This window comes from Methylotenera versatilis 79, from assembly GCF_000384375.1.
Classification (GTDB): Bacteria; Pseudomonadota; Gammaproteobacteria; order Burkholderiales; family Methylophilaceae; genus Methylotenera_A; species Methylotenera_A versatilis_B.
Genome location: NZ_ARVX01000001.1, coordinates 2,477,032 through 2,534,702, shown reverse-complemented (window position 1 = coordinate 2,534,702; position 57,671 = coordinate 2,477,032). Strand labels below are relative to the sequence as shown.

Here is a 57,671-nt window from a genome sequence, read left to right as displayed (position 1 = left end):
ACGCAAACTTTGAATAGAAGCGTTGGACAATGTTTCATCTGCCAGCACCATTTTCAAACCATTGTAGTCAGGCGGATTATGGCTACCAGTGACCATCACACCACAATGCGTGTTGAGATGATAAGCTGCAAAATACACCATTGGCGTGGCGACCATGCCAAGATTAACTACATTAATACCAGATTTTCGGATGCCGACCGCCAACGCTTCGGCTAATTCTGGGCCAGATAATCGGCCATCGAAACCAATACAGATCTCGGTTTGCCCACGCTGTTTGGCTTCGCTACCTAATGCATGTCCAATGGATTCTACGATGCTGGGCGTAAGCGTTTTGCCCACAATGCCGCGAATATCGTAGGCTTTAAAGATTTCTTTTGGGATCGCGATGGGATTAGATGTTTGCATAATTTTGGTCAGTAATAAAATAGATGGTTTTTAAATGCGTTGTTAATATTGCTTGATTCTTAAGATTAATTACTATGGTTTATTACCACTTTCAAACTAAGCTTGAATGTGCACAGCCGTGAATTTTAATCTAGCTAGCTTCGTCAATCCAAGCCAATTGAATGGCTTCTAATATCTTTTCGCCGCAACGTTCTGGTTCATCATCAAAACCGTCCAAATCCAGTACCCATTGCATCAAATCGGTAAAGCGAATGGTTTTTGGGTCAACGTCAGGGTGTTTATCGACTAATTCTTCCGCTATTCTTAAGCTATCTGTCCATTTCATTGGCTGTATTCCATATATAAAATTTCACACATAAAAAACTTATTATAGCGCGGCTTGTTTAGTCGATTGTTAAATTCTAATTACAGTGAAATGGTTAAATTGCTATTCCAGCATAGTTAACACTTAAATTAACCTGAAAAATAAGCATGAAATTAAATACAAATACGTGCATAAAAAAAGCCCAGCATCTGATACGTGAAGAGGCTGGGCTAAGAAGCGCTTTGGAGATAGAGCTACATTTATATTCATGCAATACTTATGCCCAATATTTTTATTAATAAAAACAATTACTTATTTTTTTAAGCATTGGTTGCAAGGTTGTAATGCTGCATTTTGTGGTTGTATGTAACCAATTATTACAACCAATTGTATTTTTCACACACTAATCATCGGTCTGGTTATTATGCATAGTTTAAGATGCAGCTACAGCGTGATAAAATAGCCAACTATTTTGTAATACCTTTTCACTTCTTAAATTAGTAGAAAGTTTTAAAGTCATGTTTAGTTATTCCAACAAGCTTGCGATTGCTGATCCAGCACTTGCCACCATGATCGATGCAGAAGTTGTGCGCCAGCATGATCACATTGAGTTAATCGCCTCTGAAAACTACACCAGCCCAGCAGTAATGGAAGCACAAGGCTCACAATTAACCAATAAATATGCAGAAGGTTATCCAGGCAAACGTTTTTACGGCGGTTGCGAGTTTGTGGACCAAGTGGAGCAATTAGCGATTGACCGCTTAAAAGCGTTGTATGGCGCAGAATATGCCAACGTGCAACCGCATTCTGGTTCGCAAGCTAACCAAGCGGTGTATTTTTCTATTCTAAAACCAGGCGATACCGTGATGGGTATGAACTTGGGCCACGGCGGACACTTAACACATGGCTCACCTGCAAATCTATCCGGCAAACTATTCAATATCGTGCCCTACGGTTTGAATGACAAAGAAGAAATCGATTACGACGAGATGGAGCGTATCGCGATTGAATGTAAACCAAAACTATTGATTGGCGGTGCTTCAGCTTACGCCTTACGTTTTGATTGGGCGCGTATGGCTGAAATAGCCAAAAAAGTCGGCGCTTATTTCATGGTCGATATGGCGCATTATTCTGGCTTGATCGCGGCTGGCGTTTATCCAAACCCAGTGCCACATGCCGATTTTGTAACGTCAACCACACATAAAACCTTACGCGGCCCACGCGGCGGTATTATTTTGGCTAAAGCGGAATTTGAAAAATCGATTAATTCAAACGTATTCCCCAGCTTGCAAGGCGGCCCGTTGATGCACGTGATTGCTGCAAAAGCGACTGCTTTCCTTGAAGCCGCGCAACCAGAATTTAAAACCTATCAAGCGCAAGTGATCAAAAATGCGCAAGCGATGGCAGAAACCTTGATAGCGCGTGGCTTGCGTGTAGTGTCTGGCCGCACAGAATCGCACATGTTTATGGTTGATCTCCGTCCAAAAGGTTTAACAGGTAAAGCTGCGGATGCAGCTTTAGGTTTGGCGCATATCACCGTGAATAAAAACGCGATTCCAAACGATCCGGAAAGTCCATTCGTGACTTCAGGTATTCGCATCGGTGCGCCAGCCATCACCACGCGCGGTTTTAAAGAAGAGGAAGCCAGAATCGTGGCGAACCTGATTGCGGACGTGTTGGATAATCCAACAAATGAAGCGTTGATTGCGGCGACTAAAGCGAAAGTGCATGCGTTAACTGCTAACTTTCCCGTTTATGGCGCATAAGTAATCACATCAATGTCTAAACTGAACCGAGTTGGAGTTATTTTTTGCATAATTTATGCGTTAATTATTCTTGCTTGTTTAGCCATGGCATATTCAGCTGGTGAAGATAATAAAGGCGTGTTTGTTTTTTTACAGTTACCGATTGTTTTTCAAATGGCAGCTATACATGAGTTGGGGCTAAGCGTTTTTTTGCGTGAGATTTCTTGGGCTGGTGCATATCTTCTAATTGGGATACCTACTTTTTTATTGCTATATTTTGTTGGATTTTTTATTAATCTTAGCTATTTAAGACTTAAGCGGAGTGTTAATTAATGAAGTGTCCATTTTGTGGCACGGATGATACCCAAGTCATTGATTCTAGAGTCAATGACGAAGGGGATTCTATTCGCCGTCGCCGCAAATGTGGGGCTTGCGATAAACGCTTTACTACTTATGAAACGGCTGAATTACATATGCCGCAAGTGGTGAAACAAAATGGTACGCGCGAAGAATTTAATCGTGAAAAACTGCGCTTATCGTTTACGCGTGCTTTGCATAAACGCCCTGTGCCAACGGAATATGTAGACCGCGCGCTAGATCATATTGTGCAAAAAATGTTGGGCTTGGGCGAGCGAGAAGTCCCCGCGCGCGATTTGGGCGAGAGTGTGATGCAAGAGCTAAAACTAATGGATAAAGTCGCTTATATCCGCTTTGCATCGGTGTATCGAAGTTTTTCAGATGTGGATGACTTTAACAATGTGATTCGCGACTTGTAGCTTAACCTAAATAAATTACCAATAAACGCATCTCAGTTCAATCATCAATCGCAAGTTAACTAATTGAAAGTAATCATTTAATACTATGAAATTTATCAATATTTCTTCTATTGCTTTAGCAGTTTTTACCGTGTTGTTGACGATTGTTTTTTTTACTTGGTGGGCATTTAAAGACAAAGTGGTTTTTGGCTCTGAAAAATTTGATCAGACCAAGTGGATTCAATACGCAACCACTACTGAGCAAGAATGCAAACGCGGGGATATGGCGTTTGATTTACAACAGAATATTTTAATCAAAGGCGCGCCAAAAGAAGCGGTGATGGCATTGTTAGGTCGCCCGAGCTTAGAAGAATCGTTCACTGCAAAAAATAGTGCCATTGAATATGATTTGGGCAAATGTATGCATGTTTATCATGGCCTGCTGATATTTTTTGATGCCAATAATAAGTTAACGCAAAGCCGCATTTCGTCGCATTAGTGATACTTTTAAGTATGAAGTACCTTATGTGCATTAATATGTTTAGGGGACCTCTATAAATTCAAGTTTCTAAGTCAAACAAGGCGCGATATAAAAATAATGACGCCGCATATGTTTGATATGTAAGGAATTATTTTTTATGAGTAACGCTGTGTGACAACGAAAATTGAATTTGTAGAGGTACCCTTTACTGCCAGCGACCATGTTTGGATGACACGTGCGCTAAGGCTGGCAGAGCAGGGTTTGTACACGACCATGCCGAACCCACGCGTGGGTTGTGTGATTGTAAAAGATGGCGTCGTCGTTGGTGAAGGCGCACATTTAAAAGCTGGCGAGCCGCATGCAGAAGTATTTGCCTTGCGTCAGGCAGGCGATATTGCCAAAGGTGCAACAGCTTATGTGACTTTAGAGCCTTGTAGCCACACTGGCCGCACGCCGCCTTGTGCAGAAGCATTAGTAAAAGCAGGTGTAGCAAAAGTGATTGCGGCAATGGTTGACCCTAACCCAATCGTTGCAGGTAGTGGTTTAGCTTATTTACAGGCACACAATATTCAAGTCGCCAGTGGTTTAATGCAAGATCGAGCCTTAGCACTCAATCCCGGTTTTATCTCACGCATGTCACGAAAATTGCCGTATGTACGCTGCAAAATCGCCAGTAGTTTAGATGGCAAAACTGCGCTTAACAACGGCAACAGTCAATGGATTACCAGTGAAGCCGCAAGGCTGGATGTGCAGAAATGGCGTGCGCAATCGTGCGCGATATTAACCGGTATTGGCACGGTTTTAAATGACGACCCTGCAATGACCGTACGCAGCTTGGGCGTTGAACGACAACCATTACGCGTGATTGTAGATAGTCAATTACGTATTTCGCCACAAGCCAAAATTTTACAAGGTGGTCATACTTTAATTGTCTTTGCCCAAGACCCAGAAAATAAAGCCAGTGAATTATTAGCCGCTCGTGCAGAGCTTATATCACTTCCTAATCAACAGAATAAAGTGTGCCTGAAATCACTGTTAAGTCATCTCGCGCACATGCAAATCAATGAAGTGCTAGTCGAGGGTGGGGAAAACCTAAACGGCGCCTTGCTTGCGCAAAACCTGATTGATGAGCTTTTGATCTATTACGCGCCAAAACTGATGGGTAGTGATGCCAAAAGTTTATTCGCCATGCCAGCTTTCTCACAAATGAACCAAGCCATAGCGCTAGATGTGCTTGAATTACGTCAAATTGGCGCTGATATTCGATTGCGCGCTAAACCTGTTTATTCAGCTGTTAATAAACTTTAAGTTAATCAAGAAAACCATCTAAACGGTGTGTAAAATCAGACGATGTTAATTGATACTCACTGCCACTTAGATGCCGCCGAATTTAATACAGATCGCGATGCGGTAACTGCAGATGCCAGTCAGGCAGGCGTGCATAAAATAGTTGTGCCATCTGTCACGCGTGATAATTTCCAAACAGTAATCGATTTAGCGCATCTACGTTCGTCATGTTTCATGGCTTTAGGCATTCACCCTATGTATGTCGACCAAGCGCATCCTAGCGATTTGGTGTTATTAAAACAGTTAATTACCGAACAACTAGCGCATAAAAATCCTAAAATAGTCGCTGTAGGCGAAATCGGTTTAGATTTTTTTGTCACGCAACAAAATCGCGAAACGCAGGAATATTTTTTTGTCGAGCAACTTAAAATCGCACAAACATATGAGTTGCCTGTGATTTTGCATGTGCGGCGTGCGGTGGATGACGTACTAAAGCAATTGCGCCGTCATGTTGTGGTTGGTGGAGTCGCACACGCATTCAATGGCAGCCCGCAGCAGGCAGAAGCATTTATCAAGTTAGGTTTTAAATTGGGCTTTGGTGGCGCGATGACGTATACACGTGCGCTTAAAATTCGTGAATTAGCTAAAAACTTGCCGTTAGAATCGATTGTATTAGAAACCGATTCGCCGGATATTCCGCCAGAATGGATTGGCACAAAGGGCAGAAATAGCCCGAAAGAGCTAATGAAAATCGCAGAAGTATTTGCTGATTTAAGGGGCGTTGAAGTGTCGCAAATCATTGAAATTACAGGCAAAAATGCATTACAAATTTTGCCAAAATTAGCGGGGTTATGCACACCACTTAATGTGCTACATTAACAAATGTAAAAAAAGTGTATAAAACCAACGGCATACCGTAAGTCATTGATTTTATTGAGTTAAAAAATAGATTAAAAAATGAACTTTTCTAAAAAAGCCTTATAAATTGGTAGGTTACACTTTTAAGACACAGCAATCCACAAAGTTATCCACAGATTTTGTGGATGGAAAACTGTAAAAAATAAAACAAAAAAAATTGCAAGAAATTTATTCATAATTATTTATACTATTTAACGATTTAATATCAATAAAAAGTTATATTAATCTTGCAATTTAATCGTAAGCCATATTTTAATTAGATTGAGAACAATGAAAGTTGCTCAACAACCGTTTCGAACAATTTGGCCAAGTCCGCGCTGCAAATTTGTGCAGATTGTTGATCAAACGCAATTGCCATTTGCATTTCAAATCTTAGCAATTTACTCACTAGAACAAATGATTCACGCGATTAAAACTATGCAAGTGCGTGGCGCGCCGTTAATTGGTGCTGCGGCAGCTTATGGCATGGCGTTGGCGATGCTGGAAGATGAATCGGATGCTTATTTAGTTAACGCAGCAGAAATGCTCAAAAATAGTCGCCCGACAGCCGTTAACTTAGCTTGGGCAGTGAATCGCATGGTGTCACTTTTACAAGCAACGCCGCAAAATAGGCGCAATATCACTGCCTGGCGAGAGGCAGCAAATATTGCAGAAGAAGATGTAACCCAAAACCAATCAATCGGCCAACATGGATTAGCGTTAATTAAAGCGCAAATTGAGTTGAAGCGACAAGATAATCCAAAACACACACAATCATTCAATATTTTGACACATTGCAATGCGGGTTGGCTGGCAACTGTGGATTTCGGCACCGCGTTATCGCCCATTTACGCGGCGCACGATGCGGGTTTGAATGTGCATGTGTGGGTAGATGAAACGCGGCCACGCAATCAGGGTGCAGCGCTAACCGCTTGGGAGTTGGCGCAACACGGCGTTCCGCATACGGTGATTAGCGATAATGCCGGTGGACATTTGATGCAACAAGGTTTGGTCGATATGGTGATTGTGGGCGCAGATCGCGTGACAGCCAATGGTGATGTATGCAATAAAATCGGCACTTATTTAAAAGCTTTGGCGGCGTTTGATAATCACGTTCAATTTTACGCCGCAGTGCCTAGTCCAACGATTGATTGGACAATAACCGATTACAAGCAAATTGAAATCGAAGAACGCGATAGTGATGAAGTGCGTTTTATACAAGGCTTGGCGACGGATGGCAGCATACAAAAGGTAAGATTGATGCCAGTTGAATCAAAAGCCGCCAATCCTGCTTTTGATATCACGCCTGCCAGATTGGTGACAGGGATTATTACTGAAAAGGGCATATTTTCGCCTGATGATTTGCGTCAAATACTTTCGCCGAATGCTTAATTAAGGTGGACAAATAAATGATCGATAAAAATCGCAGAAGTTTAATGTTAGCCGCTACAGCTACCGCGGCTTTGGGTGTGTTTGGTTTAGGCGCAACGCGCCTAGCAAAAACAAATAAAAAAATCCCCGTTGCAAATGCGCAGTTTGGTATTAATTTAGCAGGTGTAGCAGATTGGTCTAGCGAATTTCCATTTGTGGATTTATTCAAACAATCGCGCGCATGGTTTGTAGAAGGCAAACAGCCTGCTGAGGCTCGCTTAAACCTAGATGCAGATGGCTGGGTAACACAATTGCCGCTTGGTACGGTTGCTTCAACTATCATTAGCGTGCTGGGGAATAGCCATTTTCCCAGTGGCGATTATGTGATTTTATATGAAGGAGAGGGCGTGATTAAAGTGCCTAATCATGACTATAAATCCATCAAGCCAGGGCGAATAGTCGTCAATGTCAATGGTGAAAAAGGTATTTTCCGACTCGATATCAGCAAACTTAACACTCAAAATTACCTCAAAAATATTCGCGTAGTACCAATCGCGCACGAAGAAACTTATCAGCAGAACCGCTGGAATCCAACTTTTTTAGCACGCTGGTCGGGTGTGGCTTGTTTAAGGTTTATGGATTGGATGAATACCAATAACTCTCAATTGGTGGCTTGGAAAGATCGCGCTAAACCTTCAGATGCAAGCTTTACGATGAATGGCGTTCCTTTGGAGTGGCTGGTCGATTTAGCGAATCAGCAAAATTGCGATGCTTGGTTTTGTATGCCGCACAAAGCTGATGATGATTATATAAAGCAATTTGCACTATATGTGAAAGAGCATTTAAAGCCGGAATTACACGCTTGGGTAGAAAATTCTAATGAAGTTTGGAACGGTGGATTTCAACAACATAAAGACGCTGTTATAGCTGGCCAACGTTTAAATCTTTCGCAAGACTCTGGGGAGGCTGCGTTGCGCTATTACGCTTCTCGCTCTGTACAGATTTTTAAAATTTGGACAGACGTTTATAAAGGACATGACCGATTCGTCAGAGTTTTAGCTGCACAAGCGGCTTATTCGCCTGTAGCGGAAGAGATTCTCGCCTTTCAGAATGCCGCTAGTGATGCAGATGTATTAGCAATCGCGCCATATGTTTCTTTTAATGTGCCTGCAAAAGATGAAAAAGGTTTAGACGATAAATTAGTGAGTGCATGGAATTTAGATCAATTATTTGAACATCTCAATAAAGTTTCTTTACCCGAATCGATACAATGGGTAAAAAACAATAAAAAAGTCGCTGATGATTATGGGCTTAAATTAGTGGCTTATGAAGCAGGTCAGCATTTGGTGGGTGTTGGCGGCGGCGAGAATAACGAACGTTTGAATAATTTATTTTATAGCGCCAATGCAGATGCGCGTATGGGCGATATTTACACCAAAAGTTTGATGATGTGGGCGCAAAATGGTGGTGATTTGACCTGTAGTTTCAACAGTGTTGGTGCTTGGTCTAAATGGGGTAGTTGGGGCTTACTGCAAAATCATGACGATGCGCCATCAAGCTCGCCAAAATTTGTGGCAAGTGTTAAATGGGCGATTTCACGCGGACAAAAAATGGCGATTTGATTGCTGAAAATGATTCTAAGTATGCAAGTATCTCGACAACAATTATTCATTATCAGCCAAAAGTTGGGTCAGCTCGGCTTAAATAAAGGCACATCAGGCAACGTAAGTGTACGACTAGGTCAAGATTGCGGAAGTGGTTTTCTAGTGACACCAAGCGGTATAAACATCGAAGAAATGACACCAGAAAGCATGGTGCATATGCAGTTTGATGGCAGTTTTGAGCAAAGCAAAAAGCCGTCATCAGAATGGCGTTTTCACCGTGATATTTTAGCTGGCCGCCCAGATATAAACGCGGTTATTCACACCCACAGTATGTTTGCCACCACGCTTGCCTGCTTGCACAAAAGTATTCCAGCATTTCACTACATGATAGCGGTTGCCGGCAGTGATAATATTCGTTGCGCGCCATATGTCTTATTTGGCTCTCAACAATTGTCTGACAGTGCGCTAACGGCCTTAATTGACCGTAAAGCCTGCCTGTTAGCGAATCACGGCATGATTGCGTTAGGACATGATTTGGATGATGCGCTAGCAGTGGCGGTAGAAGTAGAAAATCTATGTGAGCAATATTGGCGGATTTTGCAAGTTAACTCTAATCCGCCAATATTAAATGAAGCCGAAATGCGCGAAGTGTTTCAGCAGTTTAAGGGTTATGGGAAGTGGTCTATTAAATAAACTAATACAGCGTTAGGTTTCAGTAGGGTTAGCCCAAGTTAGAGATTCTTGCAATTCATTCTCGGTATTAACAACTCCAGTACAGTCGAAATAATATTCGAATTTTCAATCGAAATACCGACTTTTCTAAACCCAACTCGCTGATTTTTTGACTAAAATATAGTGTTAAGTATTCTTTTACTTAGGAAACTTTTTATCCTAAAAACAGCCATTTAATTCGTGTTTTTTGATAGTTTTCACCCGTTTGTTTGCAAACCCAACATTGTTATTCTACTGCCTTTGCGGTAAAATTTGTTCCCGTCTGTAAGCTAATTCTTGGCTTGCCATTAAGTGTAAAGCGTCTTGTAAATGACCAAATATGTATTCGTCACTGGCGGTGTTGTTTCTTCTCTCGGTAAAGGTATCGCCGCAGCCAGTCTAGGCGCAATTTTAGAATCGCGTGGTATCAAAGTTACCATGCTCAAGTTAGATCCCTATATTAACGTTGACCCCGGCACCATGTCGCCATTCCAGCACGGTGAAGTTTTTGTGACCGATGACGGCGCTGAAACTGATTTGGATTTGGGCCATTACGAGCGATTTATTTCGCAGCGCATGGGCAAGCGTAATAACTTCACCACTGGCCAAATCTACGAAACTGTGATTAAAAAAGAACGTCGCGGCGAATATTTAGGTAAAACTGTACAGGTGATTCCACATATCACCGATGAGATTAAAACGCACATTAAACGCGGCGCTGAAGGCGCAGATGTGGCGATTGTAGAAGTTGGCGGTACGGTGGGTGATATTGAATCGTTACCATTTTTAGAAGCGATTCGCCAAATGGGTTTTGAAGAAGGCAAAACGAATGCCTGTTACATCCATTTAACGTTATTACCTTGGATCGCGGCCGCTGGTGAGTTAAAAACCAAACCGACGCAACATTCTGTCAAAGAGTTACGCGAAATCGGCATTCAACCTGACATTTTGCTTTGTCGCGCTGATCGCAACATTCCAGACGAAGAGCGCAAAAAAATCGCCTTGTTTACCAATGTGGCGCCAGAAGCGGTCATCAGCGCAATCGATGCTGACTCTATTTATAAGATTCCTGGATTGTTACATGACCAAATGCTGGATGAAATTGTCTGTCATAAATTAAATATTTTGGCTAAAGCGGCTGATTTATCTAGCTGGGAAAAAATCTCTTTTGCACTTGCCAACCCTAAACATTTGGTCAACGTTGCCTTTGTGGGTAAATATGTAGATTTAACCGAATCATATAAGTCACTTACTGAGGCCTTGATTCATGCGGGTATTCACACCGAATCAAAAGTGAAAATCCACTATATTGATAGTGAAGATATTGAACAAAATGGTACTGCTAAATTAGAGGCGATGGATGCGATTCTGATTCCTGGCGGTTTTGGTGTACGCGGCACAGAAGGCAAAATTGCCGCGATTCAATATGCGCGTGAAAATAAAATCCCTTACTTGGGTATTTGCTTAGGTATGCAATTAGCGGTAATTGAGTTTGCGCGCAACGTGGCACATTTAAAGGATGCAAACAGTACTGAATTTAATGCAGATACACCGCACAAGCTAATTGGCTTGATTGATGAATGGCAAGATGCATCTGGCAAAATCGAAAAGCGCGATGAGAACTCTGACCTTGGCGGTACTATGCGTTTAGGCGCACAAGCTTGCCCGACTGTAGAAAACACCTTGGCTGCAAGTATCTATGGAGCACAAGTGAATGAGCGTCATCGCCATCGTTATGAAGTGAATAATCATTATGTAGAGCAGCTTAAAAAAGCGGGCTTGGTTGTTTCTGCACGCACATTAGGCGAAGATTTATGTGAAATGATTGAGTTGCCAAAAGCGACACATCCTTGGTTTGTGGCCTGTCAATTCCACCCAGAATTTACTTCTAATCCACGTGCTGGGCATCCGTTATTTAAAGCATATGTGCAAGCTGCTTTAGACAATAAAGCAAAAGTTTAAAAAGGCCACCAGATGAAACTATGTAATTTTGATGTAGGTCTTGAGCATCCATTATTTTTAATCGCTGGTCCTTGTGTGATTGAATCACGCGAGTTTGCGATTGAAACAGCCGGTAAGCTGAAAGAAATCGCAGAAAAAGTGGGTATTCCTTTCATCTATAAATCGTCTTACGACAAAGCAAATCGCAGCTCTACCAAGACTTTTCGCGGGTTTGGTATGGATGAAGGTTTGCGGATTTTAGACGAAGTAAGAAGCCAAATTGGTGTGCCAGTATTAACCGATGTGCATACTACAGAGCAAGTGCCGCATGTGGCAGCAGTGGTGGACGTATTGCAAACACCAGCATTCTTGTGCCGCCAAACCGATTTTATCGTGGCAGTGGCGACTTGTGGTAAGCCAGTGAATATCAAAAAAGGCCAGTTTTTAGCGCCGCACGATATGTTGCAAGTGGTGAATAAAGCCAAAGAGGCAAATGGTAATCAAGATACGATTATGGTGTGTGAGCGTGGCGCGAGCTTTGGTTATAATACGTTGATATCTGATATGCGCGGGCTGGCGATTATGCGTGAAACCAATTGTCCAGTAGTGTTTGACGCGACTCACTCCGTGCAGCAACCAGGTGGTCAAGGTGATAAAAGCGGCGGGCAACGCGAGCATGTACCAGTGTTGTCACGTGCTGCGGTAGCTAGCGGTATTGCCGGCATCTTTATGGAAACCCATCCAGACCCAAGCAAAGCCTTGTCGGATGGCCCAAATGCTTGGCCGCTGGGTAAAATGGAAGACTTACTGCATTTGTTGGTTGACATGGATAGATTGGTCAAAAAATCAGGCTTTATTGAATCGACGCTTTAACAGTTAAGTATTTGAATAATTAATTAAATTTAGGATTAAACATGAGCGCAATTGTAGATATTATCAGTCGTGAAATTTTAGATTCACGTGGCAACCCAACAGTTGAATGTGATGTACTGCTAGAAAGCGGTGTCATCGGCCGCGCGGCAGTGCCATCGGGTGCATCTACGGGTGCGAAAGAAGCAATGGAATTGCGTGATGGCGATTCAGACCGCTATCTAGGCAAAGGCGTATTGCAAGCGGTTGAAAACGTGAATACCGAAATCACTGAAGCGATCATTGGTTTGGATTGCGAAGAGCAAAGTTTTATTGATAAAACCTTGATTGAGCTGGATGGCACTGAAAATAAAGACCGTTTAGGTGCAAATGCGTTATTAGCGGTTTCAATGGCCTGTGCGCGTGCGGCGGCAGAAGAAAGTGGTTTGCCTTTGTACCGTTATTTAGGCGGTTCTGGCTCTATGCAATTGCCCACACCGATGATGAATATTATTAACGGCGGCGCACATGCGGATAACTCTGTTGATATGCAAGAGTTCATGATTATTCCAGCTGGCTTGCCAACCTTCAGAGAAGCCTTGCGTTGTGGTGCAGAAGTGTTCCATCAGTTAAAGAAAACGCTACATAAAAAAGGTTTAGCAACGACAGTAGGCGATGAGGGCGGTTTTGCACCAAATTTAGCCAGTAACGAAGATGCAATCAAACTGATTTTGGAGTCAATTTCTGATGCTGGTTACGAGCCTGGCAAAGACGTTTATCTTGGCCTAGATTGCGCCAGTACCGAGTTTTATAAAGATGGTAAATATCATTTGGAATCAGAAGGTTTGTCGCTGAGTTCTGCACAATTTACCGATTACCTAGCCACTTGGGTGGATAAATATCCGATCATCAGCATTGAAGATGGCATGGGCGAATTTGACTGGGATGGTTGGGATATCTTAACTAAACGCTTAGGCAAAACCACGCAATTAGTCGGTGACGATCTATTTGTGACCAACTCTAAAATCTTGCGTGAAGGTATTAAACGTGGCGTAGCAAACTCCGTGTTGATTAAAGTAAATCAAATCGGTACGTTAACAGAGACATTCCAAACCATTGAAATGGCGAAACGTGCAGGTTATACGGCTGTTGTATCACATCGTTCTGGTGAAACAGAAGATACGACAATCGCTGATATTTCAGTAGCGACAAATGCATTGCAAATTAAAACTGGTTCGTTATGCCGTAGTGAACGTATTGCCAAATATAACCAATTGTTGCGCATTGAAGAAGAGTTGGGTGATGCGACGAGTTATGCCGGTATGGGCGCCTTTTACCAATTGTTCAAGTAATTTCAAATGCAATCGAGCCAATACGTTGTTGCATTAGCTTGCCGTACAAAATGTACTGTCTGCGCTAATGCGCCTAGTCTTGGCTCAATTGCAATCAAAATTGAATGGATACTGCCATTCAATAAAGGTTTGTTTTGAAAGCGTTAACACTTGTTTTTGTTGTATTAATCGCTTTGTTGCAGTATCCGCTATGGCTGGGGAAAGGCAGTTGGTTGCGTGTTTGGAATGTGAATCAGCAGATTAGCAGCCAAAAAGAAAAGAATAAAACGCTCAAGCAACGCAATGAAACTTTAAGTGCCGAAGTGCGCGATTTAAAACAAGGTAATGCGGCGATTGAAGAGCGCGCGCGTAGCGAGTTGGGCATGATTAAAGAAGATGAAGTGTTTTATCAAGTGATTGATCAACCATTTCCGATTGCTCAACCCAATCAATTACCAGAAGTTTCACCAATTCCAGAAACGCCAATTACTAATCCCACAGTAAGCACAACTGTAATAGCACCTTCAGCATCAACACAAGCGGTAACGCCAGATAAGACTACGCCTTAACTTACTCGAGCAAATTATCCAGTAAAGAAGGTTCATCATTCAAAGCGTAAGGCAGCGGTTTAATATTAATGGCAGAGTCTTGCCAAGTCAGATTACCTGCTTGTTTTGCTTCAATTCTCAGTTCTATTAATGCATCAAATCCAGCTTCATCATTCGGTGCAATACGCACAATCTGACCTATATCATTATTCGTAGCATCCAACACCTTGTCGCCCTCAACTGGCGCGGTACTTGATTGAATGCTCGCCAAATAAGTACGGCGTTTTACTTTACCCAAATAATGCATACGCGCGACGATTTCTTGGCCGGTGTAACAACCTTTTTTAAAGTTAATACCATTTAAAATATCTAAATTGAGCATTTGCGGCACAAATTGTTCTTGGGTTTTAGCTGATACATCAGGAATACCACTTTGAATATCTAGCCAATCCCAGCATGGCTTTCCAACTAGCTGGCAATTCACTTTAAGCGCATTGAATAGAATGGGCGCGTTGATAGCATCAGTAAAAATCTGAAAGCGCGTATGGCCGGCAATCGTTGGTAGTTTTAAGATTGCGCCATTATCCAAACTCACCAATTCATAATCTTGTGTGGGAATTTGACTGAAAAAAGGTGTTAACAATGCAGCAGAATCGGGGCCATTTATGCCAAATTTGATAATCGTTTCAGATACATCTTTGATTTCTACTTTGCTACGCATCACATACATTTTCAGTCGCTTCATAATCGGTTCTAGCAGCGCGCGATTGAATTGTAAATGTAGATGGTCATCATGTGAAAATGCCAAAAACAATGCCAGCAATCGTCCTTTTGGCGTGCAATACCCACTGTAGTGAGCAATATTATTGGTCACCAGCAATTTCACATCATTAGTCACTTGGCCTTGTAAAAAGCTTACTGCTTCAGCGCCACCAAGTTCTAACAGGCCAAGATGCGTTAAATCGCACAAAGTATGCACACTTTTTGTGGCAACTATTTCGCTCTTAATATTACTTTCGCTTAAAACTTGGTTTTCGCCTTGCGATTTACTACCATTTTGCGTGTTAACAAAATGACTCACCGCGCCATCCGCGATAACTGCGCCATGTTCTACTAATCCTAATTGCCATTCTGATGCCGTCATGCGATTATTTGCCTTGTTTAATCACACTTAAAAGTGTGTTTGTAATGAAGTGTGCTTTATAAAAAACCTTATAAATCTAACAAAAAACGATTGCTATGAAACCTGTTTTAAAAAAATCGATTGTGCTACAACTCTCGCCTTCACCTCTATTATTGGGTTTGTTGGCGCTAGTTGCAACCGCCAGCGCGACGATTATTTTAGTCGCGCCAATAATATTGCCGATTAAGTTTGCCATTTTTGTATTGATTATTGCGTCGACAGCTTATTTTATAGGGCGAGATGCGCTGCTGATGTTGCCTTGGTCTTGGCAAACTATTGAGATTGATGTGCAGGGCAATTTAAAGTTAACCAATAAAAAGCAGCAAGAATTCAAGCCACAATTAGCGATAACAAGTTTTACACATCAACATTTAACGATATTGAATTTTAAAAGAAACGGCTTGAAAAAAACGTTGCCGCCAGTATTATTATTGCCTAATTTTATAGAGAAAGATGATTGCGAATTGGCAGAAAAGGATGCGTTAAGGCGCTTGCGTGTGTGGGTGCGCTTATTCAAGCACGACAAATAATCACATAATGATGGCTACATAATCAAGTCTGTCGATAAAATCAAGAAAGTTTAGACAAGCCTGTCGTTTGACGTTTTCTACGCGCCAGCCATTTTTTCCATAAATTTTTGGTTTCTTGCACTGGATGTTTTGGCAAATAAGCCGCTAAAAAGAATAAGCCAGATAAACCTGCAAAACTCCATTTCAATTCAAATTGGGTTTTATCGCGACGTGCTGGCGGTTGATTTTTCATGGCAGATAACACCCGTTGTACGCTGTCACCATTGATATATTTTGCATTGATTTCTTTGGTCACGGATTGCAAATATTTTTCATCCAGTTTAGATAAGTATCGATCGCTAGTGCCACTGGCAATGCTGTCATTACGAACACCGATATTGGATTCGGAAATTTGTGCAACCCCTGGCTGCAAGGCAAAACTTTCGTTAGACCAGTAACCAATCACTTGATTATGTTCATCTAATTTAGGAATCGCAGTGCCTTTTTCGCTGCCGACACCAACGAAAAGCCAGTCTTTTGCACCTTGAAAATCCGTTAAGTCACGCGTATTAAACGCATGTAAAAAAGGTGTTTCTTCCCCATCGGTAAAGTAAACCACTTGCGCGGTTTCTGGAAAACTACGGATTAATCGTGCCAATGTCGCTAAACTTTCACGAATACGGCTATTGCCAGACCAGCCTGTGCGCCAATCTAAATGGTCAATCGTGTCTTCAATGGCGGCGAAGTTTTCGCAAACTTCAATGGGCGTGTACAGTGCAGCCACGCTAACGCCAGCGAATAAACCAACGCCCACTTGAGTGCCGCAGGGCATTTCGCCAATAATCCGGTGCATCAAATATTGCTGGTATTGCATGCGCGTAACAGGTTTGCCATTGATGCTTTCATCCACCACATTCATGCTTTGTGAAATATCCGCCACCAATAAATAGCTATAAATATCGCGTTTAATCGGCACAGTTGGTTTAAATAGTGCAATCAATAGCAAAATCAAAGCTATCGTTAGCAAGCTAATGTCACGGCGGTGGCGGAAATAATTGAATATTTTTTTCATGGTATTTTAAGTGTTAACTCTGTGACTTAAATTTCAAGACTTAATTACAACACTTTAAGGCAAACCAACTGGAATATTGCCCATAATCAGCCCTGGAGTATCAGATTCACCCACGCCTGGCGTTGGCGTTCCTGGCAGCATAGTCAACAAGCGGTCTAAGTTGTGGCGCGCATCCCAATGGCTATTTTCTGCTTTTAACGATGATACATAAGCAGTTTTCGCTTGGCGAATCAAATACTCTGCCTCATCGCGTACGGTACTATTCGTTCCATTAATCGCTAATCCACGTAAAAAGAAGATATTGCCGATATTGTAATTAACCGCTGATTTTTGTGATGCATTCGCATTCGGCAAAGTTTGGCTAAATAACAAAGTGGCTTCTTTATAACGTTCTTTTTTTGCCAGATAAAGCGCAGTGGCAAATTTGGCTTCAAAGCTTTGTTTATCTGTCTTTGGCGTTTTTCCTAAACTAACGGCTTGATTAAACTCATCAATTTGATTAATTCGATTGAACGTATAAACGCTTGCAAGCAAGCAAACTAAGCTTAAAAACACTAAAAACCAAGTGAGTTTTTTAACCGTCAATAAAGATCGAATATCCAATTTCATACGTGCCTCATAGGTCTAATTTAGTTGCTTATTTCCAAGTTTTTACTTCTATATATTTCACGCCCAGCAATAACGCAATCATGATTGCGGCAATCGTAAAACATAGCGTTGAAAAATCTTTGCCAGGAATCTTATGTAGATATTTAATCGGTTTTTTCTCTTTACGATTAATGTCATCAATCGCCAATTGCAAGGTTTTTGGGTCTTCTGCCTCATAGGCATTAAATGGTGTTTTAAAAGTTTTAAAAAAATCATGTAACTCAATTTCAGGTGGCAAAGGCTGGTCTTCCTGCGGTTTGTAGTTTTGATCAAAAATACTCAAGCCGCCTGGTTGTCGCAACACAATCCAATATAAACTTAAATGCATGCGGTCAAACCAGTCTTTGATTTTTTGTTGCGTATTGGCATCAATACGGCCAGCGCCATCCGATAACAAAATCACCGCGCGGGAGCCAGAATCGGGCACTTTATCAAACAAGCCAGCAGCTGATGTTAAACCACTACCGATATTAGTTTGAAATAATGCATTACCAGCAGTGGCACGCACCGCAGCCACAATCGCCTCTTTATTTTCAGTTAATGGCAACACATACATGGCGGAGTTACTAAAGGTAATCATGCCTAGCATATCGTTTTGACGAGATTGCACAAATTGGGTGATTAATCGACTGGCAGCGGCCGATTTTGTTTCGCCAATAGTGGTGGCCGTTGAGCCGGAAAATGGATCATCCATACTCGCGCTACGATCTAATACCAACGTGATTTGTGCGCCAACGCCGATACGTTCAACCAATTGTTGATTGCTATGCGGCGCGCTTAAACCCAGAATAATAAAGGTGAGAATCAGCACGGCTAATATTTTCAGAATTAGGCCAATCAAATCCGAAAGTGGATCTGCTGGTAGCATATCTAACCAAGAATAGCTTTTGCTGTGCGCGCGCTGAAATAGTAATGGCAATATCGCCAGCGGTAATAACCACAACATCCAAGGGTGAGAAAAAGCCATCTTTTAAACCTTTGAAGACAGCGGATCTGGTGTTAGTGCGTCTGGAATCAAGCCGCGTTCACAATCGCGACAACGACGGCAGAACTGCGCTAACCATTTAATTGGTTCATCACCAACATCATGTTTGGCATTTGGCTCAAAAAACACTTGGCGCGATAATGCAAAGAACTGTTCAATCTCTGTTTTAATCGGTGCAAAATTGGGTTTTTGCGCTAAAAATTGGGTTAAGTTGCCGCTAAATAAACTCATACCAGCTGTTGCATTGAGCGATTTATGCATGCTACTAACCGATTGTTGTATGCCAGCAGGCGTGTTGGGCGATTTGCGAATAATGCGATACGTTTTGGCAAATGGGCCGCCCATGCGCGGTAACCACGCGTGTTTGCCCAGCATGTATAAAAGTCCCAACAGACTTAACCCTAAAATAGTCAACAAAACCTTTAAACGTTGCTTATGTTTGCTGTTATCTAATAATAATGGACCTCTAAAATCTGACATGTCAGATTCGACTTTTACTGCGCCATAAATCGAAATCGGTGAAATCGCGAAATCCCAGCTGGGGATGCGATATTTCACTACTTGTTTGGATTGCGTGTTGATAATGCGCAAATATTCCGACGGCAATGAGCCGTGTTTTGCCACCACATTATTAGTGAATACTTGATAACTTAAGCTGAGTGTATGCGTTTCACCATCGTTATTTTCTTTTTTGACGTGTTTAAGATCGCTTAAATCGATGCCGATTAATTGACCTTTGTAGCGCCTTTCGTAGCCGATAATTGGCAAAGACTCCTCAATCAATTGATACGGTTTTTTGATATTAATGCTGATATTGCGCGTCAAAATATCGCCAACCGTGTAACCGACATCGCGCTCTGGTTCTTGTATTTTGATGCTGACGATACCGTTTTTAATATCAGGCAGATTTTCATATTCCATCGCAGAAACATTAAGCGCACTTAAACCTAAAAGTGGACTTAAAATAATCGCTAACAAGTATTTATTTAATCGTTTCATAAGGTTAAGTATTCAGTTTCTGTTGAATTGATATATTGCGTTTACTACCTAAATATTCACTAATAATATTTTTTACTGAAAAATTTGGGTTAGGTAACAACAACATTTAAGTCGCAACACCAATCTAAGCAGCGACAAATTGATGAAAATATTCGGTTAAGGCATCTGCATCAAAATCGCCTTCCACATAAAACGGTGGCATATCAAATTGCATAAATAGTTTGTAAATCGCTTCACGGCGCGCTTCAAACGCTGCGATGATTTTGTCGCGATATTCTTTGCGCAAAAATAGCGTGCGTTTTGCGCCAGTTTCAGGATCGGTAACGGCGGTAATACCAAATTCGGGCAGATTTTTATATTCGTCTGCATCCCACAAAACCACTGGCACAATGTGATGGCGCAATAGATTGGATAGCGACTCTTCTAGCTGTTTTAACGGCATATGGAAATCTGAAATCAAAAATACCAGTGAGCGTTCGCGTGGTAAATAGCGCCAAACTTCATTAATACCGCTGCCAGAAACCGCTTCGGGGTGATATTCTTTTAAGCGTTCTGCCAACTCTATACCGCGTTGCGATTTAAACGATGCAGTACTAATCCAATCTTCGCGTACCACTTCATCAAAACCCACAAAACCAAACGGGTCAGAATTCCTAGTGGCTGAGCGTGCAATGGATTCGGCGATTTCAGCGGCTTTACGGATTTTTCGCTCTTTAGCGCCAAAATTCATGCTGCCAGATAAATCACAAATCACAAAAACTGGTGTTGCACTTTTTTGATTGAATAAGCGTACATAAACCTGTTCCATCGGATCGCGAATGGTTTGACGCAAATCGATACGGCGCGGATCAGGATAAGCGATCAGCGTGGTATGGCCGATAAATTCCATACCCATGCCGCGCTGTGTGCTAGCGTGGCGGCCAGGATGGCGACCGCGATTACGCCAGCCGATGTGGTAGCTAAACTCTTTGATATCTTCAATGGACATGTTTAATCGTCGCTTACTGAGTGATGTTTTAACTGTTTTTACTTAGGGCGCAGCGACCGCATTGATAATATTGCTTAACATTTCGCGCGCAATCTCCGTGCGGCGCATTTCATAAACTGGACTAAATACCAATCTATGCGCAACCGTTTCGTGGAAAACCGCGTGGATATCTTCTGGCGTAATCGCAGTGCGCTCATTTAACCAAGCGTTCACGCGTGCTGCACGTAACATCATGCTCATACCGCGCGGGCTGGCGCCGGCAAGCACTAAGCGATTCATATCGACATTGGTTACTTTTACACTAAAGTCAGTTGGTTTACGTGTGGCTTTCCAAAGATTTAACGCATATTTTTCCAGTGTTTTTGAAGCGTCGATATTTTTTTGAATCACACCAGAAAACGCATTTAACTCATCGAATTTCAATACATCGGGTTTAACCGTGTCAATCAAAGCATCCACGTCATGAAAACGCGTATCAAACATCAGGCCAGACATAATGTCATCGTCATTTGGCACCACGATTGGGATTTCCATCATAAAACGGTCACGCGCCGCAGAAGGGATTTCAAATGTTTCCTCTTTTTCGACTTGGTTGCGATCTGCAAACACAATCATATGCGGGAAAACGTGTTCTTTATTGAACGCAGATAGCGTACGTTCTGCCATCACGCGTAATAACAAAGAATGCACTTGCGGACGTGCGCGGTTGATTTCGTTAAAGAAAAATACCGATAGATTTTCGCCAGACATCAATAATGGACCAGCGCTTACGTGCGGTTTGCCATCTTCACCCAAATACGTGTGATACACCAAATCGTTCGGCATCAAATCAATTGTGCCTTCGATACGTTGATAACCGCCGCCAATACCGCGTGTAAAAGCGCGCAATAGTGTGGTTTTGCCCACGCCAACATCACCTTCAAGCAAAACGTGGCCACGCGCAAAAATCGCAGTAGTAATCAATCGAACAGGGTTTTGCTGACCAACCACTACTTTGTTCACTTCGGTTTCTAAAGTCAGCGCATGTTGACGCCAATCGGCTAAGAGACGGTCACTCATTGAGTTTTTCCTAAAATTTAAATGATTAACTAATAGTAATAAATGATTAAGTAATAATAGATGATTATTAAACGGTGTTTATGGCATTTAGTATAATAAATTTGAAACGATTGCTTACAATTTGTTAACAATATAAATGAAATTCTGCAAAGTGTATACAGGTTTGTATAGTTTAATCGGTTTATATGGCGATGCAATTATTTCTTGTTACAAAAGACATATCTGAAGTTAGATTTGTAATTACTTATATCAAGTCGATTAGCGCGAGCGCCAATTTATGCACTTTAATCTGCGCTGTTTAAAGTGGGGTTAACTTAAAATCAGCATCTGAATAATCAAAATCAATTACCACTTTAAATAAAACGTTTTAGACCCATATTAATTAAATATTGCGCATAATAACGGAGAAATATTTTCTAAAAGTTTTAGCATCGCTAAAAATAGTGGATAATTTAGCTTGCGATTACAGAACGAAAATACTTATTTTTTAATAATTAAAATGAGGGTGCTGTAAAAATTGATAACTTTAATGCGTTAAGTTCATGCATTAAAATAAAATACTTAAAAGATCAACAACTCATGACAACTAAACAAAACAGCTTTACCAAAGAAGAATTATTAAAATGCGGACGCGGAGAGCTGTTTGGCCCAGGTAATGCACAATTGCCTTTGCCACCTATGTTGATGTTTGATCGCATTGTTAAAATTACCGAAGGTGATGGTAAATATGGTCATGGTCAAATCGTAGCAGAACTGGATATTCGACCAGATTTATGGTTTTTTGATTGCCATTTTACGGGTGACCCAGTCATGCCAGGTTGTTTAGGTTTAGATGCGATGTGGCAATTAGTTGGTTTTTATTTAGGTTGGATGGGCGGTCCTGGCCGTGGTCGCGCATTGGGCGCGGGCGAGGTGAAATTTAGCGGGCAAGTGTTGCCAACCGCTAAAGTAGCGACTTATACCATAGATTTAAAACGCGTTATTATGCGTAAATTGGTGATGGGCATTGCTGATGCGACCATGTCATTAGATGGGCGCGAAATATATGCAGCGAATGATTTGCGGGTGGGTTTATTTACACGTACAGATAATTTTTAATCAGTACTAATAATCAGTATTGGCTAAATAAATACTTACAAATACTTAAATGGATATTTTTAATATTTAATATGCAGAATAAAGAAAACTTTGGAGGGAGCACGCAATGCGCCGTGTCGTAATCACTGGGCTAGGCATCGTATCTAGCCTCGGTAATAATAAAGCAGAAGTGAAAGAAAGCTTATATGCAGGAAAATCTGGCATTAGCTTTCAGCCAGAGTACGCAGAGCGCGGTATGCGCTCACAGGTGGCGGGTTCCGTTAAGCTAGATGTGCAGGATTTGATTGACCGCAAACTCATGCGTTTTATGGCTAAAGGTCATGCTTATGCATGGATTGCCTTACAAGAAGCAATTGCAGATGCCGCATTGGGTGAGAATCTGGTTTCCAATGTGCGTACCGGTATCATTGTCGGTGGTGGTGGCCCATCAACCGAGAGTATTGAAGAAAGTAATCAAATACTTGCTGAGAAAGGCATTCGCCGTGTCGGACCTTATATGGTCACGAAGGCTATGTGTAGTGGCATTGTGGCTACTCTTGCCACTGGTGCCAAAATTAAAGGTGTTAACTACAGCATCAGTTCTGCCTGTTCAACTAGCGCGCACTGTATCGGTGTAGGTGTGGAGCAGATTCAACTTGGAAAACAAGATATCGTATTTGCAGGTGGCGGTGAAGAGGAACATTGGAGCTTGTCTTACTTGTTCGATGCGATGGGGGCAATGTCAAGCAAGTACAACGACACGCCTACTAAAGCATCGCGTACTTATGACGCCGACCGAGACGGTTTTGTGATTTCTGGTGGCGGCGGTATTTTAGTCTTAGAAGAATATGAGCACGCCAAAGCACGCGGCGCTAAAATCTATGCCGAAGTCATTGGCTATGGTGCGACATCAGACGGTTATGACATGGTTGCGCCAAGTGGCGAGGGCGCAGAGCGCTGCATGAAATTGGCGTTAACAGATCATGATGGCAATAAAATCGACCATGTGGATTATATTAATACGCACGGCACGAGTACGCCTGTTGGCGATACCAAAGAGTTAGAAGCGATTCACGCGGTGTTTAGTAGTGGCGAATACGGTGAGTTACCAGCAATCGCTTCAACTAAATCACTTTCTGGCCATGCTCTAGGTGCCGCTGGTGTGAATGAAGCGATTTACACGTTGATTATGATGGAAAATAATTTCATTGCAGCATCAGCTAATATCGACACGCTTGATCCTGCTGCAGTTGGTTTACCGATTGCCACAAAGCGTATTGATAAAGTTAAAATTACCACTGCTTTATCGAATAGTTTTGGCTTCGGTGGCACTAATGCCAGTTTGATTTTGTCGACCAAAAACCTTTAAGTTTTTAAAAGCGATTAATAGGTTTTTAGCAGAACTAGTAATGAAAAAATAAGCAATGAAATATTGGCTTAATATTTTGTTTTTATTGGATTTTTTATCTGGCTGTGCAACCTTCGGTGACCGCACTGTTAATGTCACCGAAGCGCAAATCCAGCAAAAGCTTAACGAAAAATTAGCAGTACCGATTCAGTTGTTAAAAGTTTTTGACGTTAACTTAAGCAATTCTATTGTCAAGTTTGACCAGTCAACTGGTCGTATGCAAACGACGCTAGACACCATACTGAATAGCCCTTTACTTGATAAAAGTGTCGCTGGTAAACTAAGTATTTCGGGTAAATTACGCTTCGATGCGGCAAGTCAATCGATTGTATTGGATGAGCCACAAATTGATCAATTTAATGTTGACGGTGCAGATAGTAAACAGAACGAAATGATTAATAAGCTGACCAAGACATTGGGTGGCGAAATGCTAAACGGTATTCCGCTATACACCCTAAAGCCAGAAGATTTGAAATTTGGTGGAACCAACTACAGCCCGAAAGATATACAGATCACCAATAAAGGCCTGCAGTTAACATTTACGCCGCAACACTAACTGTTTAACTTAATTAGATTTAATAACTAAATTCGGGATTTTATAATTGAAAAAGATTGCTTATTTACTCGCTATTTCAGTCGCCATTACTTCTTTTACTTCAGTTTCAATTGGATTGGCGGCTCAAAATAGTCAAAATAAAGGCCCTGCCAAAGCGCTTGGACTGAAACCCGTTCCAAAAGCTAAAAAGAAAGCCAAAGTTCCGGCTAAAAAAGTAGTGCCAAAAGCCGCGCCACTAGTGGTTGAAATTGGTTACCCTAGCATTGCCGTAGCCTATAACTCCATTAAAGAACGTACGGACGTTGCTGTAAAACCTAATGCTAAACCGTTTGGCTGGCAAGACAGAGCGGGTCCTTGGTATGTCGTTAAGGATGGCCCAAATATTGAATGGGCATTTACCGAAGGTGGGCATTACGCACACCCGAGCGTAGTTAAACGCATGATTGATGTCGGTTCTGCAGACCATGTTTATGTGGATACCGCTTTTAGGTGTGGTGCACCAAACAGTGCAGATTGCGATAAGTTGCAGTCGGAGTTTAAAGAAGTTAAAACATTAATTACTAAAGTTTACGAAAAAAAATTCATCAAACATGCAGGTGCCGTGGCAGTTTGGGATGGGGTTGATCATTTAGAGTAAAAGCGCGCTATTTAGATTGGCTGGATTTGTAGGGTTTTGTAAATATGATTGATTACAAATTAGCCTGTCAGTTTTAATAGCTTTTTAGTTTGTCTTGTAAAGCCGTTCTAACCAGTATTTATCATGCTGGTTAAATCAATAAAGCCGCGGCAACATTTCGGCCTTCACTCATCAATATATTATAGGTTCTACAAGCTGCAGCTGTCGTCATGCATTCAATTGGAATGCCTTTTTCTGTCAAATTTTGCGCTAGTTTTGGATGTAAGAATTGATGTTTTGAGCCAGTGCCAAGCAGCAAAACTTCAGGGTTAATCTCGACAATCTCAGCAAAACTCGCCGTAGTTAACGCGGTAAAAGTGGTGACATTCCAATCCAAGATTAATTGATTCGCCAGCACGATAAGATTTTGTGTATAACGTTTTTTGTTAATCTCAATAAAATCTTCACCGTATCCAGTGATTAAATTGTTATTTTCAGCGGTCGTTAAATGTAATTTCATGCTGGTATTTTAGCGTGGCTTTGATTGAAGAAAAACCTTTTTCTAAGGTAAACTTACGGATTAAGTTTAAAGTCTTTTTTAACCTCAATTTTAATTAACAATCACTCAGAATCACCTTTTATGCAACCTTTACTCAAATCCAACAAACTCGCTAACGTTTGCTACGATATTCGTGGCCCGGTGTTGCAGCGAGCGCGTCAAATGGAAGAAGAAGGTCAGCGCATCATCAAGCTAAACATTGGCAATCCAGCCGCCTTTGGCTTCGAAGTGCCAGAAGAAATTCAGCTGGATGTGATTCGCAATATGGGCGATGCCGGCGGTTATACCGACTCAAAAGGCTTATTCGCACCGCGTAAAGCAATTATGCATTACACACAAAGTAAGCAAATTGCTAATGTGACAGTAGACGACATTATTATTGGTAATGGTGTTTCAGAATTAATTGTGATGGCGATGCAAGCTTTAGTAAACAATGGCGACCAAGTGTTAGTGCCGATGCCAGACTATCCGTTGTGGACAGCTGCGGTAACGTTGGCTGGGGGTACAGCGCGCCATTACATATGCGATGAAGCAACTGGCTGGTTGCCAGACTTAAAAGATATTGAAGCAAAAATTACGGCCAATACGCGCGGCATCGTGGTGATTAACCCGAATAATCCGACTGGCGCATTGTATCCAAAAGAAACGCTACAAGGCATTATCGAAATCGCGCGTCATCATGGTTTGGTGATATTTGCCGATGAGATTTACGACAAGGTTTTGTACGATGAAGCCGAGCATATCTCTATGGCATCACTGGCTGAAGATGTGCTATTCGTCACGTTTAATGGCTTATCAAAAAACTATCGTACTTGCGGTTATCGTGCTGGCTGGCTAGTGATTTCGGGCGAGAAAAAACATGCGATTGACTATGTTGAAGGCCTGAATATGCTGGCTTCTATGCGTTTGTGCGCCAATGTACCAGGGCAATTGGCCATACAAACAGCGCTCGGTGGATATCAAAGTATCGATGATTTAGTGGCGCCCGCAGGCAGATTATGTAAGCAGCGCGACTTGGCTTACGACTTAATCACCGCGATTCCCGGTGTGAGTTGCGTAAAACCAAAAGCGGCGATGTATCTTTTCCCTAAGCTTGATCCGAAAATGTATCCGATTAAGGATGATCAGCAATTTATTTTAGACCTATTATTAGAAGAAAAAGTATTGCTGGTGCAAGGCACTGGTTTTAACTGGAAAACGCCAGATCATTTTAGAGTGGTATTTTTACCGAATATAGATGATTTAACCGAAGCAATTAAACGCATCGCCAGTTTCTTAGAACGCTACAGAAACAAGCACAGCAAAAAACAGCTCGCATGAAACTGATTGACGTAACCGATGCTAGTGGTGCCATTCTTGAATTAGATTGGTTGATGAAATCTGAGTCGGTGCATCGACAATTGCGCCCAATGTTGCCAGAAGACTATGTCGCGCGTATGCACGAAGTATTTGCAAACGGCGCCAGACTATTGATTGCTGTAAATGGCAAACAAGTTGTTGGGCTGGCTTTATGGCGACTGATTGAGAACACTTACGAAGGATTGCGTTTACACGTTGACGATCTGGTTACCGAAGAAACTCAACGTTCAAAAGGTATCGGCAAATTATTGTTAAGTCATTTAGAAAGCCAAGCCAAAGATTTAGGTTGCAATGTTTTGGCGTTAGATTCAGGCGTGCAACGCGCGTCTGCACATCAATTTTATTTTCGCGAGAAAATGCATATTTTCTCGTTTAGTTTTAGAAAGAGTTTGTAATGAAAGCATTAAACGTAGGACTTTTGGGGATTGGCACAGTGGGCGGCGGTACTTACAATGTATTAACGCGTAACGCCGCAGAAATTTCACGTCGCACTGGCGTGGCGATTAATGTACTGCAAGTGGCAGATAAAAACATTGACCATGCAAAACAAATAACAGGCGGCAACACGCTATTAACCACAGATGCGTTTGCGATTGTGAATAATCCAGAAATTGACGTGGTCGTAGAGTTAATTGGCGGCTATACCTTAAGCAAAGAATTAGTATTAAAAGCCATCGCTAACGGCAAACACGTGGTAACAGCCAATAAAGCGTTAATCGCTTTGCATGGCAACGAGATTTTCGCGGCCGCGCAACAAGCAGGTGTGATTGTTGCATTTGAAGCGGCTGTTGCAGGCGGAATTCCAATCATTAAGGCCTTGCGCGAAGGTTTAGGCGCCAATCGCATCGAATGGGTTGCTGGCATCATTAACGGTACAACCAATTTTATTCTGACTGAAATGCGCGAAAAAGGCTTGGCTTTTTCTGATGTGTTAGGTGAAGCGCAACGTTTGGGTTACGCCGAAGCTGACCCAACCTTTGATGTGGAAGGCATTGATGCCGCACATAAATTAACGATTATGGCAGCGATTGCATTTGGCATGCCAATGAAGTTTGACCAAGCGTATACCGAAGGTATTACCAAGCTTCAACAGACTGATATCAAATATGCTGAAGAACTTGGCTATCGTGTGAAATTGCTAGGTATTACCAAGCAATCCGAAGGCGGTGTTGAACTTCGCGTGCATCCAACATTGATTCCAGAAAAACGGCTAGTCGCCAATGTCAACGGCGCGATGAACGCAGTGGTTGTAAAAGGTGATGCAGTCGGCCCGACTTTATATTACGGCGCAGGTGCAGGTGCTGAGCCAACTGCCAGTGCGGTGGTAGCAGATTTGATGGATGTAGCAAGGTTAAGTAGCGCCACCGCAGAACAACGCGTGCCTTATTTGGGCTTTCAAGCAGGGCAATTAAATGACTTACCAATCCTGCCGATTTCCGAAATCGACAGTGCCTATTATTTGCGCCTGCGTGCCTCAGACAAACCTGGCGTGTTAGCCAACGTGACCAAAATTTTGGCCGATAGGAATATTTCTATCGATGCCATGTTGCAAAAAGAGCCAGCCGATAATGAAACGGAAGCGGATATTGTGATTCTGACGCATGTCACAAAAGAGAAAAATATGGATGCAGGAATTGCCGAAATTGAAGCGTTAACAGCGATTGTCGGCAAATTAGTTAAAATTAGAATGGAAGAGTTAGCTAGATAATTCTTAGTAAAATTAAGTCAGTTCAATCATTAAAGTTAATATTAAATGAAATACATTTCTACACGCGGGCAATCGCCTGCTTTAAGTTTTAGCGAAATTTTGTTAGGCGGCTTGGCGCCAGATGGCGGTTTATATTTGCCAGAAACATATCCGCAATTTAGCGATGCAGATTTAACTGCCATGCGCGGCATGAATTATGCGGATTTAGCTTTTGCGATTTTAAGTCGTTTAGTTGATGACATTCCTGCAACTGATTTAAAAGCGATTATCGATAAAACTTATCGCGCGGAGGTGTATGGTTTTACGCGTATCGGTCAAAACGCGGCAGATATTACGCCAACTATTAAGCTCGAAGATAACTTGTATTTATTAAGCCTTTCCAATGGACCAACATTGGCTTTTAAAGATATGGCGATGCAGTTATTAGGCAATTTATTTGAATATGTATTGGCTGTTAAAGGTGAAACAACAAATATTTTAGGTGCAACTTCTGGCGATACGGGTTCTGCGGCTGAATACGCGATGCGCGGCAAAAAAGGCGTGCGTGTATTTATGTTATCGCCACACAAAAAGATGAGTCGTTTTCAAACGGCACAGATGTTCAGCTTGCAAGATGAAAACATCTTTAATATCGCTGTGGATGGCGTGTTTGATGATTGCCAAGATATCGTTAAAGCCGTTTCAAATGATGCGGCATTTAAACAAAAATATAAAATTGGCGCAGTTAACTCTATCAATTGGGGCAGAATCGTCGCGCAAGTCGTGTATTACTTTAAAGGCTATTTTGCGGTGACACAAAGTAACAGCCAAAAAGTAAGCTTTGCAGTGCCGAGTGGCAATTTTGGTAATGTATGCGCCGGCCATATTGCGCGCATGATGGGTTTGCCGATTGATAAGCTAGTAGTCGCTACAAATGAAAACGATGTGCTGGATGAGTTTTTTAAAACGGGCATTTATCGCCCACGTGGTTCAGCAAATACTTATCAAACATCTAGTCCATCGATGGATATCAGCAAGGCTTCTAACTTTGAGCGCTTTGTATTTGATTTGGTGGGCAAAGATGCCAGCAAAGTGCGTGATCTGTGGGCAAGTGTAGACAAAGGCGGAGCATTTGATATCAAGCATTTGCTGCCAAAATTAGCCGATTATGGATTCGTGTCTGGTAGTAGCAGCCATGCAAACCGCATGCAAACTATTCGCCAAACCAAAGAGAAGTATGATGTGGTCATTGATACACATACTGCTGATGGCTTGAAAGTTGCATTGGAGTATAGACAAAATAATATTCCAATGGTGGTGTTGGAAACCGCGTTAGCCGCTAAATTTGAAGACGCACTAGTTGAAGCATTAGGCGAAGTGCCGTCGCGACCAGATAGCTTAAAAGGTATTGAGCAATTGCCGCAAAAATTCACTGTGATGGATGCCGATGTTGCCTCAATTAAAGATTTTATTGCCCAAAATACTTAATGCAATAAAACAGTTAAATTTGTATTTTAAGAAAGCCAAAGAATTTATATAAGGTATTCCTATGAAACAATATACCGAATTAGTCAAACATGTATTAGCGCAAGGTGTGCAAAAGCATGACCGCACAGGCACAGGCACCATTTCTGTTTTTGGCTACCAAATGCGTTTTGATTTGGCAGAAGGTTTTCCATTACTCACCACCAAAAAAGTACATTTAAAATCAATCGTGCATGAACTGCTTTGGTTTTTGCAAGGCAGCACTAATATTGCCTATCTTAAAGAAAATGGTGTGCGTATTTGGGATGAGTGGGCGGATGAAAAGGGCAACTTAGGACCAGTTTATGGCTATCAATGGCGTAATTGGCCTAAGCCAGATGGCACGCATATCGATCAAATCACACAAGTGATTAATGCAATTAAAACCAATCCTGATTCACGTCGTTTGATTGTTTCTGCTTGGAATGTGGCCGATGTTGACCAGATGAAATTGCCACCGTGCCATGCGTTTTTTCAGTTTTACGTGGCGCCTGCATCGCCCGATGATGCGGATCAACGATCAAAATTGAGCTGCCAACTCTATCAGCGTAGCGCTGATATTTTCTTGGGAGTGCCGTTTAATATTGCCTCTTACGCGCTATTAACGATGATGGTCGCGCAAGTATGCGATTTAAGATTAGGTGATTTTGTGCATACTTTGGGCGATGCGCATATTTATAATAATCATTTAGAACAAATCAACGAGCAACTTTCCCGCGAAATTCGCGCATTACCTCAGATGCGTATCAACCCAAATGTTAACGACATTTTCTCCTTTAAATTTGAAGATTTCACTTTAGAAAACTACGATCCGCATCCCGCAATTAAAGGCTTAGTTGCTGTTTAAAAACAGTTTTTGGCTACAAGTAACCAACTGACTGGTTGCGTATAACCAAAAATGTAAATCAAGTGTAAAACATACAAAGGTTGATTGAACTTTTATATGCTCTTTACATATACTGTGCGGGTAAACGTGTATTTGGCACTGGATTTTTAAATGAATGCCAAGACAATAATGCGCAAAAATGATTTCGTTAGTTAATTTTTTGGAGATATAAAATGATACGTTCAATGTTAGTTGTAGCCGCAGTAGCCGCAATTTTTTCAAATACAGCATCAGCTGATCATGAAACAATTAAGCCTCATAAAGCGGATAGTTTAGGTAAGTGCGTTAAAGCAGCATTATCTGTACACGAAGGTAAAATCGTTAAATTGGAATTTAAATCAGAGAATAAATCTCCAGTTTATGAGTTCGATATTGAATCTGCCGATGGTACAGCATGGGATATTGAGTGTAATGCTCAAACAGGCAAAATTATTGAAGTTGAGGAAGAAGTAAAAGCCGATGATGCAAGATTTAAAGCATTAGCTAAAGTAACTGAAGCAGATGCACAAGCAACAGCGCTTAAAGCTTACCCAGGTAAAATTGTAGAAACAGAATACGAGCTTGAGCCAGACGGAAAAGCTTCTTACGAATTTGATATTTTAGAAGCAGACGGCGAAGAGATTAAAGTTGAAGTCGATGCAACAACAGGCAAAATCGTTGAGCATAGCTATGAAGTGTATCAAATTGGTCAAGAAGATTAATTCTTTGGCATAATTTGTTGTTAAGTAGCTTGGTTTGCTAGTTATTTAACAATTTGATTACAGCTGTTTAATAGAAAAAGGCGCAATTGCGCCTTTTTCTATATGTCGCGGAATAGCTAACTGTAATAAATCAAACCAAAAATTTGTAGGGAGTCTACCCCTTTACTGTACACATAACCCTTAAAATCATGTAACAACAAAGGTCCTAGTGATAGCTCTCCCATGTGTTAATAGCCGCAAGTATCGTACCAATATAAAATTAATCGCAACTCATTGATTAAACGATTGTATTTATTTTCAGAATTGTAAGTTGGTTCATATTTAGCACCATAACAACCAATGTCGGTTGAATACAACCACCAGCTGCGCGCCGACTTTTATTACTTTAAGCTCTTAATGCAACGCGCGATTGATAGGAAAGTGCATTTTTTAAACGTGTAATGCCAATAGTAATTTCCTCACAATTTAAATGAGCAAAACCCAGTCTTAAACCCGACACTTGATGAAATTCTGAATAGCTATTAGGGTCTTGCAGTTTCAATTTTTGCTTCTTTGCATCTTCAAGTAGTACATTAGTATCAATATAACTAGCTAAATCTAACCATAATCCGAGGCCAGAATTCGTCGGCGCAATCGTGCAGAATTCGGCTAATTCAAGGTTAATCAAATTGCAGATATGAATTTTGCGTTCTTGATACGTTTTTAAGGATTTAGTCACGTGTCTCTTGATTTCTCCCGTATGTAAAAGCTCTGCCACCGCAATTTCTATGGGAGCATTTCCTTGCCGATCAATCATCGTGATGTCGCTGGCACAATATTGAATAACCGCTTCTGATGCAACCAAATAGCCGACTCTAAAACCAGGTGCTAATACTTTTGAAAGCGATCCGATATAAATCACGCGGCCATTTCTATCTAAGCTAGCAAGTGGCAATAATGGTTTTTCGTCATAATTAAATTCATGGCCGCTATCATCTTCAATAATCACAAAGTTATAGCGTTCTGCAAGCATCAGCAGCGCTTTTCTATTTTCCATTGGCATCACCAAGCCTGTTGGCATTTGATGGTGCGGCGTAATGTAAATAGCGCGTACAGGGTGGTTAATGCAGAGTTTTTCTAACGCACCCAAATCAATCCCATTTTTATTGTGGTTCACGGCTAATAATGTTGCCCCACAATTTTTAAAAGTTTCACGCGCAATCGGATCACTCAATTGCTCTACCACAATGCAGTCGTTGGCTTCTATGAGTAATCTGGCGGCTAAAAACAAGCCCATTTGGCCGCCACGCACAATGCAAATATTATCGATATCTGCAGTCAACTCTCTTTCCATATTCAGCATGTGATGGATTGCTTCGCGCAAGATTGTGCTACCTCTTGCATCGGCATAATTGAGCTTATTATTACGCGTTAACGAAGTAAGTGCGTGTCGCATTGCACGCGCAAATGGCTGATAAGGAATCAAGCGCGCATCGGGCAAATCATCGCTAAAGTGAATAATATCTAAGGCTTGTTTTTTTTGTGCTTGGTCTGCGGCATTGGTTGCCGCCATCAATGTATTGGGTACACGATGTTTTTTAGCTGATATTTGAATGGATGAAGCTTTTGTCGCTTTGATGCTTTGATTGACAGTTAATACTTGGGAAGAGACAAATGTACCGCGTTTGCTCTCTGTAGTTAACCAGCCTTTAGAGATTAGCTCATCATAGGCTTGTACCGCAGTTTTACGATTAATATTAAGCTTGTTGGATAACTCGCGTGTGCCAGGTAATGCGCTGCCTGGTAAAAAACGTCCGCGCTGGATTTCATCCATTATTTTTTCAGCAATTTGAACGTGAATAGGCGTGTGCGAATCACGCTCAACTTCCATACTGAAATCCCATGGTCTTAACATTACATTCCTTAGCATTTAGTTAACTTAAGTAGAATCAATAACTTAAGTAAAAAAATTAGTTAAATTTTTTGTCTAAATGGAAATCTAGGCTAAGTCCACTAAATGAATGGTAGCAACAAATGATTTTTAACGGTAATAAATTTCTACTGGACCACTTAAAAATAAGCAATCAGGCGGGCTAAAACTAGTCTTTTTTTGGTTACAGTAACATTCGCTTAACAAATTGAAACAATTGTATTTAAAAACTCATGTTTTAAGGAAGATCGAGTAGTTTAAATGAGAGTTTTAAGAATCTGGTTATCCTAGTACCAGTTTTATATAAGCTAAAATGCAGTTGATCTTCGCAGTTTAAAAGCGATGAGTAACTCAATTTAATTTAATCTTTGGAGATATTACGATGTTTAATAAAAAACGTGTAATGGGTGTTGCAGCAAGCGTAGCATTGGCATTGCCAATGGTAGCATTTGCAGCAGCAGATCAAGAAGCGGCAATGAAAGATGCAAATAACTGGGCACATCCACGTGGCCAACACAATAACCAAGGCTACAGCACACTTTCACAAATCAACAAAGGTAACGTAAAAAACCTTAAAGCAGCTTGGACATTCGCAACCGGTGTAAACCGTGGTCACGAAGGTTCACCAGTTGTTGTTGGTAACATGATGTATCTACACACTGCATTCCCGAACAATGTATACGCATTAGATTTAAACGATAACCAAAAAATCGTTTGGTCTTATTTCCCAAAACAAGATCCATCAGTACAAGCTGTACTATGTTGCGATAACGTTTCACGTGGCTTAGGCTACGGCGACGGCAAAATCTATCTACAACAAAATGATGGTAACTTGGTTGCTTTAGATGCTAAAACAGGTGCTAAAGCTTGGTCAGTATTGGTTAACGATCCAAAAGTTGGCGCGACAAACACTAACGCACCACACGTAATCAAAGACAAAGTATTAACAGGTTGTTCTGGTGCTGAATTCGGTGTTCGCTGCTTTATCGCTGCTTACAACCTAAAAGACGGTTCATTGGCATGGAAAGCTTATTCAACAGGCCCAGATGCTGAAGTGTTGATCGGCGCGGATTTTAACTCTGCTAACCCACAATACAATGCATTGTCTGTTTACCAAGACGTGAATGGCGGTAACAAACAAGGTGGTTCTTTCAAAACGATTCCTAACGACCAATTAAAAATCGGCGAAAAAGAATTAGGCACACGTACTTGGTTAAAACCACAAGCGGTTAAAGATGGTTGGCAACATGGTGGTGGCTCTGTATGGGGCTGGTGGCCGTATGATAGTAAAACTAACCTAGTGTATTACGGCATCGGTAACCCATCAGTATGGAACCCAGATGTCCGTCCAGGCGATAACAAATGGTCTATGTCAGTATTTGCACGCGATTTGGATACAGGCGTTGCAAAATGGGGCATGCAAATGACTCCTCATGATGAGTGGGATTACGATGGTATCAACGAAGTCATTCTATTTGATAAAGCTGGCAAAACGTATGCTTGGCATCATGACCGTAACGGCTTCGCTTACACTTGGTTAGCAAGCAATGGTAATTTAGTTGCTGCTGAGAAAGTACATCCATTCGTTAACTGGGCAACTGGTGTTGACTTGAAAACAGGCGTTCCAGCTAAAGATGGTAAGTATTCTACTCACCAAGACTACAATGCAAAAGGCATCTGCCCAGCTGCATTAGGTACTAAAGACCAACAACCAGCTGCGTATTCACCAAAAACAGGTTTGATGTATTCACCATTGAACCACGTTTGTATGACATATGAGCCAGTTGAGTCTAAATACGTGGCAGGTCAACCTTGGGTTGGTGCTACATTGACTATGTTTGCTGGTCCTGATGGCGTAATGGGCGGTTTTGCTGCTTACAACCCAATGACTAACAAAAAAGTTTGGTACAACAAAGAGAAATTCTCTGCTTGGGGTGGTGCTTTAACAACTGCAACTGATTTAGTGTTCTACGGCACATTAGATCGCTGGTTAAAAGCGGTTGATGCACAATCGGGTAAAGAACTTTGGAAATTCCAAGTGGGTTCTGGCGTGATTGGTAACTCATTCACATACGGCCAAAAAGGCAAACAATACGTTGGTGTATTCTCAGGTATTGGTGGCTGGGCTGGTGTGGCGATGAACCTTGGTATGACTAACGACACAGACGCACTTGGTGCTGCTGGTGGTTACAAAGAGTTAACTAAATACAATGCTGCTCCTGGCGGCGGCGGTTTAACAGTATTCTCACTATAATTAATCGTAAGATTAGTTGTAAGAAAATACCAGTTAACTGTTAGTTAATGTCAAAAGAAACACCTCGCTTCGGCGAGGTGTTTTGCTTTTAGCTTCATCTTTATACGTTAATGAGCAGATTTAAATTTAAAACATTAAATTTGAAAAAACTAACTTAGCAAGCATGTCTTTAACATCAAATCTTATTGATTCCGCATGAGTAGATTCGAATTATAGGTCTTGAATCAGTATAATTACCCACATGAAAAATTTATCCATTATCGTCGCGATGGCAGAAAACAATGTTATTGGTATCAACAATACTTTGCCTTGGCACTTACCAGAAGATTTGAAGCGTTTTAGAGCGTTAACTACTGGGCATCACATCATTATGGGCCGCAAAACTTATGAGTCTCTTGGGCGTTTATTACCCGGACGTACAACCGTTATCGTCACGCGCAACAAAAACTACCATGTAGAAGGCGCAATGATTGCAAACTCTTTGGAATCAGCAGTTGAGTTGTGTAAAGATGATGATGAGCCATTCTTAATTGGCGGCGCAGAACTTTATGCAGCAGGAATTACGCTGTCCAATAAGTTGTATTTAACTAAAGTGAATACCACTGTGGAAGGCGATGCTTTTTTCCCAAGTTTTCATGTAAACGATTGGGAATTAAGTGAAAAAAAAGACCACATCGCAATGAGTGGTCTTGAATACAGTGACTTAATTTATATTAAAAAATAAATTGGTGATAATTGCGCATTAAGTCTGCTGTTTATTTCTCTACACAATCAACATAATAAACTGCCTTACCATCGACGATTTCTTTCACCAAACCATGATTGTCAGTCTCAAAACCTGGGAATTTTTCGTTAAACTCACGAGCAAATTTTAAGTAATTTACAATCACCTTATTGAATTGCTCACCAGGAATCAACAACGGAATTCCAGGCGGGTAGGGCGTTAACAACACAGCAGTTACGCGGCCTTCAAGCTCATCAATCGCCACGCGCTCAATTTTACGATGCGCCATTTTAGCGAATGCATCGGTTGGTTTCATCGCTGGCACCATGTCAGATAAATACATTTCAGTGGTCAATTTCGCCACATCATTGGCTTTATAAACCGCATGAATTTTTTCACATAAGTCACGCAGACCAACTTTTTCATAACGTGGCTGTTTTTGCACAAACTCTGGCAATACTTTCCAAAGCGGTTGGTTCTTGTCGTAATCGTCTTTAAATTGCTGTAAAGCCGCTACCATTGTGTTCCAACGGCCTTTAGTGATGCCGATGGTGAACATAATAAAGAATGAATACAAGCCTGTTTTTTCAACGATCACACCATGTTCAGCTAAGTATTTAGTAACAATTGCCGCAGGAATACCAAATTTATCGGAGAAATTACCTTTGATATCCAAGCCGGGCGTGATGATGGTCGCTTTGATTGGATCCAGCATGTTAAAACCTTCAGCCAGATTGCCGAAGTCGTGCCAAGCGTCATTCGCTTTTAGCATCCAGGCGTCACGCTCTTCTAAACCTTCTTCGCTTAAATCATCTGGGCCCCAAACTTTAAACCACCAGTCGGCACCCCATTCTTCATCCACTTTGCGCATGGCGCGACGGAAATCTAAGGCTTCCATCAGGCTTTCTTCAACCAAAGCTGTGCCGCCTGGCGCTTCCATCATGGCGGCTGCGACATCGATACTGGCCACAATCGAATATTGCGGGCTAGTAGAGGTGTGCATCAAGTATGCTTCATTGAAAATGTCGCGATCCAACTTATTATTTTCAGCATCTTGTACCAAAATTTGGCTAGCTTGGCTTAAACCAGCCAACAATTTATGCGTAGATTGCGTTGAAAAAACCATGCTTTCTTTGCAACGTGGGCGACCTTCGCCGATAGCGTGGTAATCACCGTAAAAATCGTGGAATGTTGCGTGCGGCAACCAAGCTTCATCAAAATGCAGCGTATCAATCTTGCCATCCAGCATATCTTTGATTTCTTCTACGTTATATAACACGCCATCGTAGGTAGATTGCGTGATAGTTAACACGCGTGGCTTCGCAGTTTTATCTAAAATAAATGGATTGCGATCAATTTTCTTTTGAATGTTTTCCCATTCAAACTCACTTTTTGGAATTGGCCCGATAATGCCAAAATGGTTGCGCGTTGGCATTAAAAATACAGGTACTGCGCCGGTCATGATAATCGCATGCAGAATCGATTTATGGCAATTACGGTCTACCACCACCACATCACCCGGTGCGACTGTGCTGTTCCAAACCATTTTGTTACTGGTCGATGTGCCATTGGTGACGAAATACAAGTGATCGCAGTTGTAAATGCGCGCAGCATTACGCTCAGAAGCCGCGACAGGGCCAGTGTGATCTAATAATTGACCAAGCTCGTCTACCGCGTTACACACGTCAGCGCGTAACATATTTTCGCCAAAAAACTGGTGAAACATCTGACCAACTGGCGATTTTAAAAACGCTACACCGCCTGAGTGGCCTGGACAATGCCAAGAGTAAGAGCCATCGGCTGCATATTCTGTCAATGCTTTAAAAAACGGAGGGGCAAGGCTGTCTAAATAAGTACGTGCTTCGCGCAGAATATAGCGTGCCACAAACTCTGGCGTATCTTCATACATGTGGATAAAGCCATTCAGTTCACGCAAGATTTCGTTTGGAATATGGCGTGAAGTGCGTGTTTCGCCATGCAAGAAAATTGGTATCTCTTCGTTACGATAACGAATTTCATCGACAAATTTACGTAAGTTGTCTAACGCATCGTGGTTGCCTTCAACAAACTCATTGTCATCGATGGATAAAATAAACGCAGATGCACGACTTTGTTGTTGCGCAAATGAGGTTAAGTCGCCATAACTGGTGACGCCTAACACCTCAAAACCTTCGGCTTCGATGGCTTTGGCAAGTACGCGAATGCCCAAACCTGAGGAGTTTTCAGAACGGAAATCTTCATCAATGATGACAACCGGGAAACGAAATTTCATTCAAATTCCTTTAATAAATCTTTGACTGGAATGGAGTTTGGACACGGCAATTGAGTAAAAATGCTAAATTGTCGTTTTAAATTGTGTATTTAAATTTTAGGCAAAGTCACACCAACTTGACCTTGATACTTACCGCCGCGATCTTTATAGCTGGTTTCGCATACGTCATCTGCATCTGCTTCAAAAAACAATACTTGTGCACAACCTTCATTGGCGTATATCTTAGCTGGAAGCGGAGTTGTATTACTAAATTCTAGTGTCACGTAACCTTCCCATTCTGGTTCAAACGGCGTGACATTTACAATAATGCCACAACGTGCATACGTCGATTTACCCAAGCAGATAGTCAATACGTTACGAGGGATACGGAAATACTCAACTGTGCGGGCAAGTGCAAATGAATTGGGTGGAATAATGCAGTAATCGGCATTCACTTCAACGAATGAGTTTGGATCGAAGTTTTTCGGGTCGACAATCGTGCTATTCAAATTAGTAAACAGCTTAAATTCTTTACTACAACGAATATCATAACCATAACTAGACGTGCCGTATGAAACCATGCGCTCGCCAGCAGCATTCATCTTGACTTGATTCGGCTCAAACGGCTCAATCATGCCGTGTTGTTCAGCCATTTGGCGTATCCATTTATCAGATTTTATACTCATGTTTGTACTTTAATCTTTCTATACTTAATGCAAAAAATAATGCACTTTTCTAATGCTAATCTAACTAAGATTGCGCATTATAAAGTGCATTACAAGATTGTGTGATAAAAGTTTTTGCTAAAAATTAGCGTGCATTTTAGTTGGGTTTATCGCCACCCAATTCAATGCTGTAACGCCAAAATTGGTCTTCAGCTTCAAAAATGACTTTCGAGGCTTCTGGGTCGCTAGAGCCAGCAGGGTATTGATGTACAGGTGATTTGTCCGCTGCCCAAGCTTTAACCACTGGGTCAACTAAACGCCATTGCGCCTCGGCTTCACTAATATGCAGGTAATTTGAATTATCACCTTGCATTAAGTTAAGCAATAAAGCTTCGTAAGCATCTACGGTATCATCTTCTGCTAAACGGTTTGCCGCATCTAACTGAATCGTGCGGGTATTGATATCCAAACCTGGTACCTTGGCTTGAATTTCCATTTTGATACACTCGCGTGGCTGGATGCCGATAATTAGCCAGTTTTGATCTTGATTATTTACTTGCAAAGGCGCCTTTTTGAAGCGAATTGAAATGCGTGTATCAGCTTCGTGCAAACGTTTTGCGGTGCGGATATAAAATGGCACACCTTGCCAGCGTGGGTTGTCAATAAATAATTTAAGCGCAGCATAGGTTTCGACCACACTGTCTTTATTGCCTAACTCTTCCAAATAACCTGGAACGCTTTCGCCATTTACTTTACCCGCTGCATATTGCGCGCGGAAAGCATGCTTGCTTAACTCATTCACTGGAATCGGACGAATTTGTTCTAACACTTTAATTTTGGCATCGCGCACGCCATCTGGCGTTAAATCTTTTGGCAATTCCATCGCAGTTAATGCCAAGGTTTGCAGAATATGACTTTGAATCATGTCACGAAGCGCACCAGTGCTATCGTAAAACTGTGTGCGGTCGCCCACGCCAAGCATTTCGGTATTGGTGATTTGCACATGATCAATATATTGATTGTTCCAAATCGGCTCTAAAATCGTGTTGGTAAAGCGTTGTAGCAAAATGTTTTGCAGTGCAGATTTACCTAAGTAATGGTCAATACGGTAGATTTGGCTTTCTTTCAGATTTTTAGTCAAGCCAGATTGCAATTCTTTCGCTGATGCTAAATCTGTACCAAATGGCTTTTCAACTACTACACGGCGCCAGAATTTATCTTCTTGCGTTAAACCAACTTTAGCCAATGATTCTACAACTGGTGCAAAATCCACAGGACGTACAGATAAGAAATAAGCTAGGTTTTGCGGGAAAATCGCGTCATTACTTAACGTATTTTTAAGCTTAGCAAATGCATCTGGGTCAGTTGGTGGATTAGCATGATAATAGTTACGCGCAATAAAACGCTCAAATGCCGCCGCGTCGTAACCTTTTTTAAACTTCGCATCCAGCATGCTTTTAATATCCGCACGCCAAGCTTCTAAAGTCACTTCTTGACGACCAACCGCAAGAATTTTCAATTCTGCAGGCAGGCGGCCAATAGAATCCAATCTAAACAATCCAGGGTAAAGTTTTACACGTGCTAAATTACCGCTCGCGCCAAATAGCACAAGCGTACATGGGTCAATTTCGTTACTAGCTGCAAGGGTTTGCGTCATTTCTTAAGCCTTATCTAAAACCTTAATATTTAAGTAAAATTCCGCCACTGCGTCATTCTCGTCAAATTGAGAATGGATGATAAGTGGTTGATTAAAAAACGCCCCGAATAATCTTGAATCATTAACAGGGCGTTTTTTAGGTGTTTTAATGTGTTAAGTATTTATTTTTTCTGTACTGCGTGGCCACCAAAAGCATTACGCATTAAAGATAACAATTTGTAGCTATAACCATGTTTATCTTGGCTTCTGAAACGCGCTTGCAATGCCACTGTTAACACTGGTGCCGCAACACCTTGTTCAACCGCTTCAACTACTGTCCAGCGACCTTCACCAGAATCCGCGACATACGGAGCGATTGACTCTAATGCCTGATCATTTTTAAGGGCTTCAGCTGTCAGGTCAAGTAACCAGCTACGTACAACAGAACCGTGACGCCATAATTCGGTAATTTGCGCTAAGTCTAAATTGAACTCTTCTTTACCTTTTAATAAATCTAAACCTTCAGCAAATGCTTGCATCATGCCGTATTCGATACCGTTATGTAGCATTTTGGTAAAGTGGCCAGAACCAACTGGACCAACGTGCGCCCAGCCGCGGTCTGCGTGTGTTAAAGCTTGTGCATAAGGTGCCAATACATCTGCAAATTGTTTATCGCCGCCGTACATTAGGCAGTAGCCGTTATCAAGGCCCCAAACGCCACCAGAAGTACCGCAGTCAATAAAGCCGATGCCACTTTCTGCTAACAATGCGCCGCGACGTTGGCTGTGTTTATAATTAGAGTTACCACCATCAACGATGATATCGCCTTTGTTTAATAGCGGGATTAAGTCTTTGATTTGATTTTCGGTAATTTCGCCAGCTGGCAACATTAACCAAACGATTTTTTGTCCTTCTAATTTATTGACAGCATCTTGCACAGACGTAGCTGCAATCATGCCTTCTTTTTCTACTAGATTTGAGACGAATTCTTTGTTGAAGTCAAAACCAACCACTTCAATTTTGTGACGTAATAAACGCGCAGCCATGTTGCCGCCCATTTTGCCTAAGCCTATCATTGCTAATTTCATGCTATTTTTCCTATGGTGTGAGGATGATAAAGGCACCCATCTTATGGATGCGGTGCGATCAAATATTAATAATTTTTTAAGAATTATCTAATTGAGTTGCGTATAATTATAACAAATTTAGGGTTGCTTCTCAAATGCAGAAGCACTGATTAAATATAAAAAAGTTTATTAAAAGCAGAGCAATTTAAGGCTGCTTTTTTCTTTTTTAAAGTTTAGTTCAGGATTATTTTTAGCCTTATATATTTAGTTTTCAATTTCAATTTTTAAAGTTTCAATTAGGTTGGTTTACGATGCAAAACAATTCACTGTCTAACACGCGCTGGCACACTTTCAACTCACAAGATGCAATTAACCAAGCTGCTGTAAAACGTATTTTAGCGGCCGCAGATGAAGCTATTATTAATTACGGTAGTTTTTTAGTGGTATTAGCGGGCGGCAGTACCCCTAAAAGTGTGTATCAATTATTGAGTCAGCAAAACGCAGATTGGGCGAGCTGGCATGTGTATCATAATGATGACCGCTGTTTGCCAGTCGATCATGCAGAGCGTAATAGCAAAATGGCGCGAGATGTTTGGTTGAATCTAGTGGCGATTCCACAAAACCAAATTCACGATATTCCAACTGAATTGGGCAATGTAGAAGGCGCAAAAGCTTACGCGAAAACTTTAAATGGTGTACGCGCGTTTGATTTGGTGATTTTAGGTTTGGGTGAAGATGGCCATACCGCTAGTCTTTTTCCGAATCAAACAGTAGATAACAGCGCAGACGTGGTGCCCGTTTTTGATGCGCCAAAACCGCCAGCAGATCGCGTGACCATGTCCCAGAATCGTTTAAACAACACGCATGAAGTGCTTTTTTTAGTCACTGGCGCTGGTAAACAAGAAGCCGTGGATAATTGGCGTAAAGGTGTGAAAATTCCTGCGACTTTGATTGCGCCTGAAAACGGTGTGGATGTATATTGTTTTGGTGTTGAATTAGCTTAAATTAGTTTGTTAATCAGCTGGCTTGTTAATTAAATCGCTAAGCAACTGTAATTGTTGCTTTTGAATTTCCAGCAGCTCAGACCATTGCCCTTCGCGTAATAAATCGACCTTTTCGTGCAGCAACATAATTTCTAGTTCGGCTTTTAGGTTAACTTCGTAATCATGTTCTGCATTTAAGCGGTCTTTTTCGCTTTGCCTGTTTTGAGACATCAAAATAATCGGCGCTTGAATCGATGCCAGCATGGATAAAAACAAGTTCAATAAAATATAAGGGTAGGGGTCAAACGCGTTATTGTGCGCAATCAAAATGACTGAGTTGAGCACTACCCAGCATATAAGCACAACGCCAAATAAAATAATAAATTTCCAAGAGCCACCAAATTTGGCTACAGCATCCGCTGCACGTTGGCCAAAAGTGAATTCATCATCCAGTTCTTTGGATGGATTTCTTGAAATATGCTGGTGATTCGTTATATAACGTATTACTTTTCGCGCGCGGGAATCTATCGCCTCATCAGTCAATCGATTGATTTTTTCATTAGCTTTATGACTTGAGCTTGCCATAGTTTAAGTGTTTTGAATCACAATATTCGGAAACTTACTGCTATGGTCTAAGCTGGCATTGGCGATTTTAATCGCTGCTTTACGTGCAATTTCTTTGTAAATATTCGCAATTGTTGAATCAGGCGCGTTAATAACAGTTGGTTTGCCATTGTCCGTTTGTTCTCGAATGCTGATATCTAAAGGTAATGAACCAAGTAATTCTACGTTGTAGTCCGCGCACATCTTCGCCGCGCCACCAGTACCGAATATATGTTCCTCATGACCGCAATTACTACAAATATGCGTACTCATGTTTTCTACAATACCCAAAATAGGAATGTTCACTTTTTCAAACATTTTCAAACCTTTGCGCGCATCTAGCAAGGCAATGTCTTGCGGTGTGGTGACGATAATCGCGCCAGTCACTGGGATTTTCTGCGCCAAAGTGAGTTGAATATCGCCAGTGCCAGGCGGCAAATCAATCACCAAGTAATCCAAATCACGCCATTTGGTATCGCGTAATAATTGTTCAAGAGCGCCCGTCACCATTGGCCCGCGCCAAACCATTGGTGTATCGGTATCGACTAAAAAACCAATACTCATCGCTTGAATACCATGCGCCAGCATCGGTTCCATGCTTTTCCCATCCATACTTTCAGGCCGCCCGCTAATGCCCAGCATTTGCGGTTGGCTAGGGCCATAAATATCTGCATCCAGTAACCCGACTGTTGCACCTTCTGCAGCCAAAGCCAGCGCTAAATTGACAGAAGTGGTCGATTTACCCACGCCGCCTTTGCCAGATGCGACAGCGATGATGTTTTTCACATTTGGTAGTAAATTTACACCTTGCTGTACTTTATGCGCAACGATTCGGCTACCAATGTTAACGGTGACTACACCGCCATCAGCCAGCGTTGTAAGATGTTGAGTGACTAATCTTTGCACATCCGCCATCACGCTTTTTGCCGGATAACCTAAAACAATATCCACGCTGATATTGTTCCCATTAATTTGAATATTCTTGGCCGATTTACTGGTGATAAAATCTTTGCCAGTATTTGGGTCAATCAATGTTTTTAGGGCATTTTGAATGGTTAAGTCTGTGAGTGCCATGATGTGTGACGATTCGTTAAAACGCTTATTTTAGCGCAAGGCTGTATTTAAAGCATGCAAGCTTTCAGTTAAACAATACTTAACACTTAAAACACCTTAATTTTTTAAAACAGAGCTTAATTTGCTAAAATAGCGTTTTACCTTAAATCAAAGCAATTTATGGCTCGCAAAATCCTAGTTACTTCTGCTCTACCTTATGCCAACGGCAGTATTCACCTTGGTCATTTGGTTGAATATATTCAAACGGATATATGGGTGCGCTTTCAAAAAATGCAGGGTCATACGGTGCATTACGTTTGTGCAGATGACACGCATGGCACGCCGATTATGCTGCGCGCAGAAAAAGAGGGCATTACGCCTGAAGCTTTAATTGCCAACGTGCATAAAGAACATAGTGCAGACTTTGCGGAATTTTTGGTGGATTTCGATAATTATTACTCCACCAATGCGCCTGAGAATAAAGAATTATCACAAACGATTTATCGCAAATTAAAAGACAACGGCAAAATCGCGACAAAAACAATTGAACAGTTTTTTGACCCTGTTAAAAATATGTTCCTGCCAGACCGCTTTATTAAAGGTGAGTGTCCGAAATGCCATGCGAAAGATCAATATGGCGATAACTGTGAAGTATGCGGCGCAACTTATAATCCGACTGAATTGATTAATGCGTATTCAGCGGTTTCTGGCGCCGCGCCAGTGCGTAAAGAAACCGAACATTACTTTTTCAAGCTTTCAGAATGTGAAGCGTTTTTAAAAGAATGGACGCGTTCTGGTGCTGGTACTAATAAAGCCACGTTGCAAGGTGAAGCAGCCAATAAAATGGGCGAGTGGTTTGAGAATGGCCTAAACGATTGGGATATTTCACGCGATGCGCCTTATTTTGGTTTCGAAATTCCCGATGCGCCCGGTAAGTACTTCTATGTTTGGCTGGACGCACCGATTGGCTATATGGCCAGTTTCAAAAAGCTGTGCGCTGCTAAAGGCTTGGATTTTGACGAATATTGGAAAGCGGATTCAACGACTGAGCTTTACCATTTTATTGGTAAAGATATTTTGTATTTCCACGCTTTATTCTGGCCTGCAACGCTTGAATATAGTGGACACCGCAAACCAACCAAGATTTTCGCGCACGGTTTTTTAACTGTTAACGGCGAAAAAATGAGTAAGTCGCGCGGTACGTTTATTACTGCGCGTAGTTATTTAGATCATATTAAAAATCCAGAATATTTGCGCTATTACTACGCAGCTAAATTGAATAGCACGATGGAAGATATCGATTTGAATTTAGAAGATTTTGTGGCGCGCGTGAATAGTGATTTGGTGGGTAAATACATCAATATTGCCAGCCGTACCGCAGGGTTTATTAACAAGCGCTTCGCAGGAAAATTGCAGCCATCCAATCAAAATGCTGTTATTGCAGAATTGCAAACAGCCGCAAATATTATTTCAAACGCGTATGAAGAGCGTGAATATGGCAAAGCGTTGCGTGAAATTATGCGCTTGGCAGATATTGCTAATGGTTATGTTGCTGAAAAAGCGCCGTGGGTGATGGCGAAGCAAGAAGGGCAAGATGTTGCTTTGCAGCAAGTATGTTCTGATGCGTTGGAAATGTTTAGATTGCTAACTTTGTACCTAAAACCAGTGTTGCCAGATTTGGCTGCTGAGATTGAAAAGTTCCTTAATATTGCACCATTAGACTGGGATAGTGTTGGTACATCTTTGATTAACCAACAGACTATTAATGCTTATGACCATTTGATTACGCGTATTGATCCTAAGCTGATTGAAGCCATGACGGAAGCTAACAAAGAAAACTTAACTGCAATACCTGCTGTAGCGCAAGCGCCAATAGTAGAGGTAGCCGCACAACCGGAAGCCGAATATATCAGCATTGATGATTTTACTAAGGTTGATTTACGCATCGCTAAAATTGTTAACGCAGAACATGTAGAAGGCGCTGAAAAGTTACTCAAATTAACTTTGGATATTGGCGAAGAAAAGCCGCGACAAGTATTTGCAGGCATTAAATCAGCTTATGATCCAGCGACTTTAGTCGGACGAAATACCGTGATGGTGGCAAACTTAGCACCACGCAAAATGAAGTTTGGCATGAGTGAAGGCATGGTGTTAGCCGCTAGTGATGAACGCGGTGGGCCTTATATTCTAAGTCCAGATAATGGCGCGCAAGCGGGTATGCGTGTTAAATAGTTTTTCATCATTTGTTTGTAGGAAAACGCTGACATTCAATGTCGGTGTTATCTGATTTGTAAATTTTTTTTATCTTGTAATATATGTGCGAAACAAAGCATTGGCTTTGTAGCACTTAAAAGGAGCATGTTGTGAAAGGTATCTCTATTCAGTTTTTGTTTGCTTTGTTATTTTCAAGCCAAGTAATGGCGGCAGATAGCAACGCTAAAACAGCTATAGGCGGTGGTTTAGGTGCTGCTGCGGGTACTGCAATTGGTAGCGTTGTCGGTGGTAGTACTGGTGAAGTTGTCGGTGGTGCCGTAGGCGGCGGCTTGGGTGGCGCAGTAACTACCAAGGGTGAAGGCCAAGCTGGAGCAGTAATTGGAGGTGCAGCTGGCGGTGCAGGCGGTGCTTACGTAGGTCGTAAAGTAAGTGGTAGCACAACAGGTGCGGTAGTGGGTTCGGGCTTAGGTGGCGCAGGTGGCGCAGTGGTTGGTAAAGTTATTGATGAACCTAGCCCTAAAGTAAGTAACAATCATAACTACAAATATAAAAACAAACATAAACACGGTAAAGGTCACAATAAACATAAGCATCAGGGCCATGATGATTAATTAAATAGTAGTAAGATAAAAGCCCGCGAAAGCGGGCTTTTTAATGATGAAGAACTTCTAAATATTGAAGGGCTACTTTAAGTCTTAAAGTGATTCAGTTTATTCTTTCTTTTCAGTATCTGTTTTTTTCGCTTTTGCAGGTTTTTTCGCTTTAGCTGGTTTATCTTCTTTGGTTTTCGCTTCTGCTGATTTTACTAAACTAGTATCTTTTGCTGCATCAGCTTTAGTTTCTTTAGCTTTTGGTTCTTTTTTAGCTTTAGTTGTTTTTACATCGCCCGTTTTTGATTCAGCGGATTTTACTAAGCTAGCATCTTTCGCTGGTTTTGCATCTTTTGCTATATCACTTTTCGCTTTTGTATCAGCCTTAGTTTTTTTAGCTTTTGCATCACCGGTTTTTGATTCTGCTGCTTTAACTAAACTAGTATCTTTTGCAACTGGCGCTACAGCAGTGGTTTTGCCGCTAACAGCCACATCTTTACGTACGTTTTGCAATGTAATTGCACCAACACCATCCACTTTTTCAAGATCATCTACCGATTTAAAGTTACCATTCTTTTTACGATAATCAATAATCGCTTGCGCTTTTACTGGACCGATTCCATTTAAAGACTCTAATTCTTGTTGTGTAGCGGTATTTAAGTTAACAGCAGCAAGTGCATTAAAACTAAATGCAAGGCTAGCAAGTAAGGCGATTAATATTTTTTTCATTTGTTTTACCCCTAAGTTAAGTATGGTTGACGAGCACTCTCATCAACGTTAGTGTACTGTTTTCGTTGACTAAGTGCTAGTTACAAACTTATTTTTATAGGCTATGCAAATGCCTGAATTTCTTGATTGATGGCAATTAACGCATCAATAGGATTGACTGCTTGCGTAATTGGGCGACCTATTACCAAATAACTGGCGCCAGCGGTTAACGCTTGTGTTGGCGTTAATATGCGCGTTTGATCATCTTTATTTGCGCTTGCAGGCCGAATGCCTGGTGTGATCAACAGAAAGTCTTGCGGTAAATGATGTTTCAATAGTTCGGCTTCTAATGCTGAACAAACTACTCCATGTAGGCCAGCAAGTTGTGATAGCTTTGCTAGCTTAAGCACTTGATTTTCAATATTATTTTCAATGCCAATTTCATTTAGATTGGCTTGGCTCATACTCGTCAGCACCGTCACGGCGATTAAATAAGGCGAATACTTGCTTTTATTAACACCTTCTAACGCCGCTTGCATCATTGCAGTTCCGCCGCTGGCATGAACGTTTAACATCCATACGCCCAAATTGCTTGCTGCTTCGCAGGCTTTTGCAACTGTATTGGGGATGTCATGGAATTTTAAATCTAAAAAAACTTGGAAGTTTTTAGCGATTAACTTTTCCACCAATTGCGGGCCAGCGGCAGTAAACAGTTCTTTGCCCACTTTAAGTTTACATAAGCTGGAATCAAGTTGATTAACAAGATTAAGTGCGCCTGCTGCATCGGCATAATCCAGCGCGACAATGATTTTAGAATCGATCATTTGGTTTAACTTTACAGATTTAATTTTTACGAATTAGTTTTCTTTACGGTCATTTCACGCTGCATCATCTCAGATGGTTCTGCCGGTAATGATTCCCAAGCGTTACAAGCAGGGCATTGCCAGTGATATTGTTTGGCACGAAATCCGCATTGATTACAATGATAAGCCGCGCGATTGCCAATTGCATTGCGTACCGTTTGTTGCATTAATTGCACATCTTGGTTATTCACGTCATCCGCCATTGCTCGCGCTTGTAGCAATTGATCTAAAGTGCTTAAGCTAGGCTGACGGATTAACTCGTTACGCGCAAGTTTGGCTGCTTTGTCTGCACCTTCTTCGGCTAATGTTGCTTGATATAAAACAGACATCAACGAAGGGAGTTTGTAGGTTTCAATATAGGTATTTAATTGCGCCAAACCTTCTTTTAGATGGATTCCAATGCCTGCATTCTCAGTATTTTCACTATCTAAAGCGCGATAACTTTTTAGCATTTTGCTGGCTACTAACCCTAAATATTCTGGCTGTTGAAATTCGATGCGTTTCCAATAGGATATTGCGACTTGATGTTGATTCGCACTGGCGGCAATATCGCCTAACAGTACATTGGCGCGAATACAGTTTTTATTCGCATCTAAGGCTAATGCTAACTGGCTATGTGCCGCATCCGCGTTTTGCGTGATGATGTGATTCATGGCGATTTCACAGTAATATTGCGCGATTTCTTTTCTGAATGGCACGCCAGATAAACGCTCTAGTTCCGTTGCCGTTGTAATCGCTTGCGCCCATTCGCGCTCACGCACGTAAATCTCTAACAATGCACGCAGCGCAGGCTGACGATAGCGCTGATCTTCTAAACCTTTAAATAACTCTTCGGCGCGGTCAAACAAACCTGCTTTTAAGTAATCTTGTGCGAGCTCTGCTTTTACTGCATTTTTTTGCGGGTCAGTTAACTCTTTTTTATCAAGCAAATTGATATGGAGATTGATCGCGCGCTCTGTTTCGCCAGTACGTCTAAATAAACTACCTAAGGCGAAATGCAATTCTAGTGAATCGCTATTGGCTATAACGGCTTCAGAAAAAGCTTCAACGGCCTTGTCGTGCTGATCGCTGATTAAAAAGTTCAGGCCTTTAAAGTAGGCGGCGGGTAGAGTTGTGGATTCTGAAAGTAATTGCCGAATATCGACACGCGCGGCAATCCAGCCTAAAGTAAAAAACAGCGGTAAAACTAACAGCCACCAATATTCAAATTCTATCATCATCAATCTTGCACCAATTATATAAAGGCATTTTACCCAAGCTTAAGCTTAATGACTAATCATTGTACGAATTACGTTAAAAGTAACGACAGTATTGAATGAAATAAGCGGAATTAAATACAAAACGGCGCATAATTTGCGCCGTTTTGTATTACTCATATCGATGTTAATTTAAGTCGCAGAATCAACGCGATCGCGTAACTCTTTACCTGCTTTAAAGTGTGGTACATGTTTTGCAGGTACCTGTACTTTACTGCCAGTTTTTGGATTGCGACCTAAACGAGGAGGGCGATAATTCAAACTAAAACTACCAAACCCTCTAATTTCGATACGCTCACCAGTCGATAAGTTATCAGTCATTGCGTCTAAAATTGCTTTAACTGATAACTCAGCGTCTTTCACAACAAGTTGTGGAAAACGCTCTGCTAATAAATTAATTAATTCTGATTTTGTCATGGCTTATAGTTGCCTTTAATTTAGCTTAATATGTTTTAAATTAATATCGATTAACATCAAACTAGCTTAGTTTTACTAATTAACTTATTTCTTGCTATCCATTTTTGCTTTTAATAAAGCGCCAAGGTTAGTCGTACCAGCTGCTGCTGCATCATCTTCAGCTTTAGTACTGCTATCTTCAGCTTTGGTTTTTGCTTTGGCTTTTGGTTTTGCTGCTTTATCATCGTTGCTAGATGAAGGTGTAGCACCTGATGGATCTTCTGTCAGTTGTTTAACACCAAGAGAGATACGTTCTTTTTCAACATCGATTGCTAAAATAACTGCGCTTAACTCGTCACCTTTTTTGAAGTTACGAATCGCTTCTTCGCCAGTTTGTGTCCAAGATAAGTCAGACAAATGCACTAAACCATCAATGCCACCAGCTAGGCCAATAAATACGCCGAAGTCAGTGATTGATTTAATTTGACCAGAAACTTTGTCATTTTTAGCGTGAGTCGCAGAGAAATCATCCCAAGGGTTGGCTTTACACTGTTTCATACCTAATGATAAACGACGACGATCTTCGTCGATCTCAAGAATCATCACTTCAACTTCGTCGCCTAATTGAGCGATTTTGCCGGGGTGAATGTTTTTGTTAGTCCAATCCATTTCAGAAACGTGTACCAAACCTTCAATGCCTGGTTCTACTTCAACGAATGCGCCATAGTCAGTAATGTTTGAAACTTTACCGAATAAGCGTGTGCTCACTGGATAACGGCGAGTCAATGCAACCCATGGGTCATCGCCTAATTGTTTGATACCTAATGAAACGCGGTTTTTCTCTTGATCGAATTTTAAGATTTTTGCTTCAACTTCTTCACCAACTGTTAGCACTTCTGATGGGTGCTTAACGCGACGCCATGCTAAATCAGTAATGTGTAGTAAGCCATCAATGCCGCCCAAGTCAACGAATGCGCCATAATCAGTAATGTTTTTAACGATACCTTTAATGATCGCGCCTTCTTGCAATGTGCCCATCAATGCTTCGCGGTCTGCACCCATGCTAACTTCCATCACAGCACGGCGAGAAACCACGATATTGTTACGTTTGCGGTCAAGCTTGATTACTTTGAAGTCCCACTCTTTATTTTCGAAAGGAGTAGTGTCTTTTACTGGGCGAATATCAACCAATGAACCTGGCAAGAAAGCCATGATGCCATTAACTGAAACGCGTAAGCCGCCTTTAACACGGCTAGATACGAAACCTTTAACTACGCGGCCTTCGTTCATTGCGTCTTCTAAATCAAGCCAAGCTTCCATTTTCTTCGCTTTTTCGCGAGAAAGCTGAGTTGAACCAAAGCCATCTTCTAATTTTTCGATACATACTTTTACAAAGTCGCCAACGGCCACTTCAAGCTCACCTTGAGCATTTTTGAATTCTGCAGCATCAATGACGCTTTCAGATTTTAAACCAGCATTAACAATTACGTGATCGCTATCAATAAAGATAACTTCTGCGGTGATCACTTCACCGGAACGCATTTCCTGACGTGCCAAGCTTTCTTCAAAAAGCGCGGCGAAAGATTCCATCGATGATGGAGAAGTAGAAGTAGAAGCCATTAAAAAGAGTTACCTAAAAAATTACTTAAAGCCATTTTCAAATTACGATTGAAAAACCACATTAAGCGTTCCCACCTAGCAGTGGGGCAGTTATTAAACGTTAAATCAAACAATCATATTGTTTTAAACTTAACACGAATCGTGCATGTTACACAAAAAATAGCATCTGTTCAATGACTTAATGACTTTTTAATGCCAATAATTGCTGTTTTTTTTTGGTTTTTTACTGAGTTTTTTGGTGCGCATTTAAAACGAATTCTACCGCTTGCTCTATGTTGCGATTCGTCGTGTCTAATAGTAGTGCATCTGCCGTTTGAACCAGCGGCGCAGCACTGCGCTGACGATCACGGCTATCACGCAATTGTAAGTCTGCTAAAATTTGACTGTAATCAGCCGTTAAGCCCTTGTTAATCAGTTGTTTGTAACGGCGTTCTGCGCGTATTTCTACATCGGCAGTTAAAAAGATCTTCAATTGCGCATCGGTAAAAATCACAGAACCCATATCGCGACCATCTCCAACCAAGCCAGGTACTTGGCGAAAACTACGCTGCAAGTTTAATAGCGCATCACGCACAGGCGGGTGAATGGCAACTTCTGATGCGCCGCGACTCATTTCTTCGCTTCTAACCGCTTCGGTAATGCGTTCACCATTCAAATAAATGTCACCTTTGGTAAATTGTATATGAAGTTTTTTTGCCAACTCACCCAGTGCATCTGCTTGATTCCATGCAATATTATTTTTATTGGCAGCAAATGCGACGATTCGATATAAAGCACCAGAATCCAAGTAATGAAATCCGAGTTTTTCTGCTACGCGCTCGGCAACAGTGCCTTTTCCACTGGCAGAAGGGCCGTCAATGGTAATAACAGAAATAGGCGCGTTACTCATAAATAAAACTTATCGATAATATTTTAATAATCAATTGGATTAAATTTCTGATGGAATAATAATGGTTTCAACTTTTTAGGAGTACAGCATGGCTAAAACAATTTCATTCGCAATTTTACACTTTGCCGTTGCATTTACGGTAGGTTATTTGTTAACTGGCAGCGCGATGGTTGGCGGTTTGTTGGCAATTATCGAACCCGCTTGCAATACGGTAGTTTTCTACTTTCACGAGAAAGCTTGGAAAAAATTCGAGCAAAATAATCCAGAAAAATATGCAAAAACCGTGAAATTGGGCTGGTTACATATGCATTAACTGAACAGATTAATTCATGATTTATCGCTTACTTAACCCATTTAATTTGCCCATTTAACTGACTAGTTTCTTAAATTCCTCAAAATAATTGGGGAAAGTTTTCGCCACGCAATTAGGGTCATTAATGGTAATCGGCACGCCACCTAAACTGACTAAAGAAAAACACATCGCCATACGGTGATCATCGTAAGTGTCGATGACAGCATTTGGCGTTAGTTTTTCGGGCGGTGTAATGGTTAAGTAATCTATACCTTCTTCTACAATCGCGCCAACTTTACGTAATTCAGTTGCCATTGCAGTTAAACGATCTGTTTCTTTTACGCGCCAACTGGCGATATTGCGCAAAGTAGTTGTGCCATCTGCAAATAAAGCCAGTATTGCCAAAGTCATCGCGGCATCTGGAATATGGTTGCAGTCTAAATTTATTGCTTGAAGCTTAACATCAGGAGCTAAGCTTGATTCCATCCTGTTATCAAACCAACTGATATTTCCGCCCATATAGCTTAACGGTATAGTTGTATATAAAGGCTCAGTTTTATCTGGGTCCAGAGCATAAGCAAATTTTACATCGCCCTGAATACTATCTTTACTAATTCCAATAACACTTACTGGGCCACCGCCTATTACTCCCGCAGCAAGAAAATAAGATGCTGATGAAGCATCGCCTTCAACAAAATATCGACTTATACTTTTATAGCTACTATTTGCTGATACAGTAAAACGTTGCCAACCTTCGCGCTCAACTATTACACCAAATTTTGCCATTAAGTTAAGCGTGATTTCAATATAAGGTTTAGAAATCAGCTCGCCGATAACCTCAATCGTTGTTTGTTGACCACTTAATGGTAAAGCCATCAATAAGGCAGTCAAAAACTGACTTGATACATCACCACGAATTTGAATTGCTTGCTTTAAGTCTAATGTGGTTGGCGAAATATTCAAAGGTGGAAAGCCTGCATTTCCAGCGTAGTTGATATTTGCGCCCGCTTGACGTAGCGCATCGACTAAATCGCCGATTGGTCGCTCATGCATGCGCGCTACGCCACTTAAATTGTAATGTCCGCCAGATATTGCCAGCGCAGCAGTTAACGGCCGAAAAGCGGTACCGGCGTTGCCTAAAAATAAGGATGCATTTTTATTAGGGAAGTTTCCGCCACAGCCAGTAACACGCCAAGTATTTTTGGCGATATTCTCACAATTAACCCCTAATTTCGCTAAAGATTCCAGCATGCGATTGGTATCATCAGAATCCAATAAATCATGAATCTCAGTGACGCCATCAGCTAACGCGGCCAACAACAAGGTGCGATTCGAAATACTTTTTGAGCCGGGCAATGTCATACTGCCTTGTGCGTGGCTGGCGGCAGGTAAGTGTAGTTGTTCCATTAACGATTTTCTTTAATCTATTTTTTTGCGGATTTATTGTTATTGGTTATTGATTCTGTTTTGCCCAGTTGTTGCGCGCTACACTTGCACGTTCAAATAAAGCTTGTAATCCCGCACCATCTTCATTTTCAAGCAATTGTTTTAATTGACTTAATTCTAGTTGATAAGCACTTAACTCATTTAATAGCGCCGTTTTATTGGCTAAACTAATATCGCGCCACATTTCTGGATGGCTGCCGGCAATACGTGTGAAATCTCTAAAACCGCTGGCGGCAAAACTGAATAATTGCGCAGCATTTGGTCGTGCTGCTATGTCATCCACCAAGGCAAATGCCAGCAAATGCGGTAAATGGCTAACTGCTGCAAAAATACTATCATGATTTTCTGCAGACATTTGGCTGACGTTTGCGCCACATGCTTGCCAAAGCTGTGTCACGCTCGTAATGGCGTCATTGCTGGTTTCTGCATTGGGAGTTAACACAATATTTTTGTTAATAAATAGATCGACTTTTGCCGCCTCAACGCCTGATTTTTCTGCGCCCGCAATCGGATGGCCGCCAACAAATTGATTGAACTGCTTACCTAAAACGGCTTTTGCGCAGGCTAATACATCACCTTTGGTACTGCCAGCATCCGTAATCACGGTTTGGCTATTTAAATGCGGTTTAATGCTTTGTAAAATGCTGGTAGTTTGTGCGACTGGCGCGGCGATTAATATGAGATCCGCACCGTTTAAAGCCTTGGAAATGTCAGTTTCTGCGCTATCAATCACACCTAGTTTTAAGGCGTCATTTAAGCTTGATTTTGTACGGCCAACGCCAACAATATGCGCAGTAAATCGTGCTTTTTTCAAAGCCAATGCAACTGAGCCACCAATCAAGCCCACACCAAAGATAACGAGTTTTTTCACAGCGAAAGTTTTCTGAAAATAGCTTAAAAATCAAAAAACACGATTGTAGCATGTGGCGCTTTGCAGAATAATTCAGCAAAAGGCTTTTTTGTTAGCCCATAGTTTTAATTCACAGCCATTCACCATCAATCAGCTTTTCTTGCGGGTTAAACTTTTGCTTGTACGCCATTTTTGGGCTGTCTTGTATCCAGTAACCCAAATATAGATAAGGTAAATTGAACCTTTTCGTCCATTCGGCTAACCACATAATGCTATAAGTTCCATAACTGGCTTTGGTTTCAAGCGCATCGTAAAACGTATAAACCGCAGAAACGCCATCTTTGACCACATCAATCACGCTGACGATTTTGACTTGATTATTGGTATCTCTAAATTCAATCATCAGAGATTCCACATTGCTTTGGCATAAAAATTGACGATATTGCTCTTCGTCATCCTTTGCTTCGGTCGCGTTTTCATCATAATGCCGCAGCGATTGATAACTGTTATAAAGCTCAAAATGGTCTTGGTTATAATGCAATTGCAATACTTCTGCAGTTAGATCGGCATGTTGTTTGTAAGCGCGTTTTTGGCCGCGAGTAGGCACAAATTCGCTTAACACTAATCGCACAGCAATGCAGGCGCGGCAATTTTCGCAATGTGGCCTGTAGGCAAATTTTCCGCTACGTCTAAAGCCTTGGCTGATTAATCCGCTGTAAATATTGGCATCGATTAAATGTTGAGGTGAAGCGATTAAACTTTGTGCGAGTTTGTTGGGCAGATAGCCGCATTTGTACGGCGTGGTGACGTAAAACTGTAGTTTATGCAGTGGCTTTTCATTCGGTAAGCTCATGTCAAAAGTTTACCAGTTTGGTCAAATTTTGCATGAATTCTTGGCGATCAATTTCGCGGCCACCAAAGCTGGTTAACAGTGGCGTTTTCATCTGGCAATCAATCATGCCGATTTTTAATGTTTTTAAGTGGTTAACTAAATGCACAAAAGCGACTTTTGAAGCGTCGGTTTGTGTATGAAACATGCTTTCACCATAAAACATCTTGTTGATAATGACGCCATAACAGCCGCCTACTAACTGATTGTTATGCCAGCTTTCCATACAAATGGCGTGACCATTTTTGTGTAAATCACAGTAGGCGTTAATCATTTCAGCTGAAATCCAGGTGCCAGCTTGATTCAGCCGTTTAGATTCGCTGCAAGCTGTCATCACTTCACGAAACGCAGTGTTGAAACGTACTTCAAATAATTCTTTTTTAAGCGTTTTTTTAAGTGAGCTGGAAATTTTTAGCTCATCAGGAAATAGCACCATACGTGGATTTGGACTCCACCACATCACTGGTT

General features: G+C 41.5%; 57 protein-coding genes (2 of these 57 only partly in view). 30 read left to right on the top strand and 27 right to left on the bottom strand.

The genetic code is table 11. From position 1 onward, the window contains the following. On the bottom strand, positions 1 to 405 hold the 5' end (the start) of the coding sequence (locus tag METVE_RS0112225; RefSeq protein ID WP_020168778.1) for a phosphomannomutase/phosphoglucomutase. It extends 1,008 nt beyond the left edge of the window; only the first 405 of its 1,413 coding nucleotides appear in the window; its start codon is at positions 403 to 405; its stop codon lies off the left edge, out of view. Positions 406 to 535: 130 nt separating this feature from the next. Beyond that, positions 536 to 730 carry a Fe-S cluster assembly protein IscX gene (gene iscX / locus METVE_RS0112220; protein WP_020168777.1) on the bottom strand — a complete coding sequence of 65 codons (195 nt, stop codon included), beginning with the start codon at positions 728 to 730 and terminating at the stop codon, positions 536 to 538. Between the two features lie 497 nt (positions 731 to 1,227). Here iscX and glyA point away from each other — a divergent pair, with 497 nt between their 5' ends. The 13 genes from glyA (at position 1,228) to ftsB (ending at position 14,250) form a co-directional block, all read left to right on the top strand. Beyond that, complete coding sequence (gene glyA / locus METVE_RS0112215; RefSeq protein WP_020168776.1) at positions 1,228 to 2,475, top strand: serine hydroxymethyltransferase; 1,248 nt, start codon at positions 1,228 to 1,230, stop codon at positions 2,473 to 2,475. Between the two features lie 12 nt (positions 2,476 to 2,487). Next, the gene (locus METVE_RS0112210) at positions 2,488 to 2,787 is read left to right on the top strand and encodes a hypothetical protein (protein ID WP_020168775.1); all 300 of its coding nucleotides are present in this window, start codon (positions 2,488 to 2,490) and stop codon (positions 2,785 to 2,787) included. Beyond that, the gene (nrdR, locus tag METVE_RS0112205) at positions 2,787 to 3,230 is read left to right on the top strand and encodes a transcriptional regulator NrdR (protein ID WP_020168774.1); all 444 of its coding nucleotides are present in this window, start codon (positions 2,787 to 2,789) and stop codon (positions 3,228 to 3,230) included. The genes METVE_RS0112210 and nrdR overlap by 1 nt, the downstream gene beginning before the upstream one ends. 85 nt (positions 3,231 to 3,315) lie before the next feature. Beyond that, the gene (locus METVE_RS0112200; RefSeq protein WP_020168773.1) at positions 3,316 to 3,708 is read left to right on the top strand and encodes a hypothetical protein; all 393 of its coding nucleotides are present in this window, start codon (positions 3,316 to 3,318) and stop codon (positions 3,706 to 3,708) included. 153 nt (positions 3,709 to 3,861) lie between these two features. After that, positions 3,862 to 4,998, top strand: coding sequence for a bifunctional diaminohydroxyphosphoribosylaminopyrimidine deaminase/5-amino-6-(5-phosphoribosylamino)uracil reductase RibD (ribD, locus tag METVE_RS0112195; RefSeq protein ID WP_020168772.1), 1,137 nt, complete (start codon positions 3,862 to 3,864; stop codon positions 4,996 to 4,998). 42 nt (positions 4,999 to 5,040) lie between these two features. Further along, positions 5,041 to 5,856: a TatD family hydrolase gene (locus METVE_RS0112190; protein ID WP_020168771.1), complete on the top strand. Its 816-nt coding sequence runs from the start codon at positions 5,041 to 5,043 to the stop codon at positions 5,854 to 5,856. Between the two features lie 309 nt (positions 5,857 to 6,165). Further along, positions 6,166 to 7,266, top strand: a complete 1,101-nt coding sequence (gene mtnA, locus METVE_RS0112185) for an S-methyl-5-thioribose-1-phosphate isomerase (RefSeq protein ID WP_020168770.1) — start codon at positions 6,166 to 6,168, stop codon at positions 7,264 to 7,266. Positions 7,267 to 7,283: 17 nt separating this feature from the next. Next, the gene (locus METVE_RS0112180; RefSeq protein WP_020168769.1) at positions 7,284 to 8,867 is read left to right on the top strand and encodes a hypothetical protein; all 1,584 of its coding nucleotides are present in this window, start codon (positions 7,284 to 7,286) and stop codon (positions 8,865 to 8,867) included. 21 nt (positions 8,868 to 8,888) lie between these two features. Next, positions 8,889 to 9,542, top strand: a complete 654-nt coding sequence (locus METVE_RS0112175) for a class II aldolase/adducin family protein (protein ID WP_026362129.1) — start codon at positions 8,889 to 8,891, stop codon at positions 9,540 to 9,542. Positions 9,543 to 9,890: 348 nt separating this feature from the next. Then, a complete protein-coding gene (locus tag METVE_RS0112170; RefSeq protein ID WP_020168768.1) occupies positions 9,891 to 11,522 on the top strand; it encodes a CTP synthase in 1,632 nt (543 codons plus the stop codon). Positions 11,523 to 11,534: 12 nt separating this feature from the next. Continuing rightward, positions 11,535 to 12,374 (top strand): 3-deoxy-8-phosphooctulonate synthase, encoded by an 840-nt coding sequence (gene kdsA, locus METVE_RS0112165; protein WP_020168767.1) that lies wholly within the window; start codon positions 11,535 to 11,537, stop codon positions 12,372 to 12,374. A 41-nt stretch (positions 12,375 to 12,415) separates the two neighbouring features. Further along, a complete protein-coding gene (eno, locus tag METVE_RS0112160) occupies positions 12,416 to 13,702 on the top strand; it encodes a phosphopyruvate hydratase (protein WP_020168766.1) in 1,287 nt (428 codons plus the stop codon). A gap of 134 nt (positions 13,703 to 13,836) precedes the next feature. After that, positions 13,837 to 14,250 (top strand): cell division protein FtsB, encoded by a 414-nt coding sequence (ftsB, locus tag METVE_RS0112150; RefSeq protein WP_020168764.1) that lies wholly within the window; start codon positions 13,837 to 13,839, stop codon positions 14,248 to 14,250. A 1-nt stretch (position 14,251) separates the two neighbouring features. Here the strand turns inward: ftsB and ygfZ are convergent, their stop codons facing one another. Then, complete coding sequence (ygfZ, locus tag METVE_RS0112145; protein ID WP_020168763.1) at positions 14,252 to 15,373, bottom strand: CAF17-like 4Fe-4S cluster assembly/insertion protein YgfZ; 1,122 nt, start codon at positions 15,371 to 15,373, stop codon at positions 14,252 to 14,254. 95 nt (positions 15,374 to 15,468) lie between these two features. On the opposite strand from ygfZ, the gene METVE_RS0112140 reads away from it, so the two are divergent. Next, positions 15,469 to 15,942, top strand: coding sequence for a hypothetical protein (locus METVE_RS0112140; protein ID WP_020168762.1), 474 nt, complete (start codon positions 15,469 to 15,471; stop codon positions 15,940 to 15,942). 40 nt (positions 15,943 to 15,982) lie between these two features. Here METVE_RS0112140 and METVE_RS0112135 read toward each other — a convergent pair whose 3' ends face one another. The 6 genes from METVE_RS0112135 to METVE_RS0112110 form a co-directional block, all read right to left on the bottom strand. Continuing rightward, positions 15,983 to 16,993, bottom strand: coding sequence for a vWA domain-containing protein (locus tag METVE_RS0112135; protein WP_020168761.1), 1,011 nt, complete (start codon positions 16,991 to 16,993; stop codon positions 15,983 to 15,985). A gap of 54 nt (positions 16,994 to 17,047) precedes the next feature. Then, complete coding sequence (locus tag METVE_RS0112130; RefSeq protein ID WP_020168760.1) at positions 17,048 to 17,602, bottom strand: hypothetical protein; 555 nt, start codon at positions 17,600 to 17,602, stop codon at positions 17,048 to 17,050. Positions 17,603 to 17,630: 28 nt separating this feature from the next. Next, positions 17,631 to 18,608 carry a vWA domain-containing protein gene (locus METVE_RS0112125; RefSeq protein WP_020168759.1) on the bottom strand — a complete coding sequence of 326 codons (978 nt, stop codon included), beginning with the start codon at positions 18,606 to 18,608 and terminating at the stop codon, positions 17,631 to 17,633. A 3-nt stretch (positions 18,609 to 18,611) separates the two neighbouring features. Further along, entirely contained in the window at positions 18,612 to 19,625 is a 1,014-nt protein-coding gene (locus METVE_RS0112120; RefSeq protein ID WP_020168758.1) for a hypothetical protein, read from the bottom strand. A gap of 124 nt (positions 19,626 to 19,749) precedes the next feature. Further along, positions 19,750 to 20,613: a DUF58 domain-containing protein gene (locus METVE_RS0112115; protein ID WP_020168757.1), complete on the bottom strand. Its 864-nt coding sequence runs from the start codon at positions 20,611 to 20,613 to the stop codon at positions 19,750 to 19,752. Between the two features lie 42 nt (positions 20,614 to 20,655). After that, on the bottom strand, positions 20,656 to 21,672 hold the full coding sequence (locus tag METVE_RS0112110; RefSeq protein WP_020168756.1) for an AAA family ATPase: 1,017 nt from the start codon (positions 21,670 to 21,672) through the stop codon (positions 20,656 to 20,658). A 579-nt stretch (positions 21,673 to 22,251) separates the two neighbouring features. Here METVE_RS0112110 and fabA point away from each other — a divergent pair. The 4 genes from fabA (at position 22,252) to METVE_RS0112090 (ending at position 25,350) form a co-directional block, all read left to right on the top strand. Next, a complete protein-coding gene (gene fabA / locus METVE_RS0112105) occupies positions 22,252 to 22,770 on the top strand; it encodes a 3-hydroxyacyl-[acyl-carrier-protein] dehydratase FabA (RefSeq protein WP_020168755.1) in 519 nt (172 codons plus the stop codon). 106 nt (positions 22,771 to 22,876) lie between these two features. Further along, entirely contained in the window at positions 22,877 to 24,118 is a 1,242-nt protein-coding gene (gene fabB, locus METVE_RS0112100; protein ID WP_020168754.1) for a beta-ketoacyl-ACP synthase I, read from the top strand. A 55-nt stretch (positions 24,119 to 24,173) separates the two neighbouring features. Then, a complete protein-coding gene (locus tag METVE_RS0112095; protein ID WP_020168753.1) occupies positions 24,174 to 24,713 on the top strand; it encodes a DUF1439 domain-containing protein in 540 nt (179 codons plus the stop codon). A gap of 46 nt (positions 24,714 to 24,759) precedes the next feature. After that, positions 24,760 to 25,350 (top strand): hypothetical protein, encoded by a 591-nt coding sequence (locus tag METVE_RS0112090; RefSeq protein ID WP_020168752.1) that lies wholly within the window; start codon positions 24,760 to 24,762, stop codon positions 25,348 to 25,350. Between the two features lie 130 nt (positions 25,351 to 25,480). Here METVE_RS0112090 and METVE_RS0112085 read toward each other — a convergent pair whose 3' ends face one another. Then, positions 25,481 to 25,849, bottom strand: coding sequence for an Mth938-like domain-containing protein (locus tag METVE_RS0112085; protein ID WP_020168751.1), 369 nt, complete (start codon positions 25,847 to 25,849; stop codon positions 25,481 to 25,483). 120 nt (positions 25,850 to 25,969) lie between these two features. On the opposite strand from METVE_RS0112085, the gene METVE_RS0112080 reads away from it, so the two are divergent. The 6 genes from METVE_RS0112080 to METVE_RS0112055 all read left to right on the top strand — a co-directional run bounded on the left by METVE_RS0112080 (position 25,970) and on the right by METVE_RS0112055 (position 32,045). Beyond that, a complete protein-coding gene (locus METVE_RS0112080; protein WP_020168750.1) occupies positions 25,970 to 27,208 on the top strand; it encodes a pyridoxal phosphate-dependent aminotransferase in 1,239 nt (412 codons plus the stop codon). Beyond that, positions 27,205 to 27,642, top strand: coding sequence for a GNAT family N-acetyltransferase (locus METVE_RS0112075; protein ID WP_020168749.1), 438 nt, complete (start codon positions 27,205 to 27,207; stop codon positions 27,640 to 27,642). The genes METVE_RS0112080 and METVE_RS0112075 overlap by 4 nt, the downstream gene beginning before the upstream one ends. Continuing rightward, entirely contained in the window at positions 27,642 to 28,955 is a 1,314-nt protein-coding gene (locus tag METVE_RS0112070) for a homoserine dehydrogenase (protein WP_020168748.1), read from the top strand. Before METVE_RS0112075 ends, METVE_RS0112070 begins: the two co-directional genes overlap by 1 nt. Before the next feature lie 45 nt (positions 28,956 to 29,000). After that, entirely contained in the window at positions 29,001 to 30,422 is a 1,422-nt protein-coding gene (thrC, locus tag METVE_RS0112065; protein ID WP_020168747.1) for a threonine synthase, read from the top strand. Between the two features lie 61 nt (positions 30,423 to 30,483). Next, positions 30,484 to 31,305 (top strand): thymidylate synthase, encoded by an 822-nt coding sequence (locus METVE_RS0112060; protein WP_020168746.1) that lies wholly within the window; start codon positions 30,484 to 30,486, stop codon positions 31,303 to 31,305. Positions 31,306 to 31,529: 224 nt separating this feature from the next. After that, on the top strand, positions 31,530 to 32,045 hold the full coding sequence (locus METVE_RS0112055; RefSeq protein ID WP_020168745.1) for a PepSY domain-containing protein: 516 nt from the start codon (positions 31,530 to 31,532) through the stop codon (positions 32,043 to 32,045). 385 nt (positions 32,046 to 32,430) lie between these two features. On the opposite strand, the gene METVE_RS0112050 is transcribed toward METVE_RS0112055, so the two are convergent. After that, a complete protein-coding gene (locus METVE_RS0112050) occupies positions 32,431 to 33,939 on the bottom strand; it encodes an aminotransferase-like domain-containing protein (RefSeq protein WP_026362127.1) in 1,509 nt (502 codons plus the stop codon). Between the two features lie 397 nt (positions 33,940 to 34,336). On the opposite strand from METVE_RS0112050, the gene METVE_RS0112045 reads away from it, so the two are divergent. Beyond that, positions 34,337 to 36,208 carry a PQQ-dependent dehydrogenase, methanol/ethanol family gene (locus tag METVE_RS0112045; protein ID WP_020168743.1) on the top strand — a complete coding sequence of 624 codons (1,872 nt, stop codon included), beginning with the start codon at positions 34,337 to 34,339 and terminating at the stop codon, positions 36,206 to 36,208. Between the two features lie 241 nt (positions 36,209 to 36,449). Continuing rightward, positions 36,450 to 36,932 carry a dihydrofolate reductase gene (locus METVE_RS0112040; protein WP_020168742.1) on the top strand — a complete coding sequence of 161 codons (483 nt, stop codon included), beginning with the start codon at positions 36,450 to 36,452 and terminating at the stop codon, positions 36,930 to 36,932. Between the two features lie 31 nt (positions 36,933 to 36,963). On the opposite strand, the gene METVE_RS0112035 is transcribed toward METVE_RS0112040, so the two are convergent. From METVE_RS0112035 to gnd, 4 genes are all read right to left on the bottom strand, one after another. Then, positions 36,964 to 39,204 (bottom strand): arginine/lysine/ornithine decarboxylase, encoded by a 2,241-nt coding sequence (locus METVE_RS0112035; protein WP_020168741.1) that lies wholly within the window; start codon positions 39,202 to 39,204, stop codon positions 36,964 to 36,966. Positions 39,205 to 39,293: 89 nt separating this feature from the next. Then, on the bottom strand, positions 39,294 to 39,869 hold the full coding sequence (dcd, locus tag METVE_RS0112030) for a dCTP deaminase (protein ID WP_020168740.1): 576 nt from the start codon (positions 39,867 to 39,869) through the stop codon (positions 39,294 to 39,296). Between the two features lie 136 nt (positions 39,870 to 40,005). Then, positions 40,006 to 41,505: a glucose-6-phosphate dehydrogenase gene (zwf, locus tag METVE_RS0112025; RefSeq protein WP_020168739.1), complete on the bottom strand. Its 1,500-nt coding sequence runs from the start codon at positions 41,503 to 41,505 to the stop codon at positions 40,006 to 40,008. A 161-nt stretch (positions 41,506 to 41,666) separates the two neighbouring features. Beyond that, positions 41,667 to 42,572, bottom strand: coding sequence for a phosphogluconate dehydrogenase (NAD(+)-dependent, decarboxylating) (gnd, locus tag METVE_RS0112020; protein ID WP_020168738.1), 906 nt, complete (start codon positions 42,570 to 42,572; stop codon positions 41,667 to 41,669). Positions 42,573 to 42,862: 290 nt separating this feature from the next. Between gnd and pgl the strand changes: the two genes are divergently transcribed. Continuing rightward, positions 42,863 to 43,555, top strand: a complete 693-nt coding sequence (gene pgl / locus METVE_RS0112015; protein WP_020168737.1) for a 6-phosphogluconolactonase — start codon at positions 42,863 to 42,865, stop codon at positions 43,553 to 43,555. Between the two features lie 9 nt (positions 43,556 to 43,564). Here pgl and METVE_RS0112010 read toward each other — a convergent pair whose 3' ends face one another. Further along, the gene (locus METVE_RS0112010) at positions 43,565 to 44,119 is read right to left on the bottom strand and encodes a DUF1003 domain-containing protein (protein WP_020168736.1); all 555 of its coding nucleotides are present in this window, start codon (positions 44,117 to 44,119) and stop codon (positions 43,565 to 43,567) included. 3 nt (positions 44,120 to 44,122) lie between these two features. After that, complete coding sequence (gene apbC, locus METVE_RS0112005) at positions 44,123 to 45,211, bottom strand: iron-sulfur cluster carrier protein ApbC (protein WP_020168735.1); 1,089 nt, start codon at positions 45,209 to 45,211, stop codon at positions 44,123 to 44,125. Positions 45,212 to 45,370: 159 nt separating this feature from the next. Between apbC and metG the strand changes: the two genes are divergently transcribed. Continuing rightward, positions 45,371 to 47,422, top strand: a complete 2,052-nt coding sequence (gene metG / locus METVE_RS0112000; protein WP_020168734.1) for a methionine--tRNA ligase — start codon at positions 45,371 to 45,373, stop codon at positions 47,420 to 47,422. Positions 47,423 to 47,553: 131 nt separating this feature from the next. Beyond that, entirely contained in the window at positions 47,554 to 48,015 is a 462-nt protein-coding gene (locus METVE_RS0111995; protein WP_020168733.1) for a glycine zipper domain-containing protein, read from the top strand. A gap of 99 nt (positions 48,016 to 48,114) precedes the next feature. On the opposite strand, the gene METVE_RS0111990 is transcribed toward METVE_RS0111995, so the two are convergent. From METVE_RS0111990 to cmk, 6 genes are all read right to left on the bottom strand, one after another. Then, entirely contained in the window at positions 48,115 to 48,723 is a 609-nt protein-coding gene (locus tag METVE_RS0111990; protein WP_020168732.1) for a ComEA family DNA-binding protein, read from the bottom strand. A 101-nt stretch (positions 48,724 to 48,824) separates the two neighbouring features. Beyond that, a complete protein-coding gene (pyrF, locus tag METVE_RS0111985; protein ID WP_020168731.1) occupies positions 48,825 to 49,526 on the bottom strand; it encodes an orotidine-5'-phosphate decarboxylase in 702 nt (233 codons plus the stop codon). A 26-nt stretch (positions 49,527 to 49,552) separates the two neighbouring features. After that, entirely contained in the window at positions 49,553 to 50,785 is a 1,233-nt protein-coding gene (lapB, locus tag METVE_RS0111980; protein ID WP_020168730.1) for a lipopolysaccharide assembly protein LapB, read from the bottom strand. Between the two features lie 168 nt (positions 50,786 to 50,953). After that, the gene (locus tag METVE_RS0111975; RefSeq protein WP_020168729.1) at positions 50,954 to 51,238 is read right to left on the bottom strand and encodes an integration host factor subunit beta; all 285 of its coding nucleotides are present in this window, start codon (positions 51,236 to 51,238) and stop codon (positions 50,954 to 50,956) included. 84 nt (positions 51,239 to 51,322) lie between these two features. Beyond that, on the bottom strand, positions 51,323 to 52,837 hold the full coding sequence (gene rpsA, locus METVE_RS0111970) for a 30S ribosomal protein S1 (RefSeq protein ID WP_020168728.1): 1,515 nt from the start codon (positions 52,835 to 52,837) through the stop codon (positions 51,323 to 51,325). Positions 52,838 to 53,060: 223 nt separating this feature from the next. Further along, positions 53,061 to 53,726 carry a (d)CMP kinase gene (gene cmk, locus METVE_RS0111965; protein ID WP_020168727.1) on the bottom strand — a complete coding sequence of 222 codons (666 nt, stop codon included), beginning with the start codon at positions 53,724 to 53,726 and terminating at the stop codon, positions 53,061 to 53,063. Positions 53,727 to 53,814: 88 nt separating this feature from the next. On the opposite strand from cmk, the gene METVE_RS0111960 reads away from it, so the two are divergent. After that, positions 53,815 to 54,039: a DUF2061 domain-containing protein gene (locus METVE_RS0111960; RefSeq protein ID WP_020168726.1), complete on the top strand. Its 225-nt coding sequence runs from the start codon at positions 53,815 to 53,817 to the stop codon at positions 54,037 to 54,039. Between the two features lie 54 nt (positions 54,040 to 54,093). On the opposite strand, the gene aroA is transcribed toward METVE_RS0111960, so the two are convergent. The 4 genes from aroA to aat all read right to left on the bottom strand — a co-directional run. Continuing rightward, a complete protein-coding gene (gene aroA / locus METVE_RS0111955) occupies positions 54,094 to 55,425 on the bottom strand; it encodes a 3-phosphoshikimate 1-carboxyvinyltransferase (RefSeq protein WP_020168725.1) in 1,332 nt (443 codons plus the stop codon). Positions 55,426 to 55,471: 46 nt separating this feature from the next. After that, complete coding sequence (locus tag METVE_RS0111950; protein WP_020168724.1) at positions 55,472 to 56,335, bottom strand: prephenate dehydrogenase; 864 nt, start codon at positions 56,333 to 56,335, stop codon at positions 55,472 to 55,474. Positions 56,336 to 56,444: 109 nt separating this feature from the next. Further along, positions 56,445 to 57,167: an arginyltransferase gene (locus METVE_RS0111945; RefSeq protein ID WP_020168723.1), complete on the bottom strand. Its 723-nt coding sequence runs from the start codon at positions 57,165 to 57,167 to the stop codon at positions 56,445 to 56,447. Between the two features lies 1 nt (position 57,168). Next, positions 57,169 to 57,671, bottom strand: the 3' portion of a protein-coding gene (gene aat / locus METVE_RS0111940) for a leucyl/phenylalanyl-tRNA--protein transferase (protein WP_020168722.1). 196 nt of this gene lie beyond the right edge of the window; the window shows 503 of its 699 coding nt (coding positions 197-699); its start codon lies off the right edge, out of view — the gene reads right to left on this strand; it ends in the stop codon at positions 57,169 to 57,171.

Bases quoted from the DNA above. Each gene is read 5' to 3' on its own strand.
- gnd (WP_020168738.1), bottom strand. From the start codon at position 42,572: ATGAAATTAGCAATGATAGGCTTAGGCAAAATGGGCGGCAACATGGCT.
- METVE_RS0112055 (WP_020168745.1), top strand. From the start codon at position 31,530: ATGTTAGTTGTAGCCGCAGTAGCCGCAATTTTTTCAAATACAGCATCA.
- METVE_RS0112135 (WP_020168761.1), bottom strand. From the start codon at position 16,993: ATGAAAAAAATATTCAATTATTTCCGCCACCGCCGTGACATTAGCTTG.
- METVE_RS0112040 (WP_020168742.1), top strand. From the start codon at position 36,450: ATGAAAAATTTATCCATTATCGTCGCGATGGCAGAAAACAATGTTATT.
- METVE_RS0112120 (WP_020168758.1), bottom strand. From the start codon at position 19,625: ATGAAACGATTAAATAAATACTTGTTAGCGATTATTTTAAGTCCACTT.
- METVE_RS0112200 (WP_020168773.1), top strand. From the start codon at position 3,316: ATGAAATTTATCAATATTTCTTCTATTGCTTTAGCAGTTTTTACCGTG.
- METVE_RS0112035 (WP_020168741.1), bottom strand. From the start codon at position 39,204: ATGAAATTTCGTTTCCCGGTTGTCATCATTGATGAAGATTTCCGTTCT.
- zwf (WP_020168739.1), bottom strand. From the start codon at position 41,505: ATGACGCAAACCCTTGCAGCTAGTAACGAAATTGACCCATGTACGCTT.
- mtnA (WP_020168770.1), top strand. From the start codon at position 6,166: ATGAAAGTTGCTCAACAACCGTTTCGAACAATTTGGCCAAGTCCGCGC.
- fabB (WP_020168754.1), top strand. From the start codon at position 22,877: ATGCGCCGTGTCGTAATCACTGGGCTAGGCATCGTATCTAGCCTCGGT.
- fabA (WP_020168755.1), top strand. From the start codon at position 22,252: ATGACAACTAAACAAAACAGCTTTACCAAAGAAGAATTATTAAAATGC.
- METVE_RS0112190 (WP_020168771.1), top strand. From the start codon at position 5,041: ATGTTAATTGATACTCACTGCCACTTAGATGCCGCCGAATTTAATACA.
- iscX (WP_020168777.1), bottom strand. From the start codon at position 730: ATGAAATGGACAGATAGCTTAAGAATAGCGGAAGAATTAGTCGATAAA.
- METVE_RS0112125 (WP_020168759.1), bottom strand. From the start codon at position 18,608: ATGGCTTTTTCTCACCCTTGGATGTTGTGGTTATTACCGCTGGCGATA.
- METVE_RS0112175 (WP_026362129.1), top strand. From the start codon at position 8,889: ATGCAAGTATCTCGACAACAATTATTCATTATCAGCCAAAAGTTGGGT.
- nrdR (WP_020168774.1), top strand. From the start codon at position 2,787: ATGAAGTGTCCATTTTGTGGCACGGATGATACCCAAGTCATTGATTCT.
- dcd (WP_020168740.1), bottom strand. From the start codon at position 39,869: ATGAGTATAAAATCTGATAAATGGATACGCCAAATGGCTGAACAACAC.
- pgl (WP_020168737.1), top strand. From the start codon at position 42,863: ATGCAAAACAATTCACTGTCTAACACGCGCTGGCACACTTTCAACTCA.
- rpsA (WP_020168728.1), bottom strand. From the start codon at position 52,837: ATGGCTTCTACTTCTACTTCTCCATCATCGATGGAATCTTTCGCCGCG.
- metG (WP_020168734.1), top strand. From the start codon at position 45,371: ATGGCTCGCAAAATCCTAGTTACTTCTGCTCTACCTTATGCCAACGGC.
- eno (WP_020168766.1), top strand. From the start codon at position 12,416: ATGAGCGCAATTGTAGATATTATCAGTCGTGAAATTTTAGATTCACGT.
- kdsA (WP_020168767.1), top strand. From the start codon at position 11,535: ATGAAACTATGTAATTTTGATGTAGGTCTTGAGCATCCATTATTTTTA.
- aroA (WP_020168725.1), bottom strand. From the start codon at position 55,425: ATGGAACAACTACACTTACCTGCCGCCAGCCACGCACAAGGCAGTATG.
- METVE_RS0112045 (WP_020168743.1), top strand. From the start codon at position 34,337: ATGTTTAATAAAAAACGTGTAATGGGTGTTGCAGCAAGCGTAGCATTG.
- METVE_RS0111945 (WP_020168723.1), bottom strand. From the start codon at position 57,167: ATGAGCTTACCGAATGAAAAGCCACTGCATAAACTACAGTTTTACGTC.
- METVE_RS0112080 (WP_020168750.1), top strand. From the start codon at position 25,970: ATGCAACCTTTACTCAAATCCAACAAACTCGCTAACGTTTGCTACGAT.
- pyrF (WP_020168731.1), bottom strand. From the start codon at position 49,526: ATGATCGATTCTAAAATCATTGTCGCGCTGGATTATGCCGATGCAGCA.
- lapB (WP_020168730.1), bottom strand. From the start codon at position 50,785: ATGATGATAGAATTTGAATATTGGTGGCTGTTAGTTTTACCGCTGTTT.
- METVE_RS0112070 (WP_020168748.1), top strand. From the start codon at position 27,642: ATGAAAGCATTAAACGTAGGACTTTTGGGGATTGGCACAGTGGGCGGC.
- METVE_RS0112095 (WP_020168753.1), top strand. From the start codon at position 24,174: ATGAAATATTGGCTTAATATTTTGTTTTTATTGGATTTTTTATCTGGC.
- ygfZ (WP_020168763.1), bottom strand. From the start codon at position 15,373: ATGACGGCATCAGAATGGCAATTAGGATTAGTAGAACATGGCGCAGTT.
- METVE_RS0111960 (WP_020168726.1), top strand. From the start codon at position 53,815: ATGGCTAAAACAATTTCATTCGCAATTTTACACTTTGCCGTTGCATTT.
- METVE_RS0112110 (WP_020168756.1), bottom strand. From the start codon at position 21,672: ATGAGTGACCGTCTCTTAGCCGATTGGCGTCAACATGCGCTGACTTTA.
- thrC (WP_020168747.1), top strand. From the start codon at position 29,001: ATGAAATACATTTCTACACGCGGGCAATCGCCTGCTTTAAGTTTTAGC.
- METVE_RS0112130 (WP_020168760.1), bottom strand. From the start codon at position 17,602: ATGAAATTGGATATTCGATCTTTATTGACGGTTAAAAAACTCACTTGG.
- METVE_RS0112060 (WP_020168746.1), top strand. From the start codon at position 30,484: ATGAAACAATATACCGAATTAGTCAAACATGTATTAGCGCAAGGTGTG.
- METVE_RS0112210 (WP_020168775.1), top strand. From the start codon at position 2,488: ATGTCTAAACTGAACCGAGTTGGAGTTATTTTTTGCATAATTTATGCG.
- METVE_RS0112170 (WP_020168768.1), top strand. From the start codon at position 9,891: ATGACCAAATATGTATTCGTCACTGGCGGTGTTGTTTCTTCTCTCGGT.
- METVE_RS0111990 (WP_020168732.1), bottom strand. From the start codon at position 48,723: ATGAAAAAAATATTAATCGCCTTACTTGCTAGCCTTGCATTTAGTTTT.
- apbC (WP_020168735.1), bottom strand. From the start codon at position 45,211: ATGGCACTCACAGACTTAACCATTCAAAATGCCCTAAAAACATTGATT.
- METVE_RS0112140 (WP_020168762.1), top strand. From the start codon at position 15,469: ATGAAACCTGTTTTAAAAAAATCGATTGTGCTACAACTCTCGCCTTCA.
- METVE_RS0112075 (WP_020168749.1), top strand. From the start codon at position 27,205: ATGAAACTGATTGACGTAACCGATGCTAGTGGTGCCATTCTTGAATTA.
- METVE_RS0112050 (WP_026362127.1), bottom strand. From the start codon at position 33,939: ATGTTAAGACCATGGGATTTCAGTATGGAAGTTGAGCGTGATTCGCAC.
- METVE_RS0112085 (WP_020168751.1), bottom strand. From the start codon at position 25,849: ATGAAATTACATTTAACGACCGCTGAAAATAACAATTTAATCACTGGA.
- METVE_RS0112010 (WP_020168736.1), bottom strand. From the start codon at position 44,119: ATGGCAAGCTCAAGTCATAAAGCTAATGAAAAAATCAATCGATTGACT.
- cmk (WP_020168727.1), bottom strand. From the start codon at position 53,726: ATGAGTAACGCGCCTATTTCTGTTATTACCATTGACGGCCCTTCTGCC.
- METVE_RS0112115 (WP_020168757.1), bottom strand. From the start codon at position 20,613: ATGTCCATTGAAGATATCAAAGAGTTTAGCTACCACATCGGCTGGCGT.
- glyA (WP_020168776.1), top strand. From the start codon at position 1,228: ATGTTTAGTTATTCCAACAAGCTTGCGATTGCTGATCCAGCACTTGCC.
- METVE_RS0111975 (WP_020168729.1), bottom strand. From the start codon at position 51,238: ATGACAAAATCAGAATTAATTAATTTATTAGCAGAGCGTTTTCCACAA.
- METVE_RS0112180 (WP_020168769.1), top strand. From the start codon at position 7,284: ATGATCGATAAAAATCGCAGAAGTTTAATGTTAGCCGCTACAGCTACC.